A 57,671-nucleotide genomic window follows, 5' to 3' on the forward strand; every position below is an offset into this window, starting at 1 on the left:
ACTTATAAATAATTTACAAAGTAGCGGAATCATCGTTATGACTGCGTAAAGAAGAGGTTGAAATTACTCTTGAGGCTTGACTGATCTTTAATCCACTTTGGATTCTTTTGAGGAGACCTTATAAAGAAATACGCCCAAGCAAGGCTCGGGCGTATTTCTTTGAGTTAGGGCATGATTATACAACTTGTTAAGTTAAATATAATAAACCACTAAATAACCGGATAACAATACTGCTACCCAAACCACCATGGTTTCGATCGGCCACAAGCGAGCAAAATACCCTTTTGGCTGATCTTGCTCTGTATCATAAGAATGCTGAATGATGCGTTTAATAACTGCAATGATGGCATTTTCAAACTGTCCATAAGTAGCATATACCGCACTAGCAATACGCTTCACGAAAGTTGGTATCAATTTTCTGTAGAACCAATCAACGTCCAAGTTTGTTGAAGGTAACTCCGGTGGGTATAGGTTCCGTAAGTTCAACCATACAAATGCTAGAGCAGAGAAGAACAGCAATTGAAGCTGTGTTAATACATGAGTCAAATCATATGGATGATAATCAGCTTCCCATGGCAACAAAGCATAAACTGTTTGGGCTGGGAATGTGCCGATCACCACACACAGTACCGCTGCAATTGTCATAGCAATTAGCATATTGCGTGGTGGCTCTGTTGTACGAATACCTGAATCATGAGCAAAGAATGCAAAGTAAGGGATTTTGATACCTGCATGATGGAATACACCAGCAGCAGCAAACAATAAGAGTAACCACACTACATCGTATCCCTCAGCAACAGCTGCACTCATAATCATAGATTTGGATACAAAACCGCTGAATAATGGGAAGGCTGATATAGACGCTGCACCTACAATACATAGAATGGTTGTTTTAGGCATACTCTTATACAGGCCACCCAATTCAGAACCATTGATTTTGCCCGTCATGTGTAAAACAGCACCCATGGTCATCATCAATAACCCTTTAAAGATCACATCGTTAAATGCGTGAGCCACTGCACCATTAAGAGCTAATGCGGTTCCGATACCAATACCTACAATCATAAAACCTATTTGGTTAATCAAACTGTAAGCCAATACACGGCGCAGGTCGTTTTCGATTACAGCAAAAAAGATTGGGAAGCACGCCATAGTGATACCAATCCAAACTAAAATTTCTTCACCCGCAAATCCGCGAGCAAAACAATATACAGCTACCTTGGTGGTAAACGATGCTAAAAAGATAGTGCCCGTAGGTGTGGCTTCTGGATATGAATCCGTTAACCAATTATGCATAAACGGGAAGGCGCATTTAATACCAAATGCTAAGAAGATTAGCCAAGCGCCCACCTCAGCAATACCTTCATGTTCTAATCCTATCTCATTAAACAGTAAGCTTCCGTTTACTTGGGCAAATATTAATAATCCCGCCAGCAATAAAACACCTGACAATACTTGAAAAATTAAATAGCGTACCCCAGAAGAATAAGCGCGATCTGTTCTACGCGCCCAAACCAAAAATACCGAGGTTAAAGCTAACAACTCCCAAAATATAAACAATGTTAATAAATCACCCGCAAACACAGCACCCACTGCACTTGCCGCATAAGCAAGACCCGCCACGTGTTGAACCGTATCTTTTACATGCAACGCATATATGACAGCAATTAAAGACGCTATATGGAAAAGGTAACCGAACATCATGCTGAGCTTGTCGATACGTACCGGCTCTAGTGCATAACCCATAAATTCCATGGACCAAAACACGCCGTGCTCTAAGCCCATTAAGTTCAATCCACCCACCACAGGTGCAGCCAGCATAATAATATTGCGAGTCCAACCACGTAAAAATAACGCGGCTATCGCCCCCAACATCAAGGGAAGAAATGGAATGACGCTACTCATCGTAATAATCCTCGCCACGCATCAAAAACGTACGCATCCACTTCGCGATGAATACTAAGATGGAACAACCTACAAAACCGTAAACTGCATAAAACGCAGGGATATTCTCCCAGCTATGATAAATGTGGCGATGGACAATGAAATCTGCGATTACAAGCAAAACACACATAACATAAAACACTTTGAGCATTTTACTGATGTTTTCTGGTTTATCGAACCAGCCATCCGAGTCGTGATGATCAGACATTAGCCTTCCCCCATATTAGTAGATACACCTGGGATCAAATTGATTAGCTCGATTAACGGCTGAGGATAGAAAAATAAAACTAGACAACCGATGGATGTCAAACTCAATGCAAACAACATAGGCAGTGGCGCCTCTTTAGCTTCACTCCAAGACCATGGCTTGCCATCTTGAGGCTGGCCTTTGAAGAAAGCCTTAATCGGAATAGGAAGTAGATAAGCAATATTTAATAAAGAACTAATCATAAGTACCGCCACAATGATAAGCTTATCGGCTTCCAAAGCCCCCATGGCTAGATACCATTTACTCCAAGTTCCAGCCATTGGAGGTAACCCTATAATGCTAATTGCGCCAATTGCGAAGGCAGCCATTGTGATCGGCATTTGCCTCCCCAAACCCTCCATATCACTGATATTCTTTTTGTGGCTAGCAACCATTATGGCTCCCGCACAAAAGAATAATGTGATTTTACCAACTGCATGAGTCGCAATATGCATCGCTGCACCTGCAGACGCAATCGACGATGCGAGTAACGCCCCAACAACAATATAACTAAGCTGGCTAATCGTAGAGTAAGCCAGACGCGCTTTAAGGTTATCTTTAGTCATAGCAATACAAGATGAAAGCAGAATAGTCGCGGCACCTATGTATAACATGATATCCGTGGTGGCTAATTCTTTTAGTTGATCCAAGCCAAATATATAAATGACTATTTTTAAAATGCTAAACACACCGGCCTTCACAACCGCAACAGCATGCAACAAAGCACTTACTGGCGTGGGAGCAACCATGGCGGCTGGTAACCAACGATGGAACGGCATAAGGGCCGCTTTACCAATGCCGTAGCAGAATAAAACCAGTAGGACACTTAAAATCACTTTGCTATGAGAATCATCAAAAATACCACCTGCACGAAAATCCAACGTACCGGTTAATCCATAAGTAGCCAATATGGCGAACAGTAAAAAAGCTACAGAAGTCCCAAGCAATATACCCAAATAAATTCGACCACCTTTTTTTGCAGCGTCATTTCCGGCATGTGTTACTAATGGATAAGTAGAAAGGGTTAACACTTCATAGAAAATGAATAACGTTAGTAGATCTGCAGAAAAACAAATGGCCATAACCGAACTAATGGCCAATGCAAAACAACAAAAGAATCGAGTTTGATTAACTTCGTGATGACCTCGCATATAGCCAATCGCATATATACTAGTCACAATCCATAAAAAGCTGGCCACAAGTGCAAAAAGAACACCTAAAGACTCTACATAGAAGTTAATTCCTAAGCCGGGGAACAACTCAATAACCTCTAAGCTGAGCTCTACGCCTTTATAAAGGTAATCGGTAATCGACAATACAATAGAAAATAAAATAGCAGCCGTTATGAGTGTAACGGTTTCTCTTACATTTGGGTATTTACCTGTAGCTACGACTAACAAAGCACCAATAAATGGGATAATAATAGACAGCGTGATTAACTGTGATGGATCTATACCTTGCCAAAGGTTCATGGTGATACCTCTTGCGTACTTGTCACACCAATTCCATGTAACGACTCTATTAACACAGCAATATCTGACGTATTTTGGAACAGTAACTCAGACGCACTGCCAGCCGCTTCAGTGGTTAAACTGGTATCAATACCAAAATAGATGTTGGCTAATACCAATATCCACATAGGTATTAACATTAATAAAGGTGCTTCTTTTATGTCTTTATTCGACTGGTCAGCCTCTTGAAAATAAGCAGCTTCCAAAATACGACCAATATACACCACCGCCAATAAAGAGCCTGCTAATACTAACGCAGCTATCACCCAATGATTTTGCTCAAGAGCCGCCATCACCAAGTACCACTTACTAATGAACCCCACTGTTAAAGGAACACCGATAATACTCAGACCTGCAATTGTAAAGGCAGCCATGGTAAGGGGCATTTGCTTGCCCAAACCTCTGAACGCTTTGATATCCACCGATCCCATGCGATAAAAGACCGCGCCAACCGCCATGAATAACGCACCTTTCATCAATGCATGATTAAAGATATGAATTAACCCAGCCATTAAGCCTGTTACATTCATTAAGCTAATACCTAAAATCATATAACCAATTTGGGCGACACTACTATGGGCCAACACCGACTTAATATTGCTCTGCACTGTTGCCATGTACGACCCCTTAAAGATCGCCACAATAGCCAACACCATTAAGATGGTGCCCATACCCATTTCATTGAACACGTGGTCGGCACCAAAAATGGTGAAGATAAACCGAATCATCACATAAACAGCGACTTTGGTTGCTGTACTGGCTAGAAATGCTGAAACCGCAGATGGCGCATGGGTATACGCTGGGGGCAACCACATATGCAAAGGAAACAACGCCAACTTAATACTGACACCTACCATAATGAACGCTAAACCCGTATTAATAGTACGGCTGCTTTCATAAAAGTGAATACGCTCTGCGAGATCAAGCATATTCAGCGTGCCCGTCTTCATATAAAGCATGCCGACACCAATCAAAATAAAGGTGGCGCCAATAGTACCCATCACTAAGTATCTAAACGCGGCCGTCAAGCAACGCCTATCAGGGGCCAAACTCACTAAGGTGTAAGTGGCTAAAGAGGAGATTTCTAAAAAGACGAATAAATTAAATGCATCACCTGTCACCAGAATCCCAGAAAGACCAGCCAAACATAATAAGTGTGCCGTGTAATAAAGGGAGTGTTTTGACTCGTGAATCTCTTTTTCGATACTCAATTTCGAGTACAGTAATACTAAGGTAGATATTGCCGAAACAACCAGCAATACGAACGCATTGGCAGCGTCTATGCGTAATTCAATTCCCCAAGGTGGCTCCCATCCCCCAACAGCGTAACTTAAAACACCGTCCGATAACGTTGCAATAAGTAATTGGCAAGCCACAAAAAAGGCCCAACCACTGACAAAAGTAGCGAACCCCCACGATAAAATGGAACGACCTAAAATCAGCGCAATAGGCGCCGCTATTAATGGTAATAAAATAGGAAATGCAGTCAGATGTAGATCAAGCATTATATTGCATCATCCTTGTTTTCAAATTCATTTTCTTCTACGGTTCCATAGGCGCGTTTAATTCGAACAACTAATGATAGACCCACCGCAGTGGTTGCCACTCCAACCACTATTGCGGTAAGAATCAAAACATGGGGTAAAGGATTCGAGTACTGTGTAATACCCTCTGCAACAATAGGAGCACTACCACCACTAACCTTACCCATTGATATATACAGCATAAAAACAGAGGTCTGAAAGATATTCAGGCCAACAATCTTTTTAACAAGATTATTAGCTGAAATAACAATATAAAATCCTGACATCATCAAAAAGACGACTATCCAGTAGTTGTAATAATCAAGAATGAAATTCACTGGACGTTAGACCTCTCTGCCTGACTGCCAAAGGCATAGAAAATACTCAGCATGACCGCAAAAACGGTAATTCCGACACCTAGCTCGATAATGATAATGCCATAATGCTGGCCACTTAGAGGGTTCGCCGCAAGCATGTTGTAATCAAGGAAATTACCGCCCTTATACATGCTAAACAAACCAACGCTGGCGTATAACAACACACCAAATGACGCCATCCATTGAAGGACCTTAGGCTCCACCACTGCAAACGCTTTAGGCAATCCAAACACCAGTGCATACAAAATAAATGCAGCCGCAGCAATAACCCCAGCTTGGAATCCCCCGCCTGGGCCAAAATCACCATGAAATTGCACATAAAGCGCAAACAATATGATTAACGGAATAATCAGCTTAGCAACCACGTGCAGCACTTGATGAGAGACTAAACCAGATTCAGGGGTATCGCCCTCCTCACGTCGTACCACACCTAATAATGATAAAACCCCAACCATGGCAGAAAACACCACAACGGTTTCCCCTAACGTATCAAAACCACGATAACTGGCTAAAACAGATGTCACCATATTAGGCAACCCCACCTCTGTAGGAGACTGCTCGATATACCTAGGCGCAACATGCTCATGAACTGGATTATCAGCATGCCCAAATGGAGGCATATCTAATGTTCCATATATAAGTGCACCGCCCGTCACTAAAACGACAAACAAAGGTAAGATAGAGGAATGTGGACTCTTTTTCTCTGTACGACCAGTTAAAGCCAATGTCCCAAGCATTAATACTGTAGAGATACCCGCTCCAACGGATGCCTCGGTAAACGCAACATCCACGGCGTCCAAGTTCACAAAAATAAGAGCAGATAAGAAACTATAAATACCAAACAGCATCACTACAGCAAACAAATCTTTTAGAAATATGACTCTTAATGCTGTGATCGCCAACATGGCTAAAAGCACCAAATCAATGAATTCAGCCATTTGTGCTTTTCCCCTGTGGTTTTCCCTTTGATTCAGCCAAAGCCAGCAAACCACTGTGACGAGCTGATTTAGCCAAGGCATGAGAAGCCGTAGGACTGGTTATCATTAAGAAGATAAGAATAAACATTAATTTAGCAGTATTAAGATCGAAGGAAGTCTGTAATAACAAGCCCCCAACAATCAATAATGCAGATATGGAATCCGTAACACTGGCAGCATGTACACGGGTAAAAAAGTCAGGGAATTTAAACAACCCTATAGCCCCGCTTAAGCCAAAAAAAGCTCCAGCTAAAAGCAGAATACTACTGATTATATCGATGATAAACATGTGCAACCATTCTTGTTTAAATGTTATTCAACAGGCGCGGAATATTCAAAAAATCTTAGTACTGCGACCATTCCGATAAAATTAATAAGCGCATAGACAATGGCGATATCCAAAAAGTCTGGACGCCCCATGAAAAAACCCACAGCGGCTATGAATAATACGGTTTTGGTGCCAAACATATTAACACCCAGAATGCGGTCATAAACCGTTGGCGCACTAATGGCTCTAGATAGAGCCATTGCCATAACCACTAATATAGCTACACAGGTAGCTGCCAAAATCCCTGTCATTTGTGTTCGCCTGTCAATTCTTTCACTTTGTGCTCCATATTACCCTCTGCAAGTTTACTAATAGAAGGGGCCTGTAAAGCATGCACCGTCACATGATGGTCATCCAAGTCCACACTCAGTGTACCTGGCGTTAGTGTAATTGAATTCGCATATAAAACCCGATGATCTTTAGGGATATCATCAACAGAGATTTTAGCCAAGGCAGGGGAAGCACTTCCTGATTTGCGCCAGATTAACTGGGTAACATGAATACTTGATGAAACAATTTGCCCGATAAGCCAAAAAACATAACGAAAAAACGAAAAGTTAAAATTGATCCCTCTTGGATCTTCATCAACTGCATCCATTCTATTCAAAACCAACATAACCGTTAAAACAGAAACGGCTCCAAAAAAGAGTAACAAAGGCTCAAGATACCCAGATAACAATATCCAGAAAACACCCAGCAATACAGTCCACTTAGCTATATGCATAAATCCAATCTACTTGTTTCATATTATTTAATTAAAGTATAAAAAATGCACTTTATCTAACTGTAGCATGAATAGACAACTTACAAGAATCAGACTACGGTATATTATTACCCATACATCAATGTACCTGCATCAATCAAAAATCATATCTCATTATAATTCATGATATTTTACCAGCACATTAAACCAATTCGCCCTTAGGGATTGTCATTAATAAAAAGTCAAATCCGGCCAACACAACGCATAAGATAAAAATATCTGCACTAAATTAGGCGGGCTCAATTTAACAGCAATTTTGTTTTAATAAAACCAATTCAATTTATTAAAAACTGTTTATGAATCAATATTTTGACATACTTTGCCTAAAAAAATTACTACAAAAATTATAAGGGTATAGTATTCAACAACACATACAAAAACGGTGCAATAATATGTTTGCCGCACCAAAACTTAACAATTCAACTGCCCTTTCTATCACTCTTACGCCAGCATAAATTAAGTTTGTAATTAACCTAATACCCCTTTGTTGGCACCACATGCCCACATTTAAACAACTGATTTAACAATGCCTATTTGCTATACTGCCCAAAGATATTCAGGGGGCCCTATGAGCAAACCAAAAGCAGTTGTCATCTACAGTGGTGGCATGGACTCATTTACATTACTAAATCGTGTGATTAACGAAAATTACGATGTCTATGCATTAACGTTTAACTATGGACAAAAGCACGTCAAAGAAGTGGAGGTAGCCTCAACGGTTTGCCAAACACTCGGTGTTGCTCATAAGATTTTAGACATATCCCCCATTAACCAACTTATGCAAAGCTCTTCATTAGTCGGCAACATTGAAGTCCCTGAAGGACATTATGAAGATGACAATATGAAAAGTACGGTAGTACCAAATCGAAACATGATTTTGCTATCGTTAGCCATCGGCTACGCTGTGGATATAGAAGCCAGTAAAGTTTATTACGGTGCCCACGCTGGAGATCACGCTATCTACCCTGATTGCCGCCCTGAGTTTGTAAACGCCATGAATGATGTGGCTAAAATTGCCAACTACGAACCCATTAGCATCGAAACCCCATATTTAAATTCATCCAAAGGTGAAATATTAAAAGATGGTTTAACCATGAACTTATCTTATGAACATACATGGACATGTTATAACGGGCGAGCAAAAGCCTGTGGTAAGTGCGGTGCATGTGTTGAACGCCTTGAAGCCTTCTCAGAAAACCAAGTAACCGACCCAATTGAATACGAATAAATGAGCGCACCCACCTTTAAAGTCAAAGAAGCCTTTTACACACTCCAAGGTGAAGGCGCCCGAGCGGGTCGTGCTTCTGTCTTTATTCGTTTTAGCAAATGTAATTTGTGGAATGGTAAAGAAAGCGGGCGCGCTGCAGCGGTTTGTCAATTTTGTGATACCGATATCATCGGTACTGATGGCGAAAACGGCGGTATTTATAGCCAAGCAGAGCTACTCCAACTGGCCCTTGATCTTTGGCCTAACGTCAAACAAGGTAAACCCTATGTGGTATTCACTGGTGGAGAACCCGCATTACAACTGACTGAAAACCTAGTCTCTCTATTTCAACAGCACGGTTTTGAATGCGCAGTTGAAAGTAACGGCACCCTACCCTTACCTGCTAACTTAAACTGGGTCTGCATTAGTCCAAAAGGGCGCAGCGAAATCGTCATATCATCCTGTAACGAGTTAAAGCTGGTATACCCTCAACCAGATCTCACCCCTGAAAACGTCAGCCATATTCAAGCAGAGCATTATTTTTTATCGCCAATGGCCGACTACGGCATAGAAAATAGTGGCTTAATTATTCGTGAAAATATGCAAAGTGCCACGCAATATTGTTTGGACAACCCTAAGTGGCGCATGTCATTACAAACCCATAAATTGCTAGGTATCAATTAACCTTGCAAATGACTGCAGGGATCGACATGATATTTCAAAAAGAGTAAGAACTATCATGTCTCACATTTTGCTTACCATTGAAAACCACATTGCCACCCTAGTATTAAACCAACCCAGACTGCGCAACCCTATTTCAGACATTGAAGTAGTGGATGAGTTTGTCCATGTACTAGCACAATTAAGCCAAGACGATGACATTCGCTGTTTAATCATTACCGGAGCAGGTAGCGCCTTTTCCAGTGGAGGCAATATTAAAGACATGCAAAATAAAGAAGGCATGTTTGCAGGACAAGCCAATGATATTCGTGAAAACTACGCAAAAGTCATTCAGCGTATCCCCTTGGCTTTGTATCAACTCGATATTCCCACCATAGCGGCGGTTAACGGCCCAGCTGTCGGTGCGGGATGCGATTTAGCCATGTACTGTGATATGCGCATTGCCAGTACTCAAGCTACATTTGCTGAAAGCTTCATTAAAGTTGGGCTTATTCCCGGAGACGGCGGCGCTTGGATACTTCCCAAAATAGCAGGATATGGTCGAGCGGCTGAAATGGCATTCACCGGAGAAGCCATCAGTGCTCAACAAGCTTATGAATGGGGCATGTTAAATCACATTGTCGAACCAGAAGAACTGATCAATGCCGCAACGGCCCTAGCTCAGCGTATTGTAGCTAACCCTCCTCAAGCACTTAAAGGGACAAAACAATTACTAAGAGCTAGCCATCAGATGCCTTTAGACACACTTTTACAACTTAGTGCGGCCATTCAAGCCAATTTACACCAAACAGAAGACCATATTGAGGCGGTATCTGCTTTAATTGAAAGAAGAGCCCCTAAATTTACAGGAAAATAATGCCCCACTTCACTCAAGCCGCCTTAGTTATTATCTGCCTCACGCTTGGAGGGTGCGATGCTGGTTTGGGTCAAAGCGACATGAAAGGGGTATTTGAAACCGATCATGGTGAATGCGTCAAACAAGGAGATGTAGGCCTTAAAATCCATAAAAGCACCATTCATATAGACTTTTACTGTTTTTTAGAAAAGTGCAACGACATGGAAGGCACCATAGAAAAAGGTGGACACTTTTACCTCTCGGATAAAAAAGGCCATTTCATTCAAGGCCAAATATTACCCAGCAAAGCCATAGGCTCTTGGTATACAACCATCAATCAACAGAAATGCTCGGGCACTTGGTTTGCCCTTAGAAACAAAGAACAATAATCATGCACAACAGCCAACACTGGATTCAAACACTACAGCTTGAACCCCACCCTGAAGGTGGATTTTATCGCCGAATATACCAATCAACTCAAACAGTACAAACAGCATCAGGTAAACGCCCTTGCGCTACCGCCATCCATTACTTATTAGAAAGCCACGATTTTTCAGCTTGGCACAAAATAAAAAGTGATGAAACGTGGTTTCATCATGCAGGTGCTCCGATCATTATTCGTACACTGGATAGTAAAGGCGTCTTAAATGAGTATGTTCTAGGGCAGCACATGTTAAGTTTAACGGTAAATGCTGATACGTGGTTTTGCGCTCAAATACACACTGATGATGAAAACACCTATACACTTTGCAGTTGCATGGTCAGCCCAGGGTTTGACTTTGCCGATTTTGAAATGGGTACTGCCGCTAACTTGATCAAACAATACCCTGAGCACAAAAACATACTCTCACAATTGTGCCGGAAGTAGCCTATGGCTGTATTCGGGCTAAATCCCACGATTGGTTTTCATCCAAAATGTAAATAAAACGATCATGTAAACGGTTTTCACGGCCCTGCCAAAATTCAATAGTTAGCGGCTTCACTTTATACCCGCCCCAAAAATCAGGCAGAGGGATATCCCCTTTGGAAAACTTATTTTTCATTTGAGAAAATGCTTGTTCTAATAGCTTACGAGTTGCAATGGTTTTGCTTTGATGGCTCGCCCAAGCTGCCAGCTGGCTGTCTCTTGGCCGAGAAAGAAAATACTGAGCATTTTCTGCGACGCTTAATTTATGCGCCTCTCCCCTGATAATCACTTGGCGCTCTAATCCCAGCCAAGCAAAGTGCAAACTGATTTTATTATTATGCTCTAGCTGTAATGCTTTATTGCTTTTTAAATTAGTAAAAAACGTAAAGCCTGTTTCGTCATAGTTTTTTAATAATACGATTCGCTGGCTAGGCATACCCGATTGATCTACAGTTGCCACATTCATAGCAGTTGGATCTGTAAATAATTTGGAGTCTATTGCCTGCCCTAACCATATTTTAAATTGCTCTATAGGGCTAGATGCTAGGTCTGCTTGATGAAGTTCATCCGCGCCATATTGGCGACGGATATCTGCAATATTATCCATGAGTACACCTGCTAAATGTTTTTAACAGTATACCGTTTTAGCGTATTAAACCTGAAACTTTTTCACTGTTTCATCCAGTTCTAGACTGCCATTGCCAACCTTGGCTGCTACAGACGCCACATTATTTGCACGATCAACTAAGTTTGACGAAGCACTATCAACTTCTTGGATATGTTGTGCTATCTCTTCTGCTGCTCCCGCTTGCTGGTCTCCAGCTGATGCTACTTGCATAATTAAATCATTCACATTATTCACAGAATGCTCAATAGCCGATAACGCCTCACCGGTTTTTATTGCCTCAGACTCACCAATATCGGCTTTTTCACACGCTTGATTCATGGCAGATACCGCTTGCTCTGCCACCGACTGCAAGTTTGAAATGGTACTTTCAATTTCATTAGTGGATTCTTGAGTACGGTTTGCAAGGGTGCGAACTTCATCTGCTACTACGGCAAAGCCTCGACCTTGCTCCCCTGCCCGTGCAGCTTCAATGGCCGCATTTAATGCCAATAAATTCGTCTGCTCTGCAATGGCTTTTATGACATCAATTACTGTACTGATGGAAGCCGCTTGTTGAGCAAGATCGCCAATTTCATCACCGGCTTTTCTGATGCTTTCTGCTAATTCACGAATCACTTTCGCTGACGCTTGAGAACGAACGGCCCCACCGTTGGCTTTCTCTTTTGCTGTATTTGTTTCTTGCGCTGCATTTTCACAATGAACCGCTACTTCCTTAGCGGTTGCAGCCAATTCTGTGGCAGCTGTTACGATTATTTCCACTTTTTGCTTTTGTGTCATGCCAAGACTATTTACATCTTTTGAGACACTTTGTAACTCAGATGAGGAACTGGTTAACGTTGAAGAATTTTGCCTAACTTGACCAACCACTTTGCGAATCTGTTGAAACGCTTGATTAAGCGACTGAATAGTCATACCCAGCTCATCTTTGCTATTGCTTACAAACTGCCCATTTAAATTCCCTTCCTCCAAAGAAGTGGCCATAGACTGGGTTATATGAACATTATGATCCACGGACTGTTTTAAAGCTGTAAATAAATAAACACCTAAAAGGATTAGTACAGTAAAAATACTAAAAATTGAAAATAAATGACTTTCTTCAGAGCTTAAATACAATTCAACTTGTTGATTGTAAGCTTGCAAAGCTGCGCTATAAAACTTGGCCATTGTTACAATGGCCGCTGTACCAGCTTGAAAGTATTCAGAACCTGAAATAGTTGGAGTACTTGGTTCCATAAGTTGTTTTTTACTAATTTCTTTAAACTTATCAACCGCACTTTTAGCTTGTGTAAAACTAACATTAAGCGTCTTAAATAATTCATTATCTTGGCGTTCAACCACTCTGTAGTGGTCTTCAGCCTTATGCCAGACTTGGTTAATTGCATCGTACAATGTGGTAACCGCTATAAACGACTGAGGATTAAACGTCCCCGCAGTGGCAACCCCAGCACCACGCCCTCTTAATTGGCCTAAATATTCCTGCACCGCTGGCACATCAAATACAACCATTTGCATAAGCATTAATGTATCCATGTGGGAGTCAAGCAACAGATGGGTTTCTCCAGCTATGCTATCAATTAGCTGTGTCACTGTGGCAATCCAAGCGCTATGACTTACAAAACTTTTCTCTGAACCTAACTGTGATAAGCGATCAAACTTTAGAGTTTGCCATGTGGACTTAATCTGATTAAAGCTTTGCATTACGCTATTATTTAACCCAAAACCCTCCAATGCCTGCTCGGCGCTGTTCATAGCACTATTCATTTCTTGCTCTAAAGATTTGATTGCTGCAACTCTCCCCTTGTTTCCAGCAAACCATTGCGCTGAGTTTCCTCTGTGCTTAGCTGCAATAATTCGAATGGGGTGCAATTTAGCCACTAACGCCATTCCTTGCAGCTGAAAGGTATTACGTTGAATTAACAATTGTTTATCTTCATAGATAACCAGACCACTGTATAAAAGCGGTAAAATCAAGATGGCTAAAATAACTTGGAATTTTCGAGCAAATGACAGGGAATTAAGTAAAGCTGTCCCTAGCTTAAATGGATTCATCGGGGGATCTCAATAGTGATTAATTCTCAGTATAGACAGCATTTCCCCCTTGGCAGGTGCTAACATACCCGTACAATAGCTTAATAAAGACTAATTTGATTGAGCCTTATGAGTAAACGAAATAAAAGAGAGATCCCAGTATTCGATACCCCAATCATCGAAACCCATTGTCACTTGGATTATCTAAAAGAAAACACACTTGATGATACGATTAAAAACGCTCAAAACGCTGGCATCGAACGTATCATTACCATTGCAGTGTCCCCTGAAAATCTAGATACGGTACTCGACCTTACTCAGCAATCATCAATGATTTGGGGCACTCAAGGGGTCCATCCTCATGATGCTGAGAAATACTCACCGGATACCGCAACAAAGATCCGACGTCAGGCAATGCAAGAGCGTATCGTCGCCATTGGTGAAATTGGTTTAGATTATTATTACGATAATGCAGATCGCGAAATCCAGCGCCAAGTATTTCATGATCAACTGCAAATTGCCGCCGACTTAGATTTACCTGTGGTTATTCATAGCCGTGATGCCGATGATGACACCATTGAAATTTTAAAACGCTTTGAAAGTACCCTTTCAAAAAAAGGGGTTATTCATAGCTTTACCTCTGGCCCCGAACTGGCCCAGTACGCCATTGATCAAGGGTTTTACTTAGGCTTTAACGGTATTTGTACATTCAATACAGCGGAAAATGTGCGGGATATTATTCGTATGACCCCCGTTGAACACATCATTTTAGAAACAGACGCCCCTTATTTAACACCTGTACCTTATCGCGGGAAAGAAAACGCTTCATGTTATTTGCCATTTGTTGCAGAAAAGGTAGCTGAGGTTAAAGAAATAGCCGTCAACAATATGCTATCTATCGTACGCCAAAACAGTATTAATTTATTTTTCCCTAAGGACGCATGATGCCACTTATTGAAAACAAATCGTTCAGCTCAATCATTAAACACGACGAATTAGATTGCCTACATATTAATCACCCTGATTTTTTTGCTGAGATTTGTTTACAAGGGGCACAGCTGACTCAATTTAAACACCGTTTGCAAGGAGACTTTCTGTGGCTAAGTCCCACCGTGCAATACAAACAAGGACAAAGCTTACGAGGTGGTGTGCCAATTTGCTGGCCTTGGTTTGGTATATTAGATAAAAATCCAAGTAGCGTGACTGATTGCGTAAATGGGCCGCAAGGCTCTCACGGTTTTGCCCGCAACCAGTGCTGGGAACTATCAAACATTACAGAAACCCAAGATAGCGTCATGATTGAATTGACACTAAAACATTCACAGCAAAGCTTAGCGGTTTGGCCATTTAAATTTGAGCTTACCTGTCGTTTTACATTTTCTGAAAAACTAACCATTGAGCTCATTACCCAAAACCTAGATGAGAAAGTATTTACCATTAGCCAAGCTTTGCATACTTACTTCCCTGTTGATGATATTTCAACGGTTAGCATTCACGGCGCAGACAGTCATAAATATGTAGATGCTTTAGATGACTGGCAAATAAAACACCAACAGCAGGCAATCCAGTTTAATCAAGAGGTAGACCGCATATACCTTGGTAACATTGAATACAAATTCAAGAGTGAGCATGAGTGCTTTGAGTTAAACAGCAATAGTCACTCTAGTGTGGTATGGAACCCATGGATCAATAAAAGCAAAACCTTAAGCCAGTTTCCTGATGATGCCTATCAATCCATGTTATGCATAGAAAACGCAAATGTTTTAGATGACGTGATTACTGTTAAACCCAATCAGACCCATACCTTAAGCATGACTCTTATTAAGCGTTAATTTTGTTTTTTACGTTTAAATAACCACTGAGTCAGCTTCATATAGCGTGCGCCCAGTAAGCGACACACAAAATGTACGATATGCGCATCCCAGCCCACCATGATGCGCGCTTTATTTTTTTTAACCCCTGCTAAAATAATTTGAGCCGCTTTTTCAGGGGTAGTATGGGCCACCTCATCAAATTGTTTGGCTAATTCCTCTGGGTCTTCCCCCTCTGGAATTCGAGCGTTACGAGCTATTTGTGTTGAAATCCCCCCTGGGTGAACGGCACTCACCATGACACTTGGACAAGTTAACGCCATTTCTTGACGCAAGCACTCCGTGTATCCTCGTACCGCAAATTTAGCTGCGTTATAAGTGCCTTGACCCGGTACTGAAACCATCCCAAATATGCTAGAAATATTAATAATATGTGCGTTAGGTGATTGCTTCATGTGTGGCAGAAATGCCTCACAACCGTTAACAACGCCCCAAAAATTAATATTCATTAACCAATTGAAATCATCACGGCTGACATCATCAAGCATCGCCGATAACGCCACACCGGCATTATTGAATAACAGATCAACTGCGCCAAATTCAGCAAAGACAACCTGAGCATAGTCAGTTACATCCTCTTGCTTGGATACATCGAGTACTTGTGTGTGAACGTTGGTCTCACGGGTAATGGCGTTAATTTGATCAACCGTAGCCGTTAAACCCTCAGCATTAATATCACTTAATGCAAGCTGACAACCTAACTTAGCCAGCTCAATTGATAGAGCCTGACCAATACCCGAGCCTGCTCCTGTAACCACAGCCACTTTGTTTACAAATGTTTCCATGGAGTACCTTTTATATTTATTGTTATCCACACATCATATTAAGTTTATACAAAACAAGCCAACTATTGATGTGATGGGTTATACTTAAATTATCCAAACAGTGAGTTGCAAACATGAGCAAAGGTGCCGATAAACACCAAGGACGCATAAACGAACTAAATTCTTTTGGTAAAGACTTAGCACGTCGAAGTAAAAGTCATTGTGAACTTTGCGCTAACCATGGTGTAAAGCTGTTTGTGCATGAAGTACCGCCATTGTCTAAACAGCCTGAATTTGAACACTGCATATTCATCTGTGAAACTTGCCAGTCACAAATCAACAAACCTAAAACATTGGACATAAACTATTGGCATTGCCTGCACAGCTCTATTTGGAGCGAAGTCCCTGCGGTACAAATTATGGCGGTTCTGGTTGCTAAATCCATCGCTGAAAAAGCGGATTATGCTGCGGAATTGCTTGATCAAATATATTTAGATGAAGATCAACAGTTATGGCTTGAAGAAGCCGAAGCAGATTTAGCAAAAAAGAAATAAAGCAAGCTAAACTATAACCATTGCATCATGGGCTGAGCAATGTGCTTATCTAAGGTTTTTACAGAACCATCCTCAAACTGAATTTGCCAATGACTTTGGGTTTCATACTTAATCAGCCCTTTTCCGAATCGATGATGTTTAACCCACACCTCCATACTTGGTACCTGTGTTTTAGATCTTGCCGTTGACGCTTTAATATTAGGCGCTTTACTTGCTTTAACTTTAATTTCCAACGGCCAAGCAAGAGTTTCAGCATACTGCTTTGCTAATTTAGTAATCGGTTTGGACAACCTCACTGTACCCTCACCTTGTTTATAAGCTTGCTGAAGCGTAAGCAGTTCACTCACATTCATAGCTTGAATAAACGGACTAATAGTATTTTGCCCTGAATCCATTGCTTGCTGAGTGGGCGTTATAAGGTGTAATTGATTCATGCTGCGCGTCATGGCCACATAAAACAAACGCCGCTCACTCTCAACAGATGTGGCTTGTTGCATCTCACCATCACTTTGATACGGATAATAATGCTCGGTTAGCCCGGGTAAAATTACCACTGGCCACTGCAATCCTTTCGCCCGATGTATTGAGCTAATAACAATGCCTTTTTGATCAGTTTGCTCGCGCTTGCGTAAGGTTAATTCTTGTAGGTAATCATGAGTCCCGTTGGCGGCTAAGTTCATCTTAGCTAAAAACCGAGAAAACCCTTGAACGGTTGCAATTCGATCATCCACTTGCTGACTGCTAAATGCACTGTCACTTAATCCTTTATAAAAGTCGGTTTCTCTTAAATAACGGTTAATTAACTGATGTGCCGTGATTCGAGGGTGTAACGCAAGCGTCACTAACTGAAGACGGTTTTCCACTTGTTGTTTTTGCCAAGTGGATAATTCACTGTCCATCTCTTTAAATACACGCACAGGCTCTTCATTCGATAATGATAACTGCTGTGCAATAGCTTCCAGTTGGTTACGTTTTATTTTTAAAGCAGGAAACGTTAAAAACATCAGCCAACTGTTAAATCGTTTTCGCTGGCCGTGTAAATGAAACACTTTCGCCGCCACTTCAAAAAGCATGATAAAAGGCTGTAATTCATAACGCTCAAGTACCCATGAATGATGGGCCATTTGATAAGGAATGTTTTCCTGCAGCAAAGCCAATTCCAAAGGTGCACTCATACCCCATAATCGCAGCAGAACTGCAATGTGTTCAGGCGGGTATTGAGTTAGCCCTTGTTTAATAATCTGCAATGTTCGTCTGGCGTAATCGTCATCGGTATGTAATTGCACTTGAGTATCAGGGTTGGATTCATGGGCAATGGCCATCACTGGCTGGCGCTGTTTATTCAAATGAATTAATTGATTACTTAATAACGCCACGTCATGACCATAACGAAATGTCCGACTTAATTCATATGTAATGGCACCTTTGAAGTGCTCATCAAAATAGCTCAACATAAAGTGACTACTGGAACCTCGAAACTCATAAATAGTTTGATCCGGATCGCCAATCACCAACACCTTTGCTCGCTGCCCAGATAAGGTTTCTAATAAAAATTGCTGTATGGGGTTAATATCTTGATATTCATCCACTAAAATCCAATCCATGTGGTTGGCATAATGAGCGGCTAAATCTGGGCGCTCACTGAATAACATACAAGGATCATACAACATGTCTGAATAGGTGATGCGCTGCTGTTGCTTACGCCACAATTCAAACTCTGCAAATACCTTCACAAAAAACTGACATTGCTTGGGTAAACCTGATTGATTAAACACCGCTTTGGCTGGATTTAATGCGCTTTTCACTTGCTCCATAAACGACATCATAGGGTCTAGCCATTTTTTCTTATCGTTTAATATTTCCTGAACAAGGTTTTTGTTTGGAGCGTGTTGCTGTAGTAAGCGCCATAAAATGTACTCTTGCTCTGACTGGGATATAAGCTGTTCTTGAAAACCCGCTAACCAGCCTTGCTGCACTAATCCCTGATAAATTTTTAAGCCTAAAGAATGAAAAGTACGTACTTGTGGCAACGGGCCGGTCATCACACGACGCAGTTTTTCAGAAAAATCCACTTGTGCAGATTTGTTGTACATAATCACCAATAGGCGTTTTGAATTCTGCCCGTGATCAAGTCTTGCCTTAATGAACAATGCCAACGTACTGGTTTTACCCGCACCTGCCACAGCAATTACTTTTCCATGTCCCTCATTATGGGAAATAATGCTTAATTGTTGATCAGTTAACTGCAAGGTTAATGCGTCCAATGGATAAGATGGAGCATTTTAAAGGAAAACCCCTAAAAAAGATAAAACCTCTTTTTGTTTGTTTTTTAAACACAAAAAACTCCGCTAGGAGCAAAAGCAAGCCAGTGATAGAATCGCCACCCTTTTTTAAGCAACCTAACCCTAAAGGAGTCATCATGTTTGATGTAAATGAATACTTTGATGGTAAAGTAAAATCCATTGCCTACAAAACCGAAACCTTACCTGCCACTGTGGGTGTAATGGCAGCAGGGGAATATGAGTTTGGTACTAGCCAAAAAGAAACCATGACGGTTGTGACTGGCGCACTGAATATCCAATTCCCTGGCACACAAGAATGGAAAACCTTTAACCAAGGTGAGTCATTCATTGTTGAAGCCAATGTGAAGTTTGGCGTAAAAGTAGACGTTGACTCTGCATACTTGTGCACTTACGAGTAACTCTTCGCCATTTATGACGTCATGAACTGGTAATATCAGTATCCTGCACTATATTTAAAGTGTATGGATACTGAATCTCTTATAACAATAACACCTTTCGATTGGCCTTCTATTTTTACGGCCTTACTGTGTGGCACCATCATTGGATTTGAACGACAAGTTCGAGGAAAGCCCGCCGGCATACGCACATCCGCATTAATTATACTGGGCACCTACATATTTATTGCATGCTCGTTATACGTTTCTAAAGACGCCAAGATGACAGACCCTTCACGTATTATTGGTCAAGTCATTACTGGTATTGGTTTTTTAGGGGCTGGTGTAATGCTTAGTAAAGGCCGAAGTGTATACGGCGTAACCAGTGCTGCCACCATTTGGGCTTTAGCCGCCGTGGGTGTATGCATTGGTATTGGTGAATTATCCAGTGCTTTAAAACTATCGGCGGTGGTAGTGGTGATTCTGTTTGGCGTAGATTATTTTGAAGAAAAAAGCCAAAACCTAGGGAAGCACGTTCACTCCCGTTATCGGCATTGGCGTAATAGAGATAATGAGTGATTAGTTCTCTACATACTCAATGCTAAAACCCGCGTGTTCTGACACACCCATTTTATCAACCAAATATGGAAGGCCTTCATTCAGCTTTTGCTCTAGGTCCCAAGGCGGATTCATAATAGCTAAACCACTGCCATACATACCCTGTTCTTCATTATCACCTGACACCCAAAAACGCACATCTAAAAAGCTTTTAGGTTTTAGATTTTTCAGCTTACGCGCCATGGTTTCACTCATCTTTTGCTTATCGTTACGGTTAATCAACGGATACCACACCAAGTACACTCCTGTAGGAAAGCGCTTTAAGGCTTGCTCAACTGCAGCGACCACCATTTGGTATTCTTTGGCTTGCTCATAAGGTGGATCTATTACCACCATTGCCCGTTTAGGGGGCGGCGGTAGTAGGGCTTTCAGTCCAACAAAGCCATCCACTTTTTCCATCGAGACAATTTTATCGTTAGCAAAATTTTTGCGTAACACCTGAAAGTCTTGTGGGTGCAGTTCAAACAACTTAGCACGATCTGAGGGGCGTAAAAAATGACGTACAAACCAAGGGCTACCCGGGTAGTTTTTAAGGCGTTCACCTGGATTCAATTGATTGATGATTGCCATGTATTCTTTGAATACTGCAGGTATTTTCTCGTCCCAAAGGGTCTGAATGCCCCCTTGTGATTCATTGGTTTTCTTCGCGATTGAATCATATAAGCTGTAAAGGCCGGTGCCACTGTGGGTATCAATATAGTAAAAAGGTTTGTCTTTTTTCACCATATAACTTGCGGTTAATACACATACCCAGTGTTTCATGACATCTGCATGATTACCTGCATGAAAACCGTGACGATAACTGAGCATGTGAACAACCTTTAAATCAATAATGGGGCGAATTATACCCATAATACACAGGAAAGCAGATAAATATGGCGAACGTAAAAAAGGGCTAATATTAGCCCTTTAAAATTTAAGTGATAGCCGTTATAGACTTGCTACACACACGGCTCCTACAACCGTTAACACTATGGTGTAAGGAAGAGCCATCACAACCATTTTGCCATAAGAAAGGCGAATTAAAGGCGCAATTGCTGAGGTTAATAAGAATAAGAACGCCGCTTGACCATTTGGCGTGGCTACACTTGGTAAGTTAGTACCCGTGTTCACTGCAACCGCTAATAACTCAAAGTGCTCTTTAGTAATATTACCCGCATCATAAGCGGCCTTCACTTCATTAATGTACACGGTTGCAACAAACACGTTATCGCTGATAACAGATAACAAACCGTTAGCAAAAAACATAATTAAAGGCTGAGCTTGCACGCTTTGAGCAAACACCCAGTCAATGATTGGCGTAAATAGATGTTGATCATGTATCACCGCAACAACAGCAAAAAACACAACTAACAAAGAGGTAAAGGGTAAGGCTTCTTCAAAAGCGTGTCCGATTTGGTGTTCTTCCGTGATGCCATTGAGCGCTGTTTGCAACACAATAATGGTCAACCCAATCAGGCCAACTGGTGCCAAATGCAGTGCTAAAGCAATCACCAAAAACACTGCCGCAGCACCTTGAATCCATAATTGTGTGACTTGATTTTTTGTGCGTTTTTTAGCCTGATGCTCATCATATTCCTTAAGAATACTGTAAACCACTTCAGGCAATTTATTACCATAACCAAATAATCTGAATTTTTCGACCACCACTACAGTAGCCAAACCAGCAATAAGTACTGGAATAGAAACGGGCGCTACATGCATAAAGAATGTAATGAAATCCCAGCCAACTTTCTCGGCTATTAATAGGTTTTGCGGTTCACCTACTAACGTAGCTACACCGCCTAAAGCGGTACCAACAGCACCATGCATTAACAAACTGCGCAAAAAACCACGAAAGGTTTCTAAGTCTTCACGCATATGCTCATGCAAAGAGGCATCATCTCCATGATCGTGGTCATGGTGATGATATTGACGACCTGATGCCACCTTATGGTAGACACTATAAAACCCTACACCCACAGCAATAATAACGGCAGTCACAGTTAAAGCGTCCAAAAAGGCCGATAAAATAGCCGCCATAATGCTAAAGGTTAGCGACAAAACAATCTTTGAACGTACCCGTAATAGCAACTTAGTAAATATGAAGAGCAATAGGCCTTTCATGAAGTAAATACCAGCTACCATGAACATAAGTAGCAATATCACCTCAAAATTTGCCATGATTTCAGTTTTAACCGCCTCTGGGCTGGTTAACCCTAATACAATTGCCTCTAACACTAAAAGACCACCAGGCTGAAGCGGATAACACTTTAAGGCTAATGCAAGGGTAAAAATAAACTCAACAATTAACGCCCAACCCGCAACTGTATATCCAACATCAGGAATCATTACAAGTAATGGATTTAGAATTAAAAAACCAATAATAGATTTTTTGTACCAGACAGGGCTATTGCCCAAAAAGTTATAAAATAAACTACTCATGTGCTCAATCTTATTGCTGTACTACTGAACAATTAAAATAAAACCAATCAACCACCTGTGGTATTCATGAAGCGAAGGATTTGAACCTCTTGCGCCAAATCGAAGTGATGGCGTTCAGGTTTTAAATTCATAGCCGCAATAATAGCATGTTTGATAGGCTCTATTTTCCCGGGGTTATCCCTAACAACTTTTCGTAAATCAACACTATGCTCATTTCCTAGGCATAGTAGTAATCTTCCCTGAGCGGTAATTCTGACTCGGTTACAGGTGTCACAAAAGTTATGACTATGGGGAGAAATGAAGCCAATTTTACTAAAATGGCCATCAGAGAAGTGCCAATAACGGCTTGGGCCCCCTGTGGCGTCGCCACTTTCATTCAAGCCATACTTTTGTGTAATTACGTCTCGAATTTCAGCACTGCTCATGAACGTTAGTGCCCTATCATGCTCTTGAATTTCACCCAGTGGCATTTCTTCAATGAAACTAATATCCAGCTGATTTTCACGAATAAAGTCCACAAGGTCTAAGATTTCATCATCGTTACGCCCTTTGAGCATCACGCAATTGATCTTAATCTCTTCAAATCCACTCGCTTGAGCCGACTTTATGCCATCCAATACGGTTTGTAGGTTACCGGTTCTGGTTAGCTGCTTAAATTTATCTGTATCAAGGCTATCTAAGCTGATGTTTAAACGCGTAAGGCCCGCCGCTTTTAGCGGAGCAGCCAAATGAGGTAACTGACTGCCATTACTGGTCATATTTAGCTCTTTTAACCCCGGTAATGACGCTATTTTTTCAACCAAATTAGTTATCCCATGACGAACCAACGGCTCACCACCGGTTAAGCGAATTTTACTCACACCAAGCTCAACAAATGCCTGTGCAACTAATTCAATTTCTTCAAGGGTTAATAGCTCAGACCGTGGGGTAAAAACCATATCTTCGGCCATGCAATACACACAACGAAAATCACAGCGGTCCGTTACCGATATACGGACATAATCCACTACTCGGTTAAACTTATCGACTAACTGTACGGCCATAACATCACCACCTGAAAATGCACGCGCATAGTACCAAGAATAGAATCCTTACGACTAGCCTCGACCTATAAAAAAGCATTTAAATGATTAAAACAGTATGTTACGGCATAAGTGCAAAGCGAGATACAGGCTTACGCACCATTCAATGGCAGATTATTTGGCGCTCTCCCAGCGCAAAAGGCTAGAACGTAAATCCTCCATACGTACGGGTTTAGCAATGAAATCATTCATACCCACGGATATACATCGGGTTTTATCCATTTCCATACTATTGGCCGAAACGGCAATGATAATAGGGTCTAGATAACGCTGAACGTCTTGTCTCATGGCAATAGTGGTATCAAAACCGTCTAAAACTGGCATTTGGCAATCCATTAAAATAATCGGAGCCGGGTTTTCAGCCTGCTTGATTAAGCCCTCCTGCCCGTTAATTGCAATTTCAAACTCAATACCCATTCTCGTCAACATACTTGCCATTACTTTTTGATTGATCTCATTATCTTCTATCACCAATACACGTTTAGGTAATTGATCTGCGAGCTGCTTGGCATGCACAATAATGTTTGGAATCATCAGTTCAACTTGCAATATTGGAGCATCACTGTTGATATTCCACTGACCGCCAAGCAAAGCGAGTATTTGTTCAAAAAATGCTAAGTCATTTTCATTTTGGAATATGCTCATTCCATCAACACAGACAAACTGACCGGTACAGTGCATATCTAAGCTCACATGTAACTGAGCACGATTTTCTTGGTAAGAGATAGAAAGCAGAATACTTTCTATCTCTAAGTCAGCTAATTTATATATGAGTTCAGTTAACATTAAATAGATTGGCCTAACCGTACCTTCTAGTTCATCCCAATCATATAAATTTGTTACTAACGAAAACTCTGTATTGCGAGCATGACATTCAAAATAAAAATCATCATTCCAATTTTTTAAGCTTGAATTAATATCAACTCTCTCACTTTCAAATTCTGGTTCACTGGCACTTAACTCTGTATTCAGCAACAACTTGTCAATGTGTCTGGAAATTAATCTGGTACTGTGGCTAGCGTCATGTAGTAATTCGCTACTGGCGCTATAACCTTGCAAAGAGAGCTCTAAAATATGTTGAATAGAGTGAAGTGGGGTTTTAAGTTCGTGAGAGATATGCTTCAAAAATACATCTCTTACTTTTTTATGTTTCTCTGATGCACTTAGTGCATTGGATAAACGCTTACTGGTTTTTTGTAAAATGCTCTGGTAATGACGCTCATTTTTTAGCTGCTCATATTGCAACTTACCAATAAGTTCAGCTAGCGCCCAAGACAACAATAAAGCCTCTATCACTGTGCCTATTAAAAATGCATGCTCAGTAAATAGATTGACTGGAATTGAACCTAAAATTGTTAACTGATATATAAACCCACCAGCTGCTAAAAAACCCCAAGCTAATAGAAAAAATCGCGCAGGCCTGAAGCCCCCCCTTAATGCAATAATACTGACAATCAACACACTTACTTGATATAAGGCACTAATGACTAAGTAAAATCCAATTGCTAATTCTTGGCTGACTAACAAAATCAAAATAATATTAGCAAAAACGGAAAGTATTAAAGTATAAAACCATTTATTCCATTTGGGGTGATACTTAGGTAAACGTAAAAATGACTGCGCAAAAAGAATGGCAAATATAAAGGCTAAACATACAGAAATACCCCAAGTCTGTGGTAAATTCAGCCAGTGATCAACGGCATAAAAATAGCGAAAGAAGCCTAAATCAGCTACAAAAAATATTTGTAATAAACCTAAGTTCAAGCAATAAAATAAATAATACAGACGCTTCGTTGAAATAAATAAAATTAGGTTATAAACAAATAAGGCAAGCAGTACACCTAAAGAAACAAAAATAATCGCCATTCGTGCAATATTATTTTGAGCAAATGCTTTAGGGCTACCAATATTTATCGGCAAACGTAAAGCATGATCACTGCTTAACTTTAATATTATCGTCGCGTTGGGTTGAAGATTATTGAGTCTGGTATTTGGGAACTGGCTAGGTTGAAGTAAATCTGAAAAAGGCTGGGAGACAAAATCTTCTGAGTAATCAAGCAATTCACCAGTTTCTGAATAAACATAAACACTGGCGCTTTTTATATGAGGAAAGCCAATCTGTAGTTGTAACGAGCTAGGAATATGCTCATGCAATCGGCTCCAAACCCATACTTGTCCTGCAACAAAACCTAAATTGGGTGGCCCTTGCGAAGTCTGCAGGTGGAAAGGTGGTTCATTCAATATCTCAATTGCGCGATATGCATTATCTGGGTCAACTAAATAATAAGCACCGGGCCAAATGCTTTGAACACTACCATGTTGTGCTGCATCTTGTGTTGCTATGGGCTGAGAAATCGCAGGAAGTGCGACCATCAATACCCATATCATCACAAGCTGTTTCATGTTTATGCCGTTACGTTACCTGTTACGTTTAGAGCACGCTCTAAAGCGGCCATCCCTGAAGGTAAGTCTATACTAGCTCCGGAATATTTCATGCTCATTCCTAACGCATGTAAGGTTCTAAATAAGTTATGAGCCCGACTTTGTTCACCCATTTGGCCAATTCGTACAATAGGTAAACCAAACGAGCCTGATATCTCAACTTTATACAGGTCTGACATGGTTTTAAGAACCTGCTTACCATCAACACCTTGTGGTAAGTTAATACCCACTACGCTATTTAAACGACTTTTAGATTGTACAAATAACTCAAGCCCCATGGCTTCAACCGCCGATTGTAGCGCGAGACTACACATTTTATGCCGTGCGAAACGCTTTTCAAGAGTCTCAAGGCATACTTGGCGCAAAGCCTCATGTAAGGCCAAAATACCACTAACGGGTGCAGTATAGTGGTATCCCTTTTCCTCCCAAAACTGGCGAGCTAAACGCACATCCAAGCACCAATGAGGCATTGGGGCCGTGCGTTCGATAATCACTGGCCAAACGTGCTCACTAAAGGCAATTAAGGATACCCCCGGTATGGACGCTAAACCTTTTTGGCCTCCTGTGATCACTACGTCTACTTTCCAATTATCCATCTCCAAAGGCATAGTACTCAAAGTACATACCGCATCGACTATAGTCAGTACGCCATATTCGTGAGCCATTTGGGTAATTTGAGCTAACTGGTCATTCCAAACGGTACAAGATGTTTCCCCTTGTACTATGGTGAGCACATCAAAATCATTCGACTTTAAAAGTGCTTCTACTTTTTCAGGTGACGCACCTTCGCCCAACGGCACATCATAAAGTGTCACGTCACCGCCATTACGTTGCGCCATTTCAGCTAAGCGGCCACTAAAGAATCCATTTTGAACACTTAATACCTTGCGACCGGGCCAGACTAAGTTGGTAATGGCCATTTCCATAGCTGCACTACCGGGGCCAGCCACACCAATAATGTGTTTAGATTCGGTTTGAAACACGTATTGAGACATAACCCGTACGCGCTCAATCACCTGATTCATAGTGTCACCTAAGTGATTAATCACTACGGAGTTGGCCATGGCCACCTTTTGCGATACAGGCACAGGGCCTGCGCCCATAAGTAATAGAGGTTCGTCGGGTAAAATACTATCAAGTGGTAAATCCACAGGGGGGAGGATGCTGGTCAATCTAAATATCCAATTCTATTGCAAATTATATTGCTGATTAAAAACGTGCACGTAAGCCAAACAATGTGCCTTCAGCCATGTTAATTTTGTCATCATTCTTAAGGTAGGCACCTAAATAACGGTAATGGGCATAGATGGCCATATCCCAGTTAAAGGCATATTCAATACCCGCTTGGTATTCATATTCAAGGTTAGCCGTTTCATCCCAATCTTGAGATAAAAAGAAAGGACGTAAATTCACCCCAATATTGGCTTGAAGACCTGCGGCCATAGGTAAAAATATTTGCGCACGCATACCAAAGGCAGTACGGTCATAATCAAGGGCTTCGGATGTGCTCTTACTTAATTCAAAATCGAATTCAGCGCCGCCTTCTTCTTCATGGTTCTCTAAATAACCAAAACCACCCACACCTAGGGTGATAATCTCGGTTTTTTGGTTGCCTAGATTTTGATTTTCAAATTTTGTCACATCATCAGACTGATAATAGCCAAGATAGAACATACTGGTGACTTTATCCCCATCAATGCCTCGTGAAGTATCGCCTAAACCTAAACGGAAGTGGCTCATCTCGCTGCTAGCGGCCAAATCTAAAAATACGGTCTCATATTCAGCCTGCACAGCTGCACTTAAAATCAATAACGGAGACACCAGTAAAGGAGTCACTATACGGGATAAAAACGATTTCATTTCAATACCTCTTAACAATGAGCCTGAGCATACCAAATCTTCTCATGTAAGCAACTGCAAACCCCATAAACTCTAGCTTTCATCATATTTTATTACTTGGCCGTATTTTCTCTTTTGGTTAAACTGGCCTATTTTCTTAAGGTCTAAGAAATGGATCGTAACTTTAATGGTTTGTCTGAGCGCTTTAACAGCCAAATCTACGGCACTTTAAAGGGCCAATTACGCCTTAAAATGCTGGATTTAGACCTACATAACATTATCAAAGATCAAACATCACTTGATGTATTAGACGCTGGCGGAGGCATGGGGCAATTTTCATCAGCACTTCTAGCCCAAGGGCATCAATTAACACTTACAGATATTAGCCAAGACATGCTCAACGAGGCAAAACTGATTCACCAAGAAGTAGCCCCCAGTAAACAAGCCCATTTTATCTGTGGCCCTCTACAAGCGTTACCTGACACACTCGAAAAAACGTTTGATCTAGTACTGAATCATGCGGTTTTGGAATGGCTCAGCGAGCCACTTGATGCCATCGAAACCTTACAGCACATGGTCAAAGACAACGGCCACTTGAGCCTTATGTTTTACAACCGCCACGCCATTGTTTGGCGTAACCTTATGAATGGTTCTTGGCAGCGCGCTCATAATGATTACTTCCACCATGATAAAAATCACTTAATGCCGCAAAACCCACTGGACCCACAACAGGTATTAGAAAAAGCATTATCCCTCAATTTAAAACTCGTTTCTTGGCGAGGCATTCGGTGCATCCATGACCACATGCCTAAATTTATGCGCGACAAAAAAACCCTAGCTGAATTTGTAGAAATTGAATCTAGCTTGGGCTTACAGGCCCCTTATCGGGACCTTGGTCGTTACGTCCACATGCTATTTCAAAAAAAGCTCCCATGACCCCAGCCATTAAGTTATTAAAAAAACAGGGCATTACCCACACCGTTCATGAATATAAGCATAATGCTCATGCCACCTCGTTTGGCTTAGAAGCTGCGGAAAAATTAAACTTATCACCAGAACTAGTGTTTAAAACTTTGATAGTTCAGCTAGACAAGCAATTAGCCGTTTGCGTGGTCCCTGTCAGTCACAGCTTAAATTTAAAAGCCGTTGCCAAAGCCGCCAGCAGTAAAAAAGCCGCCATGGCCGATAAACAAGACGCGCAAAAAACAACCGGTTATGTATTAGGAGGCGTCAGCCCGCTTGGGCAAAAGAAACGTTTAGCAACATTTATAGATGAAAGTGCCCTGAACTATCAAACCATTTATGTCAGTGCCGGTAAGCGTGGCATGGATGTCGAATTGGCACCGCAAGATTTACAAAACCTGTGCAATGCCACTTTGGCAAATATTAAAGACTAAACATTTGCAATGATGGTGGCTCGTAAAGGTGCAGGATGCCCTTCAGCAGTTTTGCTTGAATCGTTAGGGTCTAGGAAGTCTTTTAGCGAGTTGTATGTCATCCAATCCGTGGTGTGCTGCTCATCTAATGTGGTGTAGTTTTGCTCCACAATACGTACGTTTTTAAAGCCTAAACGACGCATCCACTGGCACAAAGTTTTAGCACTGGGTAAAAACCACACATTGCGCATCATAGCGTAACGGTCATCGGGCACCAGTACCTGCCCCTCTTCCCCTTCTATAACCAAGGTTTCTAGCACCACCTCACCACCTGGGCGCAAAGCTTGCTGTAACTCAGTTAAGTGATCCAACGGCGAGCGTCTGTGATATAACACTCCCATACTGAAAACCGTATCAAACGCCCGCAAATTCATTGGTACGTCTTCCATTTTAAAAGGCAATAAATGTACAGGGGGCGCTGCTTTATTAGCTAAGGTCACATATTTTTTAACCGCTTCAAATTGCCAAAAGAAAAGCTTGCTCGGGTCCACACCAATAACACGCTTAGCCCCAGCACCCAACATGCGCCACATGTGATAACCACTGCCGCAACCCACATCTAAAATGGTACGGCCATGTAACGGTGACAAATGAGGTTCAATCCGATCCCACTTCCAATCACTGCGCCATTCTGTATCCACCTTGGTATCAAAAAACTGAAATGGACCTTTACGCCACGGCATTAAACCTTGCAGGCTTTCTAGAACTTGTTGGTTTTGCTCTGGGGTAATGTGGTTTGACTGAAATTCAATGGCACTTTGATTTAACTGGCAACTCACATTGCTTGGTTTTGGTAATTTCACAAACGCATCTAGCCAACGCTGCATATCTCCGTGAGGAGTGGCGATGTAAAAATCATGCAATTGTGTTTCGATTACCTCACCCCATTTTTGGAAGGGCTGTTTTTCTTGCTGCATAAATGCAACTAAATCTTGGTAGTACTGATTAAACCAATTTTCAGTTAATTCCATGGGGCTATTTCACCGCTATAAATGAGGTAAAGTTAAAACACTGATACCAAGTATACGCCTTAGAAAACCCAGCTTGTTTCAAGCGGTTGATATGATCTTGCGCAGTTTCAGGTACTAATACGTTTTCTAATGCACTGCGCTTTTGGCTCACTTCTAGATCACTGTAACCATTGGCCCGCTTAAAGTCCCAATGCAGTTCTTGCTGTAAGGTTTGTTCTGGTTCATCGAAACAGATTTTTTCCGACAAAATTAGCGCACCGCCGGGCAGCATGGCATCGTACAGTGTTTGAATCAGTGCTTGGCGTTTTTCCAAAGGAATAAACTGCAAGGTGAAATTCAGTGTCACCACAGATGCATTTTTGTATTGAAAATCCGTCACATCCCCTTCTACTAATTCAACTGGGGTGATAGCGTTATCAATATCCACATAGCTTTGGCAACGCTTGAGCATCGCCGCTGCGTTATCTATGCCCACCAACTGACAGCCCTCTACTTTTACACCGTGACGCATGGCCAATAGAGATGCCCCCAGCGAACACCCTAAATCGTACAGATGACTGTTTGCTTGGGCGTATTGCTCGGTAATCATCCCAATCATTGGAATAATCATGGTGTAACCGGGCACCGAACGCTTAATCATATCCGGAAACACCCGTGCCACAGCCTCATCAAACGCAAATGCATCTAAGGCTTGCTTATCATCAGCATAAATACGATCACGGGACATACAGCACCACAGGTGAATAAAAAGGGCATGCATTCTACTGAATATAGCCATCTGATGCATCTAAAGGTGGACGGATTTTTAAGTCAAGTTGACTGAAACAGTCCTAGTGTATGACCCTAAACTTGGTAATCTGGAGGTTTATAGCTAAACAAAATGGATTTTCATGCACGCATTTGTTACCGGAGCCACCGGCTTTTTAGGCCGCAATGTTGTTGAGCAACTCATATTGCAAGGCTGGCAGGTTACGGCATTATACCGCACCCCGTGCAAACAATTTTCTTCAGATACCTTACAATTACACTGGCAACAAGGGGACATCACAGACATTGATAGCCTAAGAGCCGCCATGCCCCCATCGGTTGATGCCGTGTTTCACTTAGCCTGCGATACCCAAGCATGGCGTTTAGATAGACGCCAACAATACCAAACCAATGTCACCGGCACTGAAAACCTATGTAAGGTTGCCCTTGAAAAACGCGCGATTCGGTTTATTCACACCAGCTCAATTGCAGTCTATGGCTTCCATAATGGCGCGGTGGATGAAAACAGCGAAATGCGCGGTATGGATTGCCCCGTTCGTTATTTCCGCAGTAAATTTCTAGCAGAAGAAGTGGTTCGTGAATACATTGAAAAAGGGTTAGATGCCGTGATACTTAACCCCACTGCCGTCATCGGCCCTTATGATAATCGCAGCTGGGTTAAACTATTCGACTGCATCAAAGAAGACCAATTACCCGGCATACCACCAGGACGAAAATCCTTTTGTTACGCACCAGAGGTAGCCCTTGCCCATATTCAGGCTTTCATCCTTGGGCGCAGTGGAGAGAACTATATTTTGTCAGGCCCCACCACTGACTTTACCGAAGTCTTTCAGATTCTCAGCGCTTACATGCAGCACTCCCACCCCATGTATAAATTGCCAAGCTGGTTAGTGAAATTAAGAGGATTAGCATGTACCTTAAGAGCGCTCATTACCCAAAAAGAACCCGATATCAGTCTGCAAAACGCTTATGTACTTTGCGCCAATGTTACCGCCGAAAGTGAAAAAGCCAAACGGGAATTACAATACAAAAACCACACATCACTGAATGAAATGTTGGGCACATCCTATGAATGGTGGCTCTCTCAACAAACCAACAAACAAAAATCCCCCCAACAACACCTAGCCTAACTTTCAATATTCAGCTTAGTGTGAACTTGGTACAATTTAGCGATTTACGGTGCCAACCTTGCTCGATATTTTATTTCAAGACGAACATATAGTAGCGATTAATAAGCCAAGCGGTTTATTGGTTCATAAAAGCTGGGTGGCCAAAGATGCCAAAGAATTTGCCCTGCAAATGGTGCGCGACCAAACCGGTAAACATGTTTTTCCCATTCATCGATTAGACCGCCCAACTTCGGGAGTGCTGCTATTCGCGTTTAATAGTGAAATAAGTCATGAAGTACAAAGCAACTGGGAACACGCTGAAAAAACCTACTGGGCAGTGGTACGAGGTTGGTTAAAAGAACCCATATTTGTTGATCACCCATTAAAAGGCATGGCCGACTACGGACAAGATACAACCACCACCCAAGAAGCACAAACCGCGTTTCAACCCATTAAATATGCCGAAATAGATGCGCAAATCGACCGCTACCCAAAAAGTCGATTCTCTTGGGTAGAAGCCAAACCTAAACAAGGTCGTACCCACCAAATACGCCGTCATTTAAAACACCTAAGCCATCCAATTATCGGTGATGCCCGCTACGGCAAAAGCAAATACAACCGCTACATTGCGGAACATTACCAATGCTCCGGTTTATTATTACATGCCCGTACATTGTCAATTACCCATCCAATGACAGGCGCGCCCCTTCACATTGCTGCCCCTCTAGATAATCGACTTTCGCACCTATTTAAAGAATTCAATTGGCAATAAAATTGTTTGCTCTAATTTTCATTCCTAGTCTTGTTTTGTATTTCCAATTGCGCCACATTATGTCCACTTTATGAAAACAATAACAAAGGACAAAACATGCTTGGCCAAATGCAAGAGCAACCACTATTAGTCAGCCAACTGTTGACCCACGCCGAACTGTTCCACCCAACCAAGCGCATCATTACCAAAACCGTTGAAGGCCATTTTCACGAATACACCTACAAAGATGCAGCCAAACGTAGCAAGCAATTAGCGCAAGCATTGATAAAACTAGGCGTAAAAAAAGGTGATGTAGTGGGCACCCTTGCATGGAACACATATCGCCACTTTGAATGCTGGTATGGCATATCCGGCATGGGTGGCGTATTGCACACCATCAACCCAAGGCTTTTCCCAGAACAACTGAATTACATCATCAACCATGCCGAAGACAGCTTCTTATTTTTAGACACCACCTTTGTACCCTTACTTGAAGCTCTACAAAGCAAGCTACCTAAAGTCAAAGGGTATGTGATCATGACAGACCAAGCACATATGCCAAAGACCACTCTGCCCAACGCCATATGTTATGACACCCTGCTAGATGAACAATCAGGGGATTACCAATGGCCTGAACTACCTGAAGAACAAGCCACCTCCATTTGTTATACCTCTGGCACCACAGGCAATCCAAAAGGCGTGGTCTACACCCAACGCTCCAGCGTTCTACATAGTTGGGCATTATTAAGTGCTGATGTCATCGGGCTTAACAATGCCATGCGAGTCCTACCTATCGTGCCTATGTTTCACGCTAACTCATGGGGATTAGTTTACGGCTGCGCCATGAGTGGTGCCGAAATGATATTACCCGGCCCCCATTTAGACGGCGCTAACGTATGCGATATGATCAACCGTTACCAAGTGAATTTTTCAGCCGCTGTACCCACCGTTTGGACCATGCTACTGCAACACCTCACCAACTCTGGGGATAAAGTCGAAAGCCTTGAGAGCGTATTAATTGGTGGCTCTGCTGTACCAAAAGCCATGATTCAAGCTTTTGAAAAAAATTACGGCGTAGAAGTATGGCACGCATGGGGCATGACAGAACTAAGCCCATTAGGCAGCGTCAACAAACCACAAATAGGTGAACGAGAACTGCCTTACGAACAACAACTCAATATAAAAGCCAAACAAGGTCGCCCACCTTTTGGTGTTCAAATGAAAATCGTCGACGACAATAACGCACCGCTTCCCCACGACGGCATTGCCTTTGGCCGCCTACTGGTAAAAGGCCCATGGATCGCCAAACAGTATTTCAAAATTGACGAACCAGCGGTAGATGCAGACGGTTGGTTTGATACCGGCGACGTGGCCACCATCGACGCTACCGGCAATATGCAAATCACCGACCGCTCAAAAGACGTAATTAAATCTGGCGGCGAATGGATCAGCTCCATAGATTTAGAAAACGCCGCCATGGGACATGACGATGTTCTTGAAGCCGCCGTAATTGGTGTGGCCCACCCTAAATGGGAAGAGCGTCCACTATTAATAGTCGTTGCAAAAGACGCCAGCAACGCACCAACCACAGAGTCCATCATGACGTTACTTAAAGACAAAGTAGCCAAATGGTGGTTACCAAATGGGGTGGAATTTGTGAGTAAAATACCCCATACGGCGACAGGTAAAATTAATAAAGTGGATTTACGGGAGCAATTTAAGGATTATCAATTTAAGGATTAATGGTTTTTTATTTTTAAATTTAGATATGAGAAAGCCGACTGACGTCGGCTTTTTTGTAGGTTGTTATTTGTTGTAGGTGCGAACTTGTACGCGATTTAGCGGTAGGGAGCCAGTGTGCTCCGCGAACGAAATGAAATCCTGCTTCGCGGCGGCGCACGAACCGCTCGTCACAAATGATAGAGTCGGGGCGCTTTGATTATAGCGGCCCGTGAATGGCGCATTTTGTTATCGGTACGAATTTGGTTGGCGCTTGATGCTGAAAGTTTCTTGGTGGAAAATTTGAGTTGTTAGTTGGATAAGAGAAGCGTCATCCGACGTATGATTGCAAATAACCACCAAAAATAAAGTAACTCTCCTTCTCTAATTTAATTAAGAAACTCTTCAATCACTAGCCTTTCGTCTAAGCAATTTATAGACCCCTGTTAAAGATGCCAAAAGAGAGAAGAAATAATGAACACCTAAAAAAAAATAATATTGATATTGTTGATTTTCTAAGGATATATCTCGAGTGATACGTTTACTTTCACTATACCAACTAATCATGCCATCAAGTGAATCAAAATAAGTAAATAAAAATATGCCTATTCCAAGCATGATATAAATTATCCAATCATTTTTTTCAGTATTAGTTATAGCTTTATTTTTTGAGTAATTTTGGGCTTTTACTGATTTCTTAACTTTATTATAGGCTACACCACACGAAGGGCACTGCCATTCAGGCGCATGATCTGATTTTAATCTATTATAGTTACACTTTGGGCATTCCATTTTTTGTATTCCTCCTATTAATAAGTACTCTGACCCGAATGGCACTAAGTTAAGCCAGCTTTGCATGGTAAAATAGTTGCGTGTATTTGACCAATTATTTTACTATGACCCCGCTGTTTCCCGGCTGGCATTTTCCAACCCTTAGAAGAAAACCAAAATCCTCACTTCAAAAACGCTTGGATGATCAAAAAACCATTGATCGACTGAAATTAAACAGTCTCAGTCAGACATTGGCAAAATACATCCCAGCTTCACTATTCACAATGGATAAATCTAAAAACTTTTCGAGACGCCGGATATTCAAGGAAATAATTAAAATTTAGACGTAGATTTTCCAACCTCTTAAAATTCAGGCTCTTTCTAAAGGGTTCCGATCAATAAAAAACTAAAAGTAATATATAGAACCCTCGGATTTTCAATGTGAGCACTGAAACAAGGTTTATTTATCGTGGGTGTCTGAATAATTCTGCACTGAAACAAGATTTATTTATTATGGGTGTCTGAATAATTTCTTGATTTACGATTATTTCTTAAAAAAAATTTGGTGATAATTTTGATTTACAGGTTGGATAGGCAAAGCGTCATCCGATGTATGGTAAATTTTCAATACAGGAGCATCAACTGTCGGAAGGCGCTTCGCTTTTCCGACTTACGGGTTGCTAGCTAATTCATGTTCGAATACTTGAAAATTTTTGTTTAATTAGCAGAACAATGCCTAAAATTAACAACATAAAGAAAACGAGTGTAAAACTACTTTTTAAAAGAGTAAATATACTCGCAATTTTGACTGTGGTAATTTGTAGTTCGGGGAATGACATTATCATATTTACAATTAGTACATTTTCAGCATAATCAAATATTCCAGCCAAAAACGGGACTAACGCAAAATAGTAAACCTTGGATTTTTCCTTGAAGGTTTTACCAAAAAGCCAAACAAGCAGAAGTGAATAAGTAATAGAGAATAAACCGGGATATATAAAGTCTAATGGTAACTGTGTATATAGATAAAGGTCGCGCCCCTCGCTCCCCAAGGTATCAAGTAGCTCATAGGCATAACTAAACGAATAACCTGTGGGGGATAAATCGAATATCGGTAAGTGGGGAGCATACGCGGTAACAGCTGGAATTGAGTAGGACAGCATTGTTAGATACACAGCCATTGTCAATACAAAAAAAGATATCACAATCTTTCCTGTCGAATACTTTCGGATAAAGCGAATTAAATTTTGCATAGAAAAATATGAGCTCTTTCGATTGTCTGATTAATGCCAATATAAGCGGCGAAATGCGCAGCACTTCAAACTTGATACTAGGCAATTACACACTTCATTTTATAACCGCCAGTTATTTCAAAGCCATTAGACTGGTAGAACTCGACTGTACGATCAAATTCTGGAACTGGCGGAGTACATAACTCAAGACGCTTCCATTCTTTTTCTTTGGCAAATTTTGCAATCTTTTGAATAAGTGATTTGCCTACTTCTCTTGATCGATATTCTGGCATTACGTAAAACTCCTGAATTATGCCAAAACTTCCTTCTGCGTAAAGTGAATGACTTTCACATATAGCGCCAAAACCAATAATTTTGTCTCCATCAAATGCAGCCATTACATGATAAAGGCCATTTGAGACATAGTTTTCGCATAGCTCTATCGCTAGCGGAACATCAACATCAAAGTGTTGAATTCCGGTTCGATCAATAATCTCATTTGTTAGACATACTGCCAATTTAGCAATTTCTTCCGATTGAGATTTATCAATAATCTTGTATTTCACGGGATTTCGGATCCTTGCACCGCTTAACGAGACTGTAAAAACTCTCAGCCATTACTTTATTTTTAAAAAATAGGACAAAAATAACCCTAAAAATGCGCCTCAGTTTAACATCTGCATAGGTTTGACCATTAAACTTTCTTCAAATTTAACGTAGAGCGCGTTTTTTATTTTACGTTGAGTTTTTTCTACAGTCTCAACGCTCGGCTCACCTGCGCCCAGCCGAGAGGTTTTTGTGGTAAAGTGTAGCGCAGCAAAAAGCGCGTATTTTTGGGCGTCTGCGTGGAGCCGTTTGTTACGGCTACTTACTCGGTCGTTTAAATTTTTTTCGTGCACTTTCTACCTTCCTCCGAATAATACAGCCATCCACATGATCATTGATAAGCCCCATTGCCTGCAAGAAGGCATACACAGTGGTGGGACCGACAAATTTCCAGCCTTTCTTTTTTAAGGCTTTTGCTAAGGTAACTGATTCGTTCGATATAGAAGCTGATTGCGGCTCAACCTGATCGTTTTTATCTGGTTCAAAACTCCAAAAGTAAGCCGCTAAAGAACCTTCTTCTTTAACAAGCTCAATTGCACGTTGAGCATTATTAATAACAGCTTCTATTTTTCCACGATGACGAACAATACCCTCATCTTTTAAGAGACGTTCAATATCTTTCTCTTTGAAATTTGCAATTTTCTCAAAATCAAACCCATGAAATGCTGCTCTGAAATTTTCGCGTTTAGCGAGAATGGTGCGCCAACTTAAACCCGACTGAAAACTTTCAAGACATAGTTTTTCGAACAAACGGATATCATCATTTACCGGATAACCCCATTCTTTGTCATGATAATCAAAGAATTCTGGTGCAGTAGCGCACCAACGACAGCGAGGTTTTCCATCCGCACCAACAACGGTAGAGCTCATTTTTGTCTCCAAAAATTTAACTTAAAAGAAATTCTAGCCTTTTGTCGGTCTTTTTGGGGTCGATTTCAAGTATTTCAGCGATTACTATGCCTTGCTCCACAAAAGGATCTTCATTCACTCTGTGTTGAAGTTCAGACAGGGTGGTATTAAAGGCAATAATTGAACCGCCTAAACCAGACTGCAAGCTCCCTACCAAAAGAAAAATACCTTCGTCGAAACCACGCTTAATCCAATGATTGTGGCCTTCCATAAAGTCACTTGCCCTTGCTTTATTTTCTGAGAATTTCAGTAGCACTAAAAACATAAATTCCTCCTTACGATTAAATTTTACTCTAGCCTCACTTTAAGATCTAACGCCTTTAGCATGGTCCGTAGCGAGTTGGCGACTTTTTTGGAACAAAGAAAGTACCAACTTGCGAAGGTTTAGCCGAAGGCGAGGATGCCTAACCTTGTTATGTTTATTGATCAAAAGAGTTGCTAATTTTTTTGCACATTGGATCACTTAAATCACTATTTTTATCGCGAAAGTGATTATTTATTAAGCATTTAATATATGATTTTGAACCAACTTTGAATTCGTGACTTTGCCCCCAAGACCTATCAACAATCTCATTCTGTGAATTAAAAGCGCTAAAAGAACAAGGATTATGATAAGTGCTAATTTCATTTAGGCATGCTGAATATGAACCTACACCTACACAATTTTGATATTCGTGCTGTAAACATATTTGTTCAGAATAATGAGGAGTCGTAATTGATATTGCTTCTCGTTTAGACATCTGCGTAACACAGCCAACTAAACTTATCCCGATAACAAATATTAATAATATAAATCTCATGAAAATTCCTTTTTATAAATAGACATAACGCCGCGCTCTGCGGAAAATTTGGAGCGCAGCGGAAAATTTGTCCGACAGCAGCGCCTTGTTATGCCATCTTGCGGGCCTCATCATTTTTTAGGGTCTTCAAACATCATCTTACCAATCCACCAAATTGACCGCCCAACATTGGAAATCAATTGTTGCCCTTGCCTTAAATACGAATTTTCAGTGTCAATTCCGGCAAGCTCTAAGGCTTCTCCGATTTTTGAACTTGTCGGGTGTGCATCACCTACTCGCATATCATAAGCACCCACAATTGGACCAAAGACTTTACGAGCAGCATCATCTCCAACCTTCTGGGATAGTATGTCTTGAAGTAGTTTATTTGAGCCAAGTTTATCCTTATTCGCATGTGCTGATAACGCCCGCAACTCTTTGACATTAAGCCGGTCAGAGAAAACGCGTACAATTTCTTTTGCTAGCCTTAGCAATGACGCCTGATCTTTACTTTCGAATCTGGATATTTTCTTTAAGGCTTCTTCACGGTCTATATCATGTGAGAAAAGAGAAACATTAAACTCTTGCTTAAATCCATTCTCCAGGATGCGCATTACTTCGAAAAGTAACTCCTCTACTGCATGTGTGGATGCGGGTTGAGCCTTAACTTGAGAATCTAACAACTCACTGGAAACCTTGCCCTCTGGGACTGCATTATGTGCGGCCCATAAGTGCTGTTCCCATGAAGGCAGACGGGCGATGTCATAAGCATATACAGTAATGAAATCCGCTGAGTTTACTCCAAAGTGAATTCGATAACCGGACGTTGAGTGAATAGAACCTGTTTCGGCTGTATACCATTCAAGTGAGAAGCCTCGAAGCCCCAACAGCTCATTTACAATACTTGAACGAAACCACAGCCACCTTCCAACGTCTTCATTGTTTAGCTCAGCTGATGCGATACGAGTACTATCAGTTTCGACTATGAATTGAGGTAAATTTGTATCAGCGTCCCCTCTAACGCGTTTGCTTATGCCTTGGTGTTCAATCCATTCATCCCGCCAAAATTCTCCTTCCACCCGTACACCATCATAACCGGACTTGTTTCCTTCAGACTTTTCATAATCAGTATTTTCGTTTGTTTCGGGCCCCATTACAGAAGCGTCTTCCTCTTCGTCTACATCTGTACGCCAAGCACGAAACATTGCCCAACTACCGCCAAATACATCATTCACATTGCGAATAAGTAGTTCATATCGGCCGCCATCCCTTTCTTCTTGGTGGTCTTTCAGGTCAGCATATTCGCTGTTTTCAAGTGTCGGTACGTTTTCAACTCTTTGTCGATAGTACGATAGCCTTAGAGATAAATTTCTAGCCGCTAAATAGTCGAGAAGAAACTCTCTTTTTATTTCGATGAGGCGCTGTTCCCCTTTGTCATCGAGAACCTCCCGAGCTACTACTACAAAATTCTCTTCTGGCCTTACCCAGTTACTCCCCTCTTTAATAAGACGAAGCGCTACTACTAAGTCAGGATTCAATATCCATAAACTTCCGCCAACTACAGGTTGAGGGTGCTCAAATATAAGATGGATTCCGATTGGTTCTTTGTCATTCCATTGGTACTGTTCAATTGTAGAATAATAGCCATCTTCATAGGCATAAGGTTGAGGAGTACAACCAATACCAATGTCACTCCAGCTAGCTTTTTCTGCTATTTCTCTGTGCTCTGGAGGAAATGCTACAGAACCACAACCAAAGTACTCGCCAACGTGCCCTATATATTTGCAGTTTCCTTTTTCATCGTTAATTGATGCCCTCAAAGGCACCCAAGTAGACTTTGAAAAAGTCCGGCGTGTTTCCTTTTTTTGAAGAATCCAATCTTGATTCATTGATCGTCAGTTCCTTTGGGCATAACGCTTAACTAACGAGCCAGCTTTGCTGGTCTCGTTCAGTGACTTGTTGCTTGCGGGTACGATACTGTTATTAAAATTTTTAATTTTACCAGCCTCCAGTGCCAGTACCCGTTTACTATAAGAGAAATCAAAAAAGGAAAACGCTGAGACAAGATACACACTGCGGTAAAGAAGAGCTTGGGTCTGTTGAAACTAAACGCGTTTGTTCACAGCCCAAGCTCTTCTTTACCGTATGAGTGAAAATTATCTTTGTCAAATTCCTAATTAGATTTTCTTTTCATAAACTGGTTTAAAAAACAAACTATATAGGTTTGGATTTTAACGGTTTTTCTTCAGTATTTGATGCCTATTATATGCAAGCAACATTTTAATCGTGCGCATGCGCGTTTTTGCAGTTCTGATTTTGAAGGGGAAATCGTTTGGAAGACTCGCCATTACTGGGCTGTAGACCAAATTCCGTTTCGGCTTCTCAAGAAAAACGCGCATGCGCGGTATTACCCTAATTGCGGGTTCTCGCAATCTCAGGGTTAATTTTTATAAGTCGTTGATATTGCACGATTTAAATTCAGGGCACCAGTAAAAACGCGCATTATTATTTTATTTAAATGTAAAAACGCGCATGGATTCTTTGAATTATTGAAAATACACTGTCTATCTATACAGTTATTTTACTGCGGGAGTTCTTGCTTTCCATTCACATGCAAGACCAATGAGTTTTCCAGTTTTCCAGTTTTGCTGGAATTACCGAAGCACTAATAAAAAAGGAATATTTCAGGAGTTCACAGTATCTATAAAACACACATGTGGAGTATCAACTGAGTGCGGGGTTGCTTGCCACACATCAAAACCTTTTCAGCTCTAACCCTAAACCCATTGGCCAAAACACTCCATGGCACTCTGCCCGATAACAAATTGCGGTATTCACCGGCCACTACAATCACTGCACCCCGAGCAGCGCCGCGAAGCGGGGGTTGGGTAATCCACCTCTCGTTAACGTTCTCAAGCTGAAATTGTCTGCTTTAATTCCTCTAGGTGTAAATATGAAGGAGACACCGTCTTCATTCACTAAATCAATTAAGGTCATTACTTTAATCGGTTTTAAAACTATAGAAGAAACCTGTATAAAGTGCGCACTACAACTAAAACAGGCGGATTCCCTTGCCCCTTGGCCATTGCAGCACTAAAATGTCGCCGCATAAGGCAAGCTAGATCAACGCCAAATAGAATTGATGAGATTGAGACCCTACTATGACTTTCGTTGTTGTTGAAAACTGTATTAAATGTAAATACACAGACTGTGTAGAAGTTTGCCCAGTAGATTGTTTTTACGAAGGCCCTAACTTTTTGGTTATTCACCCTGACGAGTGCATTGATTGCGCGCTTTGTGAGCCAGAATGCCCAGCTGAAGCGATTTACAGCGAAGATGAGATTCCAGCAGGCCAAGAACAATTTATCGAAATTAACGCTGAGTTAGCGGATGTTTGGCCAAACATCACTGAAATGAAAGACAAACTACCAGACGCTGAAGAGTGGGATGGCGTTGAAGGTAAGGCCGATCAACTAGAGCGTTAATTACTGCGCTACTGGCATATAAAGAAAGCCTGCCTGTGTAAACAGGCAGGCTTTTTTGCATCTAAACCCTTATAAAACCTATGCCTACCCTTTAGAGTTACCACTGGTTATCTGTGTTCCACCCTGTCTCGTATCTTAGGGTTAAGGTATAATCGTGTGATTTGAACGTATTGGACGATCACCATGGCTAAAACATTTAACGCTGAATTTATCCCCCTTCAACTAGCTGTTTTAACGGTTTCTGACAGCCGTGATGAATCCACTGATACCAGCGGTCAATTATTGGTAGAACGTCTTCAACAAGCCGGTCACACTCTTGCCGACAAAACCATTGTTATTGATGATATTTACAAAATTCGCGCGGCGCTTTCTAATTGGATTGCCAGCGATAACATTCAAGGAATATTGATCACTGGCGGTACTGGTTTTACCAGCCGTGACAGCACCCCTGAAGCCGTCATCCCACTCTTTGATAAGACCATTGATGGTTATGGTGAGCTTTTTCGCCATGTTAGCCACGGCCAAATAGGCACCAGTACCATTCAAAGCCGAGCCGTTGCCGGTTTAGCAAACCAGACCATTGTGTTTTGTATGCCCGGTTCTGGCAATGCCTGCGCCACCGCATGGGATGAGATTATTGAATCCCAATTAGATAGCCGCCACAAGCCTTGCAACTTTGTGCTGCAATTGAAAAACACTCAAGACGCATCTTGCGAAAGCCGAGGTTAATATGTCATTTACACATATAAACCAAAACGGTGAAGCCAACATGGTAGACGTGAGCGAAAAGACGGTAACAGCCCGTATCGCTCGCGCTGAGGCGTTCATTGAAATGACACCTAAAACCTTAGATATGATCATTAAAGGCGATCACCACAAAGGTGATGTATTTGCCACCGCTCGTATTGCAGGGATTCAAGCCGCGAAACAAACCAGCCAGTTAATTCCTCTTTGTCATCCGCTTATGTTAAGCAAAGTAAAAGTCGAATTTGAAGTGCAAGCTGATCAAAACCGTATTCGCATTGAAAGTCTTTGCAAGCTGGCTGGGCAAACCGGTGTAGAAATGGAAGCTTTAACGGCTGCATCCGTCGCTGCGCTCACCTTATTTGATATGTGTAAAGCCGTTGATAAAGCTATGGTCATTTCTGGGGTACGTGTATTAGAAAAACAAGGTGGTAAATCAGGACACTTTGTTGCCAGTAACCAAGGTGAATAACATGATTAACATTTTATTTTTTGCCCAATTAAAAGAATTGTTTGGTCAAGCAAGTGTTGAACTAAACATTGAAACACCTTGCACGGTTGCACAAATCAAACAATCTCTGATTCACAATCACTCTGCATGGGCCGAACAATTAAATAAACCAACCATTATGTGCGCCGTTAACCAAGACATGGTAGCAGACGATCACATCGTTAACGCCAACGACGAGGTGGCTTTTTTCCCACCAGTAACAGGTGGTTAAAAAAAGACAATGAACACAGCCCAACCAAGCATAAGCATTAAAGTGCAAACGGATGATTTTGACGTAGCCAGCGAATACGCGGCTATGCGTACCAATAATACACAGGATGGAGCCATTGTGTTTTTTAGTGGTTTGGTACGCGAGATGAATCAAGGTCAAGGCGTCACGGGCTTATTCTTAGAGCACTATCCAGCCATGACTGAAAAATCCCTGCACGGAATTGTCGAGCAAGCCTGCGAGCGTTGGCCATTATCAAAAGTGCGTTTAATTCACCGCGTTGGGCAACTACATGTGAGCGACCAGATTGTTTTTGTAGCGGTAAGTAGTGCTCATCGTGAAGCGGCATTTGATGCTTGCCATTTTATAATGGACTTTTTAAAAAAGCGTGCGCCGTTTTGGAAAAAAGAAACCACCACAATTGGGGATCGTTGGGTAGAAGCATTAGAAAAAGATAAAATGGCTTTAGACAAATGGAACATTAATGATAAATAAACTAAGCACGCTTATATTTATTTTCATGAGCATGCTTTCATACGCTCAAGCCGATACTATCAATGTGGCCGTCGCTGCTAATTTCAAGCAAACACTGGTTAATTTAAAATCCGAATTTGAAACACAAACACCACACCAAATAAATATCATCACCGCCAGTACAGGGCAATTAACACAGCAAATTACCCACGGTGCACCATTCGATATTCTATTAGCTGCCAATACCTCTCACCCACAAACCTTATGGCAAAAATTGCATAAAGAAAGAAAATTAAATCAAGATGCATTAACCGTATATGCACTTGGTCGCTTAGTCTTTTATAGTCAAACGCCATTAAAGCTAACTGACACACCAAAAAGTGTATTAAACAAGGCCGCTTACCCTAAAATCAGTGTCGCCAATGCTCGCCTAGCTCCCTATGGGTTGGCCGCAGAACAAACATTGAAATGTTTAAACCTGTATAACCTATGGAAACCAAAGTTAATCGTCGGACAAAATATCGCCCAAACATTTCAATTTATTGATAGTAAAAATGTAGCAGCGGGTTTTGTGGCCATGTCACAAGTGCTGGATAAATCACAGGAGCATGTTCACATTGTGGATGAATCTTGTTATCAACCTATTAAACAAAGTGCACTGCGTTTAAATAATAAAAGAAGTAGCTATGAATTTATGGCGTTTTTAAGCAAGCCTGCCACTCTCGCTATCATTGAAGCCCATGGCTACTTGCTGCCAAAATAAAGGATTGCTATGGACGCCTTACTATTAACCTTCAAACTGGCTTTTTTAAGTACACTTATTTTAATTATTATTGCCACACCCATTGCTTGGTTTTTGGCCCATAGCCAGTTTAAAGCGAAGTTTTTATTAGAAGCTATCATTGCCTTACCCCTTGTTTTACCGCCAACGGTATTAGGCTTTTATTTATTGATCGCACTTGGACCACAAGGTCCGGGGGGCTGGATCGCAAATATGTGGGGCGGCCACACTCTTGCATTTAGTTTCACAGGCTTATTAATTGGCTCTATTATTTATAGCCTGCCGTTTGTGGTGCAACCATTACAAAATGGTTTTAGTTTAATAGGAAAAAAACCTTTAGAGGTGGCCTATACATTAAACGCAAATTTTTATGACGGATTTAAAAATATCATTCTTCCACTTGCCAAACCCGCTTACATCAGTGCCGCCACTTTAGGTTTTGCCCATACCCTAGGAGAATTTGGTGTGGTATTAATGATTGGCGGCAATATACCGGGGGAAACTCAGGTGATCTCAATTAAAATATTTGAGCAAGTAGAATCCCTTGAATACAGCGAAGCTCATTTGTTATCTGCGTTACTGCTAGGCATTTCATTTATTATGCTGACATTTATCTATGCTAGCCGTAGCCGCAACAAGGTAGGTGTGTTGTGAAGTTAGCATTAGAGTTTCAATTGCAAAAAGGCCACTTCAAGCTGGCCTGTAATATTGATGTTAATTGGTCATCACCCAGTACTCATGTAATTTTTGGACAAAGTGGCATTGGTAAGACCCATTTACTCAGAAGCCTTTGTGGCTTAGAGCACCCTGATGGTCGCATCACATGGCATAACCAACAGCATGTAGAGTATTGGCTCGACAAACAAGCAGGTTTGGCCATGCCGTGTCATCAACGTAACGTTGCCATGGTATTTCAAGACGGACAACTGTTTACCCACATGAACGTAGAGCAAAACCTACGTTTTGCATTTGAGCGCTCGGATGCAACTCATGAAGATTGGGCAACCTGCATTAGCACATTACAAGTACAAGACATACTGAGCCACAACGTTTCGCAACTCAGTGGCGGTCAAGCACAACGAGTAGCACTTGCGCGCGCCATTCTAAGTAAACCCAAATTATTGATTTTAGATGAGCCTTTAGCTTCACTGGACTGGCAAAGCAAACAAGATGTTATGGGCTATATTAAACGCTTAAACAGCCAATGGCGGCTGCCTGTTTTGTATGTAACCCATGATATACATGAGGTTCTGACATTGGCTGATCATGTCATTATGTTAGAAAAACAAGGTGATAGCACGTTGGCAATGCCAGCCAAACCCTTAATGGATATCCTTCAAGACGATAGCCATCCCTTTTATGGTTTAGGTAAAAGCAGCATATTGCATACCCAACCAAGCTCAAACCATAATGAGGGGCTACTGCATTGTGCCATTGGCCAGCAAACCCTGCGCTTACCATTAGGGGAGCTCTCGTCCCATGAAACCCAGTTACGCCTTTGTATAGCCGCCAGTGATGTTAGTTTGTCCTTAACCCCTGCTAAAGACAGCAGCATCATGAATATCTTACATGGAAAAGTCAGCCGTATAGAACAAACCCAAAACCAACAATATCTCATTCAATTAAACATTGAAGGCCAATATTTATTAAGTGAGATATCAGCCTATTCGTTTGCTCGGCTCAAGATTCAACTTTGGCAACCCGTCTACGCACAAATCAAGGGCATCGCCTTACAGCAAGCTCTATAGACTGCAATCCTTCCACTTAAATGGCTCGTATTCCATTCGCACAAAACATGGGTACCTATAAGTAAACTTTATCGCTGAATTAAAAGACCAAGTGGCCATTAACAATTAAGCCAAGCAATAATCAAAAAAACGATCCAATTGAAAAAACTAACCCTAATAATTTAAACTTAATTTCATTAACTGTTTTTACCACCCACAAAAGCAATCACAACCTTAGAAATATACCCATCATAAAACCCTTGTAATTTAAAATTCTATTCATGGAAAAGTGTTTTTCTTGATACTTTGATGCAGCTAGGATTTACTGATAAAAATCACAAAATAAAAACAATTACAGCAGGGTCATTCCAAATTTGAGCTTCATATAGACCCGCCATTCACAAAAGGAATAGTTCAACATGAATAATTTAAAGGGCAAAACGGCATTTATCACCGGTGCCGCTGATGGCATTGGCTTTCATACTGCAAGAGCCTTAGCCAAAGAAGGCATGAATATTATGCTCGCTGATATCAATGCCAGCAAGCTAGCTGAATCCACAGCTGTATTACGTCAAGAAGGATTTAATGTAGATTGCGTCGAACTGGACGTAGCCCTAGCCGAACAATGGGAAGTGGCCGTTAATAAAACCACTTCTGTATTTGGTAATGTCCATTTTGTAATGAACAACGCTGGTGTATCTGTTGTGGGCAGTTTATCCAGCTCTAAAGAAAAAGATTGGCGCTGGTTACTTGATGTGAATTTAATGGGTGTCGTTTTTGGCTGTAAAGCGTTCTTTTCCCACATGAAAGCACACGGTGAAGGTGCCCATATCATGAATGTAGCGTCCATGGCCGGTGTACTTGGTGTAGCGTATGGCGGTGCATACTGCGCAACAAAAGCGGCCGTAGTAAGCTTAAGTGAAAGCTGGCGCGCTGAGTTTGCAAAAGACAATATTGAAGTTTCAGTATTGTGCCCAGGGTTTGTAAAAACCGGTATATATGACAGTGCGCGCAATCGTCCTGATCGTTTTGGTGGCGCATCTGATTTTGAAAAAGCAGTAAAAGAGCGCACTGCATTTACAGATAACAAAGAAGACGTTATGTCCGGTATTGATACCGAATTGGCAGCTAATCGCGTTGTAGAAGGCCTAACCAATAATGAGTTTTATATATTTACTCATCCAGAGTTTCGTCAATTTCAAGTTGAGCGCGCCGCAGCGATTCAAGAAGCATTTGACCGAGCTGAAGCTAGCCCTGCGTTAAAACAGGCAATGGCAGAAACAGAATCCTAAACGAATTATAACGTGCGTGGCGCATTTATTTATTCCCAAAGAATAAAGCGCCACCGTTCAAATACACCCCAATTCTTTTCAGTAATGAATCTCTACCATTACTAACAAAGGGCTTCCTGCCTAAAACAATGTGATAAATTAAATCAGAAAAAAGCTTAACTATTAAATACTAAAATGAACAAAGAGGCTTATATATCAAGGTAGATACTCTTTTAGCATTTGCTCACTTTCAGGGGTTAAAATAATTTGCTGAGCCTGAGGATTATTATTGTATTGATTCAAGCCCATACGTTGCACCCAATACATTAATAATGCCTGCCTTACCTTCATGGTTTTACGGTAACCCTTTAGGGCTTTTTCCATATCGTAATCTAAGGCGATAATTCTTGCACGATTATCATCTAATCTTGGGTCAGGCATAAAGCTTACACTTAAAAGTGTATTCCACGCTTCGTCTTGAAGATCAAAATGGTCGGCATCATTAAGTAGTTCAGCTGGGGTGGGGGATTGAAAGCGACTTAAAACAAAATCACGATAATCTTGGTTTTTTTCACAAAATCCTCGAACATGCCAGCGCATACCATCAAATACAAGATGGTGTGGTTGAATAACTCGCATGGAAAACTCTGGCGCTGAAACAGACGCATAACCCATCTGTAAACGTCTCTGTTCTCGAATGGCTTGTAAAATCGGACGGATAATTTCAGGCTGTAAATTACGGTTGGGCAGCTCTAAGCTAGATACATTATCATTACCACCCATAATCTGCATGTACTCTTGCAAGCTGCCACTTGAAAATTGAGCCACCATACTTTGTGTTACTTGATAACAATCATTTGAGCCTTGGTACAGTAAGTTATCTGGATACAGATTCTTGTATTTTTGCAGAATATGTTTTGCTAGTTTTTCACTCAATTCAAATTGTGAGGAAATGTGTTTAATTTGTATTCGGCCTTCCCAAATAAGCATCAATTCAATAAACGCAAAGCGTTTTTGATCGATGATAGAATTACCTTCCTTTTCGGTTAAATGGCTAGCCATGAGTATCCTTTTATAGTGGTTTACTAGTTATTCAATTCAAACTCTACTTGGTTTTCAGTGTTTTCACTAATGGACTTAGTCGTGCGAACTTCAGTGTTCTCATCTTCAAATTCCAATTCTGAGGACTCTGTAATCGTCGCTGATAACTCTTTTTTAGTCCGTACACCCAAGTCTTTGAATTTATGAGCTTGGCTAATTAAATTGCCGCGCCCTTCTTTCAATTGGCCCCATGCTTTATCATAAGTACCTTGAACAGTTTGTAATTGGCTTCCTACCTTCTCCATGCTTTCTACAAAACCTACTAACTTATCGTGTACTTTTGCTGCTTGATCCGCTAATTTTTTAGCACTGGTATTTTGACGCTCTATACTCCACAAACTAGCTACTGTGCGCAAACTGGCCAGTAATGTTGTGGGTGTCACCACCACAATACGTTTTTCAAATGCATCGTTAAATAACTTATCATCGTGTTCAAACGCCACCATAAAAGCAGGTTCTATAGGCATAAACATAAATACAAAATCTGGGCTTTGTAAATCGGGCAATTCTGCATAGGACTTTTCTGATAATGTTTTAATATGCATGCGAACAGCGTCAACATGTTGTTTTAAGTAGCTGATGCGGTCTGCTTCATTTTCAGCATTAATGTAATCGGTATAGGCATTCAACGAAACCTTTGCATCCACAACAAGATGCTTACCTTCAGGTAAATTAATAATGACATCAGGGCGATAACGTACGCCCTCTTCATTGTTGATGCTTTTTTCACGAACGTATTCCGCACCTTGGCGCAGTCCGGATTTCTCTAACACGGTTTCAAGTACTAACTCACCCCAATTACCTTGGGTCTTCTTTTCACCTCTTAAGGCTCTGGCCAGTGACGCTGCTTCCTCAGTAATTTGTTTATTTAAGTTATGTAACTCGCCTATCTGAGCTTTTAGTGCAGCTCTATCTTTGCCTTCTTCAACGTAAGCGTCATCCACTTTTTTCTTGAGCCCTTCAAGCTGCTCTTTAAAGGGATTAAGTAAATTACTTAAGCCTTCTTGCGATGTTTGTTTGAATTGCTGGTTTTTCTCTTCAAATATTTTATTTGATAAATTTTCAAACTCTTGGCTAAGCTGAGTTTTATTGGCTTTAAGCAGTTCTAGCTTTTCTTCTAGGTTTTGTTGGTCTTTTTGCCGCTCTACTTGCTCTTGATTAAGCCGTGTTTTCAAATTACTAATGTGCTGATTGAGCTGCTCAATTGCTGCCTCTTTTTCATTTAGCTTTTGCACATCAAGCTGGCGTTGCTCCAATGTGGCTTGCTGGTGCTTCAATTGCCCTTGAGCACTTTGCAGTTGTTCACGGTGTTGATCTAATTGAATCTGAGTTTGACTAAGCTGTTGCTGGGCTTGAGAGAGCTGTTGCTCAGAGTGCTGTATGTGGCTCTCTTTTAGCGCCAACTGGGTTTGAGCCTGCTGTAGGTCATTGCGGTATTGTTCTTGGCTTGTTTTCATATCTTGCAGGTTTTGTTCAAAGACCTGCTTTTCCGCCATAAAAGTTTGGCGCTGCTGACTAAATTGACGCTGCATCACGAATAAACCACCGCCAAAGGCAGCGATTATCCCAACATATAAGGCAATTTCTAATGGCATCTCTGGTACTCAGCGGCTCAAACAATAAGCTCCCAAGCTTACCAAATACACCCATTAGGCACCACTTAACTAACTGCTATTTGAGTCTAGGGCCTAACACCAAGACACCATGAAATCGGATATTCCAAGCATTGCACCATTGGCACGAATGTAATCAGGCTCTTGTTGAAGGGGAAAGGCACCAGTATTTGAGAACACTTTGAAGAAAATAATAGGGCGGATTAAAAATGGTAGGATCGATAGGCTCAATGTATGGGCTAATCAGCTTTTTCTAACGCCTCAAGTTTCAGCTGCTACGCAGTAACAGTCCAACCCAGAAATTCAACCTGACTTGTTAATTGTGTGTTTTGAAAGTTTATTAACCAAAAGGATAACCTTCGCCTGTTTCTAAAAACTGTTTAAGGCTGCCTAGGAAATATTGCCAGCCATTATTACAAATTTCATAACACTCTAATGAAGGAATAAGGCCATTATGGGTGAGTTTTACAATGCAGCCAGATTCTGTTTTGTCGATTTCCCACTGAATGTTCGTTCCTTTCCATTCATCTGTTTTTCTTAACGAAGATAGATTGTGATGTGCAGATATAACACTCCATGATAATTTAGAATTTTCCTGAACTCCTTGAAGCTCCATAACCCAAGCAGTATCACCTTCAAACTCTACCTTTAGCGTATCTCCATTTTTTGAACCCGTATTTGAATATTTCGTCCACCATCGATCTATATTTACAGTTAGAGCAGAAAAAACCTCACTTGGACTATTTTCGATTTGAATATCGATTGAAAATGATTCTTCTGACATTGAAATATTTCCTAATCTAAATAAAGTTAGTATTTTAATCATGAATATGCGCGTTTTGCCATTGTTTGACAATATTAACTTTTCGACGCTAAATTCATGAAAAAAGCCTTTATTTTGAAATATATTTCAATTAACGCCAGAAACCTAAATCGCGTGCAAGCACCCTCCCACATTGCTTCAGAACCAACCGTAGACAAGACCCGTACCGATAACAAAATGCGGCATTCACGGGCCGCTACAACCAAATCGTCCCGATTACTCTATGAGAGCGGCTCGTGGGTTGCCGCGAAGCAGGGTTCGGGATCTCACTGCGTGCGGGAACTACGTACCCCGAGAAAAAAAACCGTACTGGCTTTGGTTAGCCAGATTGAAAAATCTTAAATAATTAACAATCTAAGAATAACGTACATGCGCAAAACACTTATCATACTCTTTGGCTACACTTCGTTCGCGGGGAACACAGGTGCGCCGCTACATTTTCAAACCCCACAAAAAAACCCAACCACTTCCGTGATTGGGTTTTCCATTTAAACTTAAAAAGTAAAACTTATTTTACTTCATAATCTTTAAATGACTTACCTTCTTGCGCTAACTTAACCAGTAACGGTGCTGGCTCAAACCAGTTTTTACCATGTTCGCCAAGTTCTGCTTGGTAGAAGCGAATGCGCTCTAGTACTTTGTCTAGACCCACTTCATCAGCGTATTGCATTGGGCCACCACGGTGACCAGGGAAGCCGTAACCATTCAAGAAGACTAAATCGATATCGCTTGAACGGTACGCTACGCCTTCTTCTAGAATACGTGCGCCTTCGTTGATCATGGAGTACATGGTACGCTCGATCACTTCTTCAGCTGATACTTCACGTTGTGCAACATTAAGCTCTTGCGCCGTTGCTTGTGCAAGCTCAACGACTTCTGGGTCTTCAATGCGATCACGACCTTCGTAGATGTAGAAACCACGGCTGGTTTTCTGTCCGAAGCGACCTAAGTTATTTAATTTATCACAAATAACTTGATAGCTAGGGTCGTGTGCTAATTGCTCACGAATGCCTTCACGGGCAAAGAAACCAACGTCGATACCAGCTAAGTCGATTACCGACAAGAAGCCCATTGCAAAACCAAAATCAGTTAATGCTTTATCTACTTGTGCAGGGGTAGCGCCTTCAAGCACCATGCGAGTCGATTCACGGCCGTACGGTTCAAACATACGGTTACCAATGAAGCCCCAGCAAATGCCAGAGATCACAGGAATCTTACGAATCTTTTGTGCCGTTTTTAGTGTCGTTAGCAGTACGTCGTCTGCTGTTTTAGTGGCACGAACAATTTCAAGTAACTGCATTACGTTAGCTGGACTAAAGAAGTGTAAACCAATAACGTCTTGTGGGCGCTTGGTTTGTGCTGCAATTTCGTCAACGTCTAGGTATGACGTGTTGGTAGCTAAAATAGCACCTTGCTTACATACTTCGTCTAGTTTGGCGAACACTTCTTTTTTGATGTTCATGTTTTCGAATACGGCTTCGATCACAAGGTCCACATCAGAAAGGTCATCGTAAGATAAGCTGCCGCTAATTAAGCCCATGTTAGTTTCTAATTGGGCTTCAGTTAGCTTGCCACGCTTCACGCTTACTTCGTAGTTTTTACGAATGTTCGCAAGACCACGATCTAGGAATTCTTGTTTTACTTCAAGTAGTACAACGGGAATACCGGCATTAGCAAAGTTCATGGCGATACCGCCACCCATGGTGCCTGCACCGATAATACCCACGGTTTTAATATCACGTGGTGCTACAGATTTATCTAAACCAGGAATATTGCTAATGGCACGTTGTGCAAAGAATACATGTTGTTGTGCGCGTGCTTGCGGCGTGTCGTTGCATAGTTCGAACAATTCCGTTTCTTTTTTAAGGCCATCAGCCAAAGAAAGTTCAGTCGATGCTTTTACTGCTTGAATACATTGTTCAGGGGCAAAGTAGCCTTTAGTTTTGCGAGCGATAGAGGCACGAAAGTCATCAAACGTTGCGTCGTTTACTCCCTCCTTGCTTACGTCCATATCCGCACAAGTTTTAACTGGTGCATTGTCGGCTACTAATTTGTTTGCAAATTCAATGGCGGCTTCTAAGAAGTTTTCAGCAGGCAAGGCTGCATCAATTAAACCAAGTTCTAGCGCTGCATCTGCACCAATGATTTTAGCGGTCGCAATCATTTCTAACGATTTTTCAACACCAATAAAACGTGGCAGACGCTGAGTACCACCGGCACCGGGTAGAATACCAAGGCTTACTTCTGGCAAACCGAACTTAGCCGCTGGTGATGCCACGCGATAATCACATACCAATGCTAATTCTAAACCGCCACCAAGTGCTGCGCCGTTAATGGCGGCCACGATTGGCTTTGAAGACGCTTCTAGGTAAGTGGTCAACCAAGGCAGTTCTGGTTTTGCAAAACGCTTGTCAGAAGAAAATTCATTAATGTCAGCACCAGCACAAAAGATTTTGTGGGCAGATGCAATAACGATGGCTTTTACTGCATCGTCTGCGATGGCTTGATCAAAGCCTGCTTGAATGGCACTGCGCAGTGCATGGCCCAAGCCATTCACTGGCGCTGAGTTTAGGGTTAGTACTGCAATGTCGCCTTGTACTTGGTAATTTACTACGTCGCTCATGACTCTACCTTTTCACGCAAAATTTTGGTTAATGCTGCACGCATTTGTTCAGGAATAGAAACCGATTTATTGGAGGCTTTGTCTACAAATACGTGAACAAAGTGACCATTTGCACAAGACTCTTCTTCACCTTTTTTGAAAATGGCAATGCCATACTGAACCGAAGAGTTACCAATACGGTCAACACGCAAACCTGCTTCAATTTGATCAGGGTATGCAATAGAGCTTGTGTAGTTACAACCACTGTTCACAACAAAACCGACAATTTCACTGTTATTAATATCCAGACCACCTTCTTCAATTAGGTAGCTGTTTGCGGCTGTGTCAAAGTAAGAATAATAAGTCACGTTATTCACGTGACCATAAACATCGTTATCCATCCAACGGGTGGTGATGTCTTTAAAATAAGCGTAATCGCTACGGCTTGTACCAGACATAATATTTTCCTATTGGCTTATTGATAAGCGGCTGTGTAAATGGCCAGCGCGTCGTCGTAAGAAACAGGTCTTGGATTGTTCATCAATAGACGTTCTTGCAACATAGAGTCTTTAGCCAGTGTTGGAAGGAAAGACTCTTCAATGTCCATTTCTTTTAATGTCATTGGTAGGCCAAGGTCTTTGATCAGTTTTTCCATTTCAACGATAAATTGCTCTGCAATTTCTTCTGAGCTACCTTCGAATGCCACATCTGGGAATGTGTAAGGTGCAAGCTCTGCGTACATGTCAGCCGCTTCAGAAATATTAAAACGCAATACATGCGGCAGAACCAACGAGTTACTTAAACCGTGAGGAATGTGGAAATGTCCACCTAGCGGATAAGCCAAGGCATGAACTGCAGCCACTGGCGAGTTAGCAAACGCTTGACCTGCCAACATAGCACCGAACAACATTTGTTGACGAGCACCAAGGTCTTTACCGTTATGCACCGCCGTTTGAATGTTCGCACCCATAAGCTTTAAGGCTTCTTTAGCTAGTAGGTCAGACATTGGGTTCTTTTTAATGGCGCTGGTGTAAGATTCAATGGCATGAACCATGGCATCCACACCGGTTGCAGCCGTTACGTGTGGTGGTAAACCAACGGTTAGACCTGCATCTAAAATAGCGTAGTCCGGAAGATAGATTGGGCTAACCGAACCCATCTTAGTGGTTTCACCCGTGGTGACGATGGCCACCTGAGTCACTTCTGAACCCGTACCCGCTGTAGTCGGTACTTGAATCAAAGGTAAACGCTGACCTTTCGCATTATTCACGCCGTAAATATCCGCAAGAGTTTGCGAACACTCTGGATGGGCTAGGAAGGCAATCAGTTTCGCCACGTCCATAGAGCTACCACCACCAAAACCAATAACCACTTCTGCATTGGCTTTTTTGGCGCACTCTAGAGCTGCAAAAATAATAGACTCTGGTGGATCTGCTTGTACCTCATCGTATACCGTCACTTCGACGCCCGCTTTTTGCAGACCTTCAATGGTTGACTGGTGCAAGTTTAAGCTGGCGATACCTGGGTCAGTTACAAACAAAACTGACTTGTAACCTTGTTCAGTAACAATTTCACCAATACGCAAAGATGAACCCACTTCACAAAGTACGTTCTGGCAGGTGGCAAATAAAAATCCGGAGTTAGTATTATTAGACATGGAATCCTCGAGGCTTAACGACTAACCCGCCAGCAAGCCGGCGGGTTAGAACAAGTAACTTAAACGTATTATCGTATTACGCAAACATCTCAGACGTAATGTCCATCAAGTTGTTTGCACCAGACAACAGCGCATTTGCATGCATATCGGCACGAGGAAGAATACGTGCAAAGTAGAATTCAGCTGTATGAATTTTACCTTTGTAGAAATCAAGTTCTGTGCTGCCCGCATCTAATTTAGCTTGTGCAGTAACAGCGGCTTGCGCCCAGAAGTAAGCCAATAGCAGGTAGCTAGAGAACTGAAGGAAATCGACCGATACCGCACCGATCTCTTCTGGGTCATTCTTAGTGGCTTCTAGAATAAACTGAAGCAGTTCACGCCATTGCTTGCTACCAGCGCCTAGTTTTTCAACTAATGCAGAACCTGAGTTTGCTGCCACAAATGCGTCGATTTCGTCTGCCATAGAAGACAATACCGTACCGCCATCACCCAGCACTTTACGGCTGATGAAATCAAGTGCTTGAATACCGTTAGTGCCTTCATAAAGCATCAAGATACGTGAATCACGCATTAGCTGCTCCATACCCCACTCACGAATAAAGCCGTGACCACCGTAAACCTGAACGCCTATGCTCGCTACTTCTTGCGACATATCAGTCAGGAAAGATTTAACAATAGGAATGAAGAACGCTAATTTTTTCGCATTGGCTTTTTCTTCCGCTTCGTCGGTTAGGAAGCGCTCGTTATCAAGCATTTTAGCTGTGTAGTAAGCTAGCATACGGCTGCCTTCAGTTAACGCTTTTTGCGTTAACAACATGCGACGTACGTCTGGGTGAACAATAATTGGGTCAGCGGCTTTTTCTGGGAATTTAGGGCCAGAAAGTGAACGAGTTTGGATACGGTCACGGGCATATTCTAATGCACCTTGAGTCGCCATTTCAGCAATACCAAGACCTTGCAGGCCTACTTGGAAACGAGCGTCGTTCATCATGGTGAACATGCACGCTAGACCTTTGTGATCACCACCTACGATGAAGCCTTTCGCGCCTTCAAAGTTCATCACACAAGTAGCAGCACCTTTGATGCCCATTTTGTGTTCAACTGAACCACAGCTTAAGGTGTTTTTCTCACCTGGGTTACCGTTGGCATCTGGTAGGAATTTAGGCACAAGGAACAAGCTGATGCCTTTAGAGCCACCTGGGGCATCTGGAAGTTTAGCAAGAACAAGATGGATAATGTTCTCTGCCATGTCGTGCTCGCCACCAGAAATGAAGATTTTAGTACCAGAAACGGCGTAGCTACCATCGGCATTTGGTTCAGCTTTAGAGCGAAGAATACCTAAGTCAGTACCGGCGTGAGGCTCGGTCAAACACATGGTGCCTGCCCATTGGCCTGT

General features: G+C 41.7%; 59 protein-coding genes (1 of these 59 running past the window's edge). 24 read left to right on the top strand and 35 right to left on the bottom strand.

The genetic code is table 11. The annotated features are described in order from the left end of the window. Positions 1-192 precede the first annotated feature (192 nt). Genes ABWV45_RS12940 through ABWV45_RS12980 form a run of 9 tightly spaced genes read right to left on the bottom strand, consistent with a single transcriptional unit; the run spans position 193 to position 7,631 of the window. The gene (locus ABWV45_RS12940; protein WP_353352132.1) at positions 193-1,905 is read right to left on the bottom strand and encodes a Na(+)/H(+) antiporter subunit D; all 1,713 of its coding nucleotides are present in this window, start codon (positions 1,903-1,905) and stop codon (positions 193-195) included. Continuing rightward, a complete protein-coding gene (locus ABWV45_RS12945; protein WP_353352133.1) occupies positions 1,898-2,152 on the bottom strand; it encodes a hypothetical protein in 255 nt (84 codons plus the stop codon). Before ABWV45_RS12945 ends, ABWV45_RS12940 begins: the two co-directional genes overlap by 8 nt. Then, entirely contained in the window at positions 2,152-3,663 is a 1,512-nt protein-coding gene (locus ABWV45_RS12950; protein WP_353352134.1) for a monovalent cation/H+ antiporter subunit D family protein, read from the bottom strand. Before ABWV45_RS12950 ends, ABWV45_RS12945 begins: the two co-directional genes overlap by 1 nt. Further along, complete coding sequence (locus ABWV45_RS12955; protein ID WP_353352135.1) at positions 3,660-5,207, bottom strand: monovalent cation/H+ antiporter subunit D family protein; 1,548 nt, start codon at positions 5,205-5,207, stop codon at positions 3,660-3,662. The genes ABWV45_RS12950 and ABWV45_RS12955 overlap by 4 nt, the downstream gene beginning before the upstream one ends. Then, positions 5,207-5,563, bottom strand: coding sequence for a cation:proton antiporter subunit C (locus ABWV45_RS12960; RefSeq protein WP_353352136.1), 357 nt, complete (start codon positions 5,561-5,563; stop codon positions 5,207-5,209). The genes ABWV45_RS12955 and ABWV45_RS12960 overlap by 1 nt, the downstream gene beginning before the upstream one ends. Continuing rightward, positions 5,560-6,540 (bottom strand): DUF4040 domain-containing protein, encoded by a 981-nt coding sequence (locus tag ABWV45_RS12965; protein WP_353352137.1) that lies wholly within the window; start codon positions 6,538-6,540, stop codon positions 5,560-5,562. The genes ABWV45_RS12960 and ABWV45_RS12965 overlap by 4 nt, the downstream gene beginning before the upstream one ends. Continuing rightward, positions 6,533-6,868: a monovalent cation/H(+) antiporter subunit G gene (mnhG, locus tag ABWV45_RS12970; protein ID WP_353352138.1), complete on the bottom strand. Its 336-nt coding sequence runs from the start codon at positions 6,866-6,868 to the stop codon at positions 6,533-6,535. Before mnhG ends, ABWV45_RS12965 begins: the two co-directional genes overlap by 8 nt. Before the next feature lie 23 nt (positions 6,869-6,891). Continuing rightward, the gene (locus ABWV45_RS12975) at positions 6,892-7,158 is read right to left on the bottom strand and encodes an MrpF/PhaF family protein (protein WP_353352139.1); all 267 of its coding nucleotides are present in this window, start codon (positions 7,156-7,158) and stop codon (positions 6,892-6,894) included. Beyond that, positions 7,155-7,631, bottom strand: a complete 477-nt coding sequence (locus ABWV45_RS12980) for a Na+/H+ antiporter subunit E (RefSeq protein ID WP_353352140.1) — start codon at positions 7,629-7,631, stop codon at positions 7,155-7,157. Before ABWV45_RS12980 ends, ABWV45_RS12975 begins: the two co-directional genes overlap by 4 nt. A 607-nt stretch (positions 7,632-8,238) precedes the next feature. Between ABWV45_RS12980 and queC the strand changes: the two genes are divergently transcribed. From queC to ABWV45_RS13005, 5 genes are read left to right on the top strand one after another with little or no spacing between them, the layout of a single operon-like run. Beyond that, positions 8,239-8,898 (top strand): 7-cyano-7-deazaguanine synthase QueC, encoded by a 660-nt coding sequence (queC, locus tag ABWV45_RS12985; protein ID WP_353352141.1) that lies wholly within the window; start codon positions 8,239-8,241, stop codon positions 8,896-8,898. Further along, complete coding sequence (queE, locus tag ABWV45_RS12990; RefSeq protein ID WP_353352142.1) at positions 8,899-9,561, top strand: 7-carboxy-7-deazaguanine synthase; 663 nt, start codon at positions 8,899-8,901, stop codon at positions 9,559-9,561. 55 nt (positions 9,562-9,616) lie between these two features. Then, positions 9,617-10,414: a crotonase/enoyl-CoA hydratase family protein gene (locus ABWV45_RS12995; protein WP_353352143.1), complete on the top strand. Its 798-nt coding sequence runs from the start codon at positions 9,617-9,619 to the stop codon at positions 10,412-10,414. Continuing rightward, positions 10,414-10,782 (top strand): hypothetical protein, encoded by a 369-nt coding sequence (locus tag ABWV45_RS13000; protein WP_353352144.1) that lies wholly within the window; start codon positions 10,414-10,416, stop codon positions 10,780-10,782. The genes ABWV45_RS12995 and ABWV45_RS13000 overlap by 1 nt, the downstream gene beginning before the upstream one ends. 2 nt (positions 10,783-10,784) lie before the next feature. Continuing rightward, positions 10,785-11,261 (top strand): cupin domain-containing protein, encoded by a 477-nt coding sequence (locus ABWV45_RS13005; protein ID WP_353352145.1) that lies wholly within the window; start codon positions 10,785-10,787, stop codon positions 11,259-11,261. A gap of 1 nt (position 11,262) precedes the next feature. Here the strand turns inward: ABWV45_RS13005 and pdxH are convergent, their stop codons facing one another. Continuing rightward, on the bottom strand, positions 11,263-11,907 hold the full coding sequence (gene pdxH, locus ABWV45_RS13010; protein WP_353352146.1) for a pyridoxamine 5'-phosphate oxidase: 645 nt from the start codon (positions 11,905-11,907) through the stop codon (positions 11,263-11,265). Positions 11,908-11,952: 45 nt separating this feature from the next. Beyond that, the gene (locus ABWV45_RS13015) at positions 11,953-13,977 is read right to left on the bottom strand and encodes a methyl-accepting chemotaxis protein (RefSeq protein ID WP_353352147.1); all 2,025 of its coding nucleotides are present in this window, start codon (positions 13,975-13,977) and stop codon (positions 11,953-11,955) included. Positions 13,978-14,085: 108 nt separating this feature from the next. Between ABWV45_RS13015 and ABWV45_RS13020 the strand changes: the two genes are divergently transcribed. Beyond that, complete coding sequence (locus tag ABWV45_RS13020; protein ID WP_353352148.1) at positions 14,086-14,901, top strand: TatD family hydrolase; 816 nt, start codon at positions 14,086-14,088, stop codon at positions 14,899-14,901. Beyond that, a complete protein-coding gene (locus ABWV45_RS13025) occupies positions 14,901-15,788 on the top strand; it encodes a D-hexose-6-phosphate mutarotase (protein ID WP_353352149.1) in 888 nt (295 codons plus the stop codon). The genes ABWV45_RS13020 and ABWV45_RS13025 overlap by 1 nt, the downstream gene beginning before the upstream one ends. Here ABWV45_RS13025 and ABWV45_RS13030 read toward each other — a convergent pair. After that, a complete protein-coding gene (locus ABWV45_RS13030; protein WP_353352150.1) occupies positions 15,785-16,612 on the bottom strand; it encodes an SDR family NAD(P)-dependent oxidoreductase in 828 nt (275 codons plus the stop codon). The two genes, ABWV45_RS13025 and ABWV45_RS13030, sit on opposite strands and share 4 nt — an antisense overlap. Before the next feature lie 113 nt (positions 16,613-16,725). Here ABWV45_RS13030 and ABWV45_RS13035 point away from each other — a divergent pair, with 113 nt between their 5' ends. Beyond that, a complete protein-coding gene (locus tag ABWV45_RS13035) occupies positions 16,726-17,145 on the top strand; it encodes a phnA protein (protein ID WP_353352151.1) in 420 nt (139 codons plus the stop codon). An 11-nt stretch (positions 17,146-17,156) separates the two neighbouring features. Here the strand turns inward: ABWV45_RS13035 and ABWV45_RS13040 are convergent, their stop codons facing one another. Further along, positions 17,157-19,394, bottom strand: coding sequence for an ATP-dependent helicase (locus ABWV45_RS13040; RefSeq protein WP_353352152.1), 2,238 nt, complete (start codon positions 19,392-19,394; stop codon positions 17,157-17,159). A 170-nt stretch (positions 19,395-19,564) separates the two neighbouring features. On the opposite strand from ABWV45_RS13040, the gene ppnP reads away from it, so the two are divergent. Together ppnP and ABWV45_RS13050 are read left to right on the top strand one after the other, a co-directional pair. Next, the gene (ppnP, locus tag ABWV45_RS13045; RefSeq protein ID WP_353352153.1) at positions 19,565-19,846 is read left to right on the top strand and encodes a pyrimidine/purine nucleoside phosphorylase; all 282 of its coding nucleotides are present in this window, start codon (positions 19,565-19,567) and stop codon (positions 19,844-19,846) included. A gap of 63 nt (positions 19,847-19,909) precedes the next feature. Next, on the top strand, positions 19,910-20,401 hold the full coding sequence (locus ABWV45_RS13050; RefSeq protein WP_353352154.1) for an MgtC/SapB family protein: 492 nt from the start codon (positions 19,910-19,912) through the stop codon (positions 20,399-20,401). Here the strand turns inward: ABWV45_RS13050 and ABWV45_RS13055 are convergent, their stop codons facing one another. The 6 genes from ABWV45_RS13055 to ABWV45_RS13080 all read right to left on the bottom strand — a co-directional run bounded on the left by ABWV45_RS13055 (position 20,402) and on the right by ABWV45_RS13080 (position 28,248). After that, entirely contained in the window at positions 20,402-21,250 is an 849-nt protein-coding gene (locus ABWV45_RS13055) for a 23S rRNA (adenine(2030)-N(6))-methyltransferase RlmJ (RefSeq protein WP_353352155.1), read from the bottom strand. A 120-nt stretch (positions 21,251-21,370) separates the two neighbouring features. Then, complete coding sequence (gene nhaB / locus ABWV45_RS13060; protein ID WP_353352156.1) at positions 21,371-22,864, bottom strand: sodium/proton antiporter NhaB; 1,494 nt, start codon at positions 22,862-22,864, stop codon at positions 21,371-21,373. Positions 22,865-22,911: 47 nt separating this feature from the next. After that, a complete protein-coding gene (moaA, locus tag ABWV45_RS13065) occupies positions 22,912-23,907 on the bottom strand; it encodes a GTP 3',8-cyclase MoaA (protein ID WP_353352157.1) in 996 nt (331 codons plus the stop codon). A gap of 153 nt (positions 23,908-24,060) precedes the next feature. Next, positions 24,061-26,349 (bottom strand): 7TM diverse intracellular signaling domain-containing protein, encoded by a 2,289-nt coding sequence (locus ABWV45_RS13070; RefSeq protein WP_353352158.1) that lies wholly within the window; start codon positions 26,347-26,349, stop codon positions 24,061-24,063. A 2-nt stretch (positions 26,350-26,351) separates the two neighbouring features. After that, on the bottom strand, positions 26,352-27,560 hold the full coding sequence (locus ABWV45_RS13075; RefSeq protein WP_353352159.1) for a pyridoxal-phosphate-dependent aminotransferase family protein: 1,209 nt from the start codon (positions 27,558-27,560) through the stop codon (positions 26,352-26,354). 37 nt (positions 27,561-27,597) lie between these two features. Further along, positions 27,598-28,248 carry a hypothetical protein gene (locus tag ABWV45_RS13080; protein WP_353352160.1) on the bottom strand — a complete coding sequence of 217 codons (651 nt, stop codon included), beginning with the start codon at positions 28,246-28,248 and terminating at the stop codon, positions 27,598-27,600. 150 nt (positions 28,249-28,398) lie between these two features. Between ABWV45_RS13080 and ABWV45_RS13085 the strand changes: the two genes are divergently transcribed. Together ABWV45_RS13085 and ybaK are read left to right on the top strand one after the other, a co-directional pair. After that, the gene (locus ABWV45_RS13085; protein ID WP_353352161.1) at positions 28,399-29,163 is read left to right on the top strand and encodes a methyltransferase domain-containing protein; all 765 of its coding nucleotides are present in this window, start codon (positions 28,399-28,401) and stop codon (positions 29,161-29,163) included. Then, positions 29,160-29,624: a Cys-tRNA(Pro) deacylase gene (gene ybaK / locus ABWV45_RS13090; protein ID WP_353352162.1), complete on the top strand. Its 465-nt coding sequence runs from the start codon at positions 29,160-29,162 to the stop codon at positions 29,622-29,624. The genes ABWV45_RS13085 and ybaK overlap by 4 nt, the downstream gene beginning before the upstream one ends. On the opposite strand, the gene cmoB is transcribed toward ybaK, so the two are convergent. Together cmoB and cmoA are read right to left on the bottom strand one after the other, a co-directional pair. Next, positions 29,621-30,634, bottom strand: coding sequence for a tRNA 5-methoxyuridine(34)/uridine 5-oxyacetic acid(34) synthase CmoB (gene cmoB, locus ABWV45_RS13095; protein WP_353352163.1), 1,014 nt, complete (start codon positions 30,632-30,634; stop codon positions 29,621-29,623). The two genes, ybaK and cmoB, sit on opposite strands and share 4 nt — an antisense overlap. 4 nt (positions 30,635-30,638) lie before the next feature. Further along, positions 30,639-31,361, bottom strand: coding sequence for a carboxy-S-adenosyl-L-methionine synthase CmoA (gene cmoA / locus ABWV45_RS13100; RefSeq protein ID WP_353352164.1), 723 nt, complete (start codon positions 31,359-31,361; stop codon positions 30,639-30,641). Positions 31,362-31,524: 163 nt separating this feature from the next. Between cmoA and ABWV45_RS13105 the strand changes: the two genes are divergently transcribed. The 3 genes from ABWV45_RS13105 (at position 31,525) to ABWV45_RS13115 (ending at position 35,005) form a co-directional block, all read left to right on the top strand. Further along, the gene (locus tag ABWV45_RS13105; protein WP_353352165.1) at positions 31,525-32,532 is read left to right on the top strand and encodes an NAD-dependent epimerase/dehydratase family protein; all 1,008 of its coding nucleotides are present in this window, start codon (positions 31,525-31,527) and stop codon (positions 32,530-32,532) included. A gap of 49 nt (positions 32,533-32,581) precedes the next feature. Further along, positions 32,582-33,283: a pseudouridine synthase gene (locus ABWV45_RS13110; protein ID WP_502914681.1), complete on the top strand. Its 702-nt coding sequence runs from the start codon at positions 32,582-32,584 to the stop codon at positions 33,281-33,283. A 96-nt stretch (positions 33,284-33,379) separates the two neighbouring features. Beyond that, positions 33,380-35,005: a long-chain-fatty-acid--CoA ligase gene (locus ABWV45_RS13115; protein WP_353352167.1), complete on the top strand. Its 1,626-nt coding sequence runs from the start codon at positions 33,380-33,382 to the stop codon at positions 35,003-35,005. Between the two features lie 381 nt (positions 35,006-35,386). Here ABWV45_RS13115 and ABWV45_RS13120 read toward each other — a convergent pair whose 3' ends face one another. From ABWV45_RS13120 to ABWV45_RS13150, 7 genes are all read right to left on the bottom strand, one after another. Continuing rightward, the gene (locus ABWV45_RS13120) at positions 35,387-35,839 is read right to left on the bottom strand and encodes a hypothetical protein (protein WP_353352168.1); all 453 of its coding nucleotides are present in this window, start codon (positions 35,837-35,839) and stop codon (positions 35,387-35,389) included. Between the two features lie 602 nt (positions 35,840-36,441). Then, positions 36,442-37,005 (bottom strand): hypothetical protein, encoded by a 564-nt coding sequence (locus ABWV45_RS13125; RefSeq protein WP_353352169.1) that lies wholly within the window; start codon positions 37,003-37,005, stop codon positions 36,442-36,444. A gap of 77 nt (positions 37,006-37,082) precedes the next feature. Beyond that, positions 37,083-37,550, bottom strand: coding sequence for a GNAT family N-acetyltransferase (locus tag ABWV45_RS13130; RefSeq protein ID WP_353352170.1), 468 nt, complete (start codon positions 37,548-37,550; stop codon positions 37,083-37,085). Positions 37,551-37,848: 298 nt separating this feature from the next. Continuing rightward, positions 37,849-38,460 carry a DNA-3-methyladenine glycosylase I gene (locus ABWV45_RS13135; RefSeq protein WP_353352171.1) on the bottom strand — a complete coding sequence of 204 codons (612 nt, stop codon included), beginning with the start codon at positions 38,458-38,460 and terminating at the stop codon, positions 37,849-37,851. Between the two features lie 16 nt (positions 38,461-38,476). Next, positions 38,477-38,764, bottom strand: a complete 288-nt coding sequence (locus tag ABWV45_RS13140; RefSeq protein ID WP_353352172.1) for a YciI family protein — start codon at positions 38,762-38,764, stop codon at positions 38,477-38,479. A gap of 154 nt (positions 38,765-38,918) precedes the next feature. Further along, on the bottom strand, positions 38,919-39,299 hold the full coding sequence (locus ABWV45_RS13145) for a hypothetical protein (RefSeq protein ID WP_353352173.1): 381 nt from the start codon (positions 39,297-39,299) through the stop codon (positions 38,919-38,921). Between the two features lie 110 nt (positions 39,300-39,409). Beyond that, positions 39,410-41,167, bottom strand: a complete 1,758-nt coding sequence (locus ABWV45_RS13150; protein WP_353352174.1) for a hypothetical protein — start codon at positions 41,165-41,167, stop codon at positions 39,410-39,412. 1,272 nt (positions 41,168-42,439) lie between these two features. On the opposite strand from ABWV45_RS13150, the gene fdxA reads away from it, so the two are divergent. The 9 genes from fdxA (at position 42,440) to ABWV45_RS13195 (ending at position 48,500) form a co-directional block, all read left to right on the top strand. Then, a complete protein-coding gene (gene fdxA, locus ABWV45_RS13155; protein ID WP_353352175.1) occupies positions 42,440-42,763 on the top strand; it encodes a ferredoxin FdxA in 324 nt (107 codons plus the stop codon). 183 nt (positions 42,764-42,946) lie between these two features. Then, positions 42,947-43,492 (top strand): molybdenum cofactor biosynthesis protein B, encoded by a 546-nt coding sequence (moaB, locus tag ABWV45_RS13160; protein WP_353352176.1) that lies wholly within the window; start codon positions 42,947-42,949, stop codon positions 43,490-43,492. A gap of 1 nt (position 43,493) precedes the next feature. Next, positions 43,494-43,979, top strand: coding sequence for a cyclic pyranopterin monophosphate synthase MoaC (gene moaC, locus ABWV45_RS13165; RefSeq protein ID WP_353352177.1), 486 nt, complete (start codon positions 43,494-43,496; stop codon positions 43,977-43,979). A 1-nt stretch (position 43,980) separates the two neighbouring features. After that, a complete protein-coding gene (gene moaD / locus ABWV45_RS13170; RefSeq protein WP_353352178.1) occupies positions 43,981-44,229 on the top strand; it encodes a molybdopterin converting factor subunit 1 in 249 nt (82 codons plus the stop codon). Between the two features lie 9 nt (positions 44,230-44,238). Next, positions 44,239-44,721 (top strand): molybdopterin synthase catalytic subunit MoaE, encoded by a 483-nt coding sequence (gene moaE / locus ABWV45_RS13175; RefSeq protein WP_353352179.1) that lies wholly within the window; start codon positions 44,239-44,241, stop codon positions 44,719-44,721. Continuing rightward, the gene (gene modA / locus ABWV45_RS13180; protein WP_353352180.1) at positions 44,711-45,463 is read left to right on the top strand and encodes a molybdate ABC transporter substrate-binding protein; all 753 of its coding nucleotides are present in this window, start codon (positions 44,711-44,713) and stop codon (positions 45,461-45,463) included. The genes moaE and modA overlap by 11 nt, the downstream gene beginning before the upstream one ends. Before the next feature lie 9 nt (positions 45,464-45,472). Continuing rightward, positions 45,473-46,135, top strand: coding sequence for a molybdate ABC transporter permease subunit (modB, locus tag ABWV45_RS13185; RefSeq protein WP_353352181.1), 663 nt, complete (start codon positions 45,473-45,475; stop codon positions 46,133-46,135). Then, complete coding sequence (locus tag ABWV45_RS13190) at positions 46,132-47,229, top strand: molybdenum ABC transporter ATP-binding protein (RefSeq protein WP_353352182.1); 1,098 nt, start codon at positions 46,132-46,134, stop codon at positions 47,227-47,229. The genes modB and ABWV45_RS13190 overlap by 4 nt, the downstream gene beginning before the upstream one ends. 398 nt (positions 47,230-47,627) lie before the next feature. Then, on the top strand, positions 47,628-48,500 hold the full coding sequence (locus ABWV45_RS13195; RefSeq protein WP_353352183.1) for an SDR family NAD(P)-dependent oxidoreductase: 873 nt from the start codon (positions 47,628-47,630) through the stop codon (positions 48,498-48,500). Positions 48,501-48,695: 195 nt separating this feature from the next. On the opposite strand, the gene ABWV45_RS13200 is transcribed toward ABWV45_RS13195, so the two are convergent. From ABWV45_RS13200 to ABWV45_RS13230, 7 genes are all read right to left on the bottom strand, one after another. After that, the gene (locus tag ABWV45_RS13200) at positions 48,696-49,541 is read right to left on the bottom strand and encodes a helix-turn-helix transcriptional regulator (protein ID WP_353352184.1); all 846 of its coding nucleotides are present in this window, start codon (positions 49,539-49,541) and stop codon (positions 48,696-48,698) included. Between the two features lie 23 nt (positions 49,542-49,564). Continuing rightward, positions 49,565-51,175 (bottom strand): DNA recombination protein RmuC, encoded by a 1,611-nt coding sequence (locus ABWV45_RS13205; RefSeq protein WP_353352185.1) that lies wholly within the window; start codon positions 51,173-51,175, stop codon positions 49,565-49,567. A gap of 358 nt (positions 51,176-51,533) precedes the next feature. Then, positions 51,534-51,977 carry an SRPBCC family protein gene (locus tag ABWV45_RS13210; protein ID WP_353352186.1) on the bottom strand — a complete coding sequence of 148 codons (444 nt, stop codon included), beginning with the start codon at positions 51,975-51,977 and terminating at the stop codon, positions 51,534-51,536. A 547-nt stretch (positions 51,978-52,524) separates the two neighbouring features. Then, a complete protein-coding gene (locus tag ABWV45_RS13215) occupies positions 52,525-54,639 on the bottom strand; it encodes a 3-hydroxyacyl-CoA dehydrogenase NAD-binding domain-containing protein (RefSeq protein ID WP_353352187.1) in 2,115 nt (704 codons plus the stop codon). Continuing rightward, a complete protein-coding gene (locus ABWV45_RS13220; RefSeq protein WP_353352188.1) occupies positions 54,636-55,076 on the bottom strand; it encodes an acyl-CoA thioesterase in 441 nt (146 codons plus the stop codon). Before ABWV45_RS13220 ends, ABWV45_RS13215 begins: the two co-directional genes overlap by 4 nt. A 17-nt stretch (positions 55,077-55,093) precedes the next feature. Beyond that, positions 55,094-56,275, bottom strand: coding sequence for an iron-containing alcohol dehydrogenase (locus ABWV45_RS13225; protein ID WP_353352189.1), 1,182 nt, complete (start codon positions 56,273-56,275; stop codon positions 55,094-55,096). A gap of 76 nt (positions 56,276-56,351) precedes the next feature. Further along, positions 56,352-57,671, bottom strand: partial view of an acyl-CoA dehydrogenase C-terminal domain-containing protein gene (locus ABWV45_RS13230; protein ID WP_353352190.1) — the 3' portion only. 462 nt of this gene lie beyond the right edge of the window; only the last 1,320 of its 1,782 coding nucleotides appear in the window; its start codon lies off the right edge, out of view; its stop codon occupies positions 56,352-56,354.

Origin of the sequence: Oceaniserpentilla sp. 4NH20-0058 (assembly GCF_040371755.1) — a bacterium.
Classification (GTDB): domain Bacteria; phylum Pseudomonadota; class Gammaproteobacteria; order Pseudomonadales; family Oceanobacteraceae; genus Bermanella.

Coding starts and splice junctions, on each gene's coding strand:
- ABWV45_RS12940 (WP_353352132.1), bottom strand. CDS start 1,905: ATGAGTAGCGTCATTCCATTTCTTCCCTTGATGTTGGGGGCGATAGCC.
- ABWV45_RS12945 (WP_353352133.1), bottom strand. CDS start 2,152: ATGTCTGATCATCACGACTCGGATGGCTGGTTCGATAAACCAGAAAAC.
- ABWV45_RS12950 (WP_353352134.1), bottom strand. CDS start 3,663: ATGAACCTTTGGCAAGGTATAGATCCATCACAGTTAATCACGCTGTCT.
- ABWV45_RS12955 (WP_353352135.1), bottom strand. CDS start 5,207: ATGCTTGATCTACATCTGACTGCATTTCCTATTTTATTACCATTAATA.
- ABWV45_RS12965 (WP_353352137.1), bottom strand. CDS start 6,540: ATGGCTGAATTCATTGATTTGGTGCTTTTAGCCATGTTGGCGATCACA.
- mnhG (WP_353352138.1), bottom strand. CDS start 6,868: ATGTTTATCATCGATATAATCAGTAGTATTCTGCTTTTAGCTGGAGCT.
- ABWV45_RS12975 (WP_353352139.1), bottom strand. CDS start 7,158: ATGACAGGGATTTTGGCAGCTACCTGTGTAGCTATATTAGTGGTTATG.
- ABWV45_RS12980 (WP_353352140.1), bottom strand. CDS start 7,631: ATGCATATAGCTAAGTGGACTGTATTGCTGGGTGTTTTCTGGATATTG.
- queC (WP_353352141.1), top strand. CDS start 8,239: ATGAGCAAACCAAAAGCAGTTGTCATCTACAGTGGTGGCATGGACTCA.
- queE (WP_353352142.1), top strand. CDS start 8,899: ATGAGCGCACCCACCTTTAAAGTCAAAGAAGCCTTTTACACACTCCAA.
- ABWV45_RS12995 (WP_353352143.1), top strand. CDS start 9,617: ATGTCTCACATTTTGCTTACCATTGAAAACCACATTGCCACCCTAGTA.
- ABWV45_RS13000 (WP_353352144.1), top strand. CDS start 10,414: ATGCCCCACTTCACTCAAGCCGCCTTAGTTATTATCTGCCTCACGCTT.
- ABWV45_RS13005 (WP_353352145.1), top strand. CDS start 10,785: ATGCACAACAGCCAACACTGGATTCAAACACTACAGCTTGAACCCCAC.
- pdxH (WP_353352146.1), bottom strand. CDS start 11,907: ATGGATAATATTGCAGATATCCGTCGCCAATATGGCGCGGATGAACTT.
- ABWV45_RS13015 (WP_353352147.1), bottom strand. CDS start 13,977: ATGAATCCATTTAAGCTAGGGACAGCTTTACTTAATTCCCTGTCATTT.
- ABWV45_RS13020 (WP_353352148.1), top strand. CDS start 14,086: ATGAGTAAACGAAATAAAAGAGAGATCCCAGTATTCGATACCCCAATC.
- ABWV45_RS13025 (WP_353352149.1), top strand. CDS start 14,901: ATGCCACTTATTGAAAACAAATCGTTCAGCTCAATCATTAAACACGAC.
- ABWV45_RS13030 (WP_353352150.1), bottom strand. CDS start 16,612: ATGGAAACATTTGTAAACAAAGTGGCTGTGGTTACAGGAGCAGGCTCG.
- ABWV45_RS13035 (WP_353352151.1), top strand. CDS start 16,726: ATGAGCAAAGGTGCCGATAAACACCAAGGACGCATAAACGAACTAAAT.
- ppnP (WP_353352153.1), top strand. CDS start 19,565: ATGTTTGATGTAAATGAATACTTTGATGGTAAAGTAAAATCCATTGCC.
- ABWV45_RS13050 (WP_353352154.1), top strand. CDS start 19,910: ATGGATACTGAATCTCTTATAACAATAACACCTTTCGATTGGCCTTCT.
- ABWV45_RS13055 (WP_353352155.1), bottom strand. CDS start 21,250: ATGCTCAGTTATCGTCACGGTTTTCATGCAGGTAATCATGCAGATGTC.
- nhaB (WP_353352156.1), bottom strand. CDS start 22,864: ATGAGTAGTTTATTTTATAACTTTTTGGGCAATAGCCCTGTCTGGTAC.
- moaA (WP_353352157.1), bottom strand. CDS start 23,907: ATGGCCGTACAGTTAGTCGATAAGTTTAACCGAGTAGTGGATTATGTC.
- ABWV45_RS13070 (WP_353352158.1), bottom strand. CDS start 26,349: ATGAAACAGCTTGTGATGATATGGGTATTGATGGTCGCACTTCCTGCG.
- ABWV45_RS13080 (WP_353352160.1), bottom strand. CDS start 28,248: ATGAAATCGTTTTTATCCCGTATAGTGACTCCTTTACTGGTGTCTCCG.
- ABWV45_RS13085 (WP_353352161.1), top strand. CDS start 28,399: ATGGATCGTAACTTTAATGGTTTGTCTGAGCGCTTTAACAGCCAAATC.
- ybaK (WP_353352162.1), top strand. CDS start 29,160: ATGACCCCAGCCATTAAGTTATTAAAAAAACAGGGCATTACCCACACC.
- cmoB (WP_353352163.1), bottom strand. CDS start 30,634: ATGGAATTAACTGAAAATTGGTTTAATCAGTACTACCAAGATTTAGTT.
- cmoA (WP_353352164.1), bottom strand. CDS start 31,361: ATGTCCCGTGATCGTATTTATGCTGATGATAAGCAAGCCTTAGATGCA.
- ABWV45_RS13105 (WP_353352165.1), top strand. CDS start 31,525: ATGCACGCATTTGTTACCGGAGCCACCGGCTTTTTAGGCCGCAATGTT.
- ABWV45_RS13115 (WP_353352167.1), top strand. CDS start 33,380: ATGCTTGGCCAAATGCAAGAGCAACCACTATTAGTCAGCCAACTGTTG.
- ABWV45_RS13120 (WP_353352168.1), bottom strand. CDS start 35,839: ATGCAAAGCTGGCTTAACTTAGTGCCATTCGGGTCAGAGTACTTATTA.
- ABWV45_RS13125 (WP_353352169.1), bottom strand. CDS start 37,005: ATGCAAAATTTAATTCGCTTTATCCGAAAGTATTCGACAGGAAAGATT.
- ABWV45_RS13135 (WP_353352171.1), bottom strand. CDS start 38,460: ATGAGCTCTACCGTTGTTGGTGCGGATGGAAAACCTCGCTGTCGTTGG.
- ABWV45_RS13140 (WP_353352172.1), bottom strand. CDS start 38,764: ATGTTTTTAGTGCTACTGAAATTCTCAGAAAATAAAGCAAGGGCAAGT.
- ABWV45_RS13145 (WP_353352173.1), bottom strand. CDS start 39,299: ATGAGATTTATATTATTAATATTTGTTATCGGGATAAGTTTAGTTGGC.
- ABWV45_RS13150 (WP_353352174.1), bottom strand. CDS start 41,167: ATGAATCAAGATTGGATTCTTCAAAAAAAGGAAACACGCCGGACTTTT.
- fdxA (WP_353352175.1), top strand. CDS start 42,440: ATGACTTTCGTTGTTGTTGAAAACTGTATTAAATGTAAATACACAGAC.
- moaB (WP_353352176.1), top strand. CDS start 42,947: ATGGCTAAAACATTTAACGCTGAATTTATCCCCCTTCAACTAGCTGTT.
- moaC (WP_353352177.1), top strand. CDS start 43,494: ATGTCATTTACACATATAAACCAAAACGGTGAAGCCAACATGGTAGAC.
- moaD (WP_353352178.1), top strand. CDS start 43,981: ATGATTAACATTTTATTTTTTGCCCAATTAAAAGAATTGTTTGGTCAA.
- moaE (WP_353352179.1), top strand. CDS start 44,239: ATGAACACAGCCCAACCAAGCATAAGCATTAAAGTGCAAACGGATGAT.
- modA (WP_353352180.1), top strand. CDS start 44,711: ATGATAAATAAACTAAGCACGCTTATATTTATTTTCATGAGCATGCTT.
- modB (WP_353352181.1), top strand. CDS start 45,473: ATGGACGCCTTACTATTAACCTTCAAACTGGCTTTTTTAAGTACACTT.
- ABWV45_RS13195 (WP_353352183.1), top strand. CDS start 47,628: ATGAATAATTTAAAGGGCAAAACGGCATTTATCACCGGTGCCGCTGAT.
- ABWV45_RS13200 (WP_353352184.1), bottom strand. CDS start 49,541: ATGGCTAGCCATTTAACCGAAAAGGAAGGTAATTCTATCATCGATCAA.
- ABWV45_RS13205 (WP_353352185.1), bottom strand. CDS start 51,175: ATGCCATTAGAAATTGCCTTATATGTTGGGATAATCGCTGCCTTTGGC.
- ABWV45_RS13210 (WP_353352186.1), bottom strand. CDS start 51,977: ATGTCAGAAGAATCATTTTCAATCGATATTCAAATCGAAAATAGTCCA.
- ABWV45_RS13215 (WP_353352187.1), bottom strand. CDS start 54,639: ATGAGCGACGTAGTAAATTACCAAGTACAAGGCGACATTGCAGTACTA.
- ABWV45_RS13220 (WP_353352188.1), bottom strand. CDS start 55,076: ATGTCTGGTACAAGCCGTAGCGATTACGCTTATTTTAAAGACATCACC.
- ABWV45_RS13225 (WP_353352189.1), bottom strand. CDS start 56,275: ATGTCTAATAATACTAACTCCGGATTTTTATTTGCCACCTGCCAGAAC.